The sequence below is a fragment of the Azohydromonas caseinilytica genome, from assembly GCF_012927045.1.
Classification (GTDB): domain Bacteria; phylum Pseudomonadota; class Gammaproteobacteria; order Burkholderiales; family Burkholderiaceae_C; genus Azohydromonas; species Azohydromonas caseinilytica.
In genome coordinates, this window is sequence record NZ_JABBFW010000007.1 from 56,327 (window position 1) to 111,480 (window position 55,154).

Here is a 55,154-nt window from a genome sequence, read left to right on the forward strand (position 1 = left end):
AGCCGCTTGAGCGACTGGTACAGCGCCGAGGGCTCCAGCGCGCCCCAGCGATCCGCTTGGCGGCGGCCGCGCTCCAGCGTCGGTACGCCCAGCTGGTCCAATTGCCAACGCGGCACGGCCGCGCGCAGCGCGCCGATGAGCGGGCGGCCGCCAGCGCCGTCCTCCATGCCGACATCATCGGTGTCCGTCCGGGCCGTGCCCGAGGGCGTCAACAGCGTGCGCAGCGGCGCACCCGGCTCGTGGCCAATGCCGGCCGCGGCCATGTCGGCCTGGTGCCGGTCGATCAGCGCCTTGATGTCGTCGTAGATCGGCACGCTGCGCCGGCGGTGGCCCTTGCCCAGCACCTCCAGCATCCACACCGTCTCGCCGTCGAACTGCTCGCGCCGCAGGCCCGACAGCCGCGCCGTGGCCAACTCGATCAGGCGCAGCCCGGTGGTGGCGCCCAGTTCCAGCACCAGCCGCAGCCGGCGCAGGCTGCGCGCCCGCGCGGGCTTGGCGTCCGGGCCGAGGTCCGCCAATCCGCCCGGCGCGCCGGCCTCGCGGTACAGCGCCTCCCAGCACTGCATCAGCCAGCGCCACTGCGCCTCGTCGAAGCTGCGCCGCACGTCGATGCCCGGCCGCGGCAGCTTCAGATGCGGCGTCACGCCGGCCGCGGCATTGGCGCCCAGGTAGCCGGCCTTCATCAGCGCGCCCAGCATCGAAGCCACGACGGTGAGCGCATGGCGCTGCGACAGCGCACTCAGCGGCCCGCGGAACGGGCGCCAATGCTCGCTGGAGCGGCTTTCCTGGCGCGGCTGCAGCCAGTCGCCGGGCGGGTGGGCGATGAAGCCGCGGTAGGCATGCAGATCCTCCTCGGTCACGGAGGACAGCGGCTTGCGCCGCACGCACAGGCACCACAGGTAGAAGCGCTCGGCCTCGCGCGCGTAGGAGGCGTGCGTGCGCGGCGACATGGCGTAGCGGCGCAGCCAGGCTTCGATGGCCTGCAGGTCGGTCTGCGCGCCCAGCACGTTGGGCGTGGGCAGCCTGAAGGTGCCATGGCGCCCGTCCAACTCGGGCGGCACGGCCAAGCGCTCCAGCGGCACGATGCCCAGGCGCCGGTCCTGTACCACGCGCAGCGCGCCTTCGCGCGCCAGGGCCAGCTCTCGCGCCGGGCGCAGCGCCGTCTCGCGCAGCGGATGTTTCAAATCTGCGGCCAACGGCCGGAGCCATTCCAGCAGCCGCTGCGCGCGCACCGCGCCCAAGCCCGGCACGAGCCGGTGCCAGCGCGCGCCATGCACGTTGGCGAAGTCCACCAGGTCGCGCAGCGTCAGCAGCCCGGCGCCGTGCAGCGCGGTGGCCAGCGGCGGGTTGAGCCACTGTGCCAGCGTGTCATCCAGTGCCGGCGGGGCCGACAGCGCCGTCGCAAGGCGGTTCAGCGCCGCCAGTTGCGCCGCGCGCGGCGGCGCAGCGGCCGTGGCCGGTTGCGGCAGTGGCGTGCCGTCCAGCCCGAACTCGGCGCGGTAGGCCTCCAGCCATTCGGCCTCGCTGCGGTCGTCCGGCTGCAGCTCGCCGGCGGCGCAGCATTGGTTGATCCAGTCCGCCAGCGTCGGCAGGCCGGCCGTGGCGGCTGTCGATGAGGGTTCGGCCAGCGCCGCAGTGGCTTCCGCGACCAGCCCCTGAGTGCGCGCGGCATGGGCAATCTGCTGTCGCAGCCGGCGCGTCTGCGCCGTGAAATGGCGCTCGTCGTCCGGCCCGCCGGCGAAGGCCATGTAGCGCTCCCAGGCGCTGCGCAGGTTCACGCCCTCGGCCAGCGCGCGCAGGAAGCTGAAGTGATGCAGCCGCAACTGCGCATGCGACGCCGCCACTGCCGCGGTACTGCCCGGCGGCCGACCCCGCGAACGCCCGCGCTCCAGCGTGCTCATGCTCGCCACAAGCCCGCGCAGGCTTGCCCGATGCCATCGAACCGGCGTGGAGGCACCGGCTCGACGCCGCCACAACGCTCCGGACGGTGCCGTCCAGCCACAGCTCCTGCCCATAACCTGAATATTTGTGATACCTGCATAACAAGAATTATCAGGGTATGTGCTGCGGGCTGGTGCAAGACCACCGCACCTCTTCAAGCAAGCCTTGCATTTGCTCTCGCCTGCGGCCCCGGGGCCGGCCCTCCAATCTCAGGGCCGGCTGCCTTGCGGTTGACCCGCTGCAGCCGGTGTCTCCAGGCTGGAGGTGTAGCCATGCAGTGCGTCAGCTGTCTTGTTCGGGCCGCGGTTCTCGCCGCGGCATGGGCCGTATCGAGCGTGCAGGCCGAAGCGCCGCGCTACCGGGCGGAGGTGATCGGCACCAGCCGCACCGACACCGGGGCTCTGGCGCTGAACAACGAGGGCGTGGTGGCGGGCCGGCGCCAGTTCGGCAACGGCGAGCCGGGCCACTTCATCTACCGCGACGGCCGCATCGAGCGCCTTCAGGGACTGGACGGATTGGCCGAGCTGCTGGACATCAACGACCGCGGCGAGATCGCCGGGCGGAACTACCTGCCCAATCGCTTCCCGTACGCCATGATCTACCGCGACGGCCGCGGCATCGACATCAGCGCGCCGCTGGGGTTCTTCGTGGGCGACGCCAACGCCACCGCCATCAACGAGGCGGGCCACGCGGTGGGCTATGCCGGGAGCCGGCTGTTCTTCCACGACGGCCAGACCACCCGCTACGTCTCGCATCCCGACCTGGACAACCGCGCCATGCTGGTCGCCAGGGACCTCAACGACCAGGACGCGTTTGTCGGCTTCAATGTCTTCGATGCCCGGGGCGACGATTTCGCCTTCGTCGTGCGGGACGGCCAGCTCACCCGGATTCCCGGCCTGGACGGCGGCTGGGCGCTGCAGGCCCACGCGCTCAACAACGCCGGGCAGGTGGTGGGCGCCACCCCGCTGCCGGGCTTCGGCTACCGGCCCTACCTGTACAGCAACGGCGTCACCACCGAACTGGGCAGCCTGCGCGGCGGGGACCCCCACGAAAACGCCGAGGCGGTGGACATCAACGAGCAGGGCTGGATCGTGGGCGCGTCCTACGCGCCGGACAGCGACGGCATCGGCTTCCTGTACCAGGATGGCCGCATGCACCGCATCGAGGACCTGGTGACGCCGGCGGCGGCGGCGCGCTGGGACGTGTTCCAGCCCCTGCGCATCAACGACATGGGCCAGATCCTGGCCTCGGCCGTCGATGCCCGCGGCAAAGTGAGCTACACGCTGCTGCTGTCGCCCGTGCCGGAGCCGGAGGCCTGGGTCGTGGCCCTGGCCGGCATCGGCCTGGTGGGCGCGGTGGTGCGGCGGCGTCGATATCAGGCGAGTTGAAGGCGCCGGCAACGATGGCCCGCAGCCCAGCACGGGTGCCGCGCCGGCCTACCATCCGGGCCATGTCTCCCTTGCTGCGGGCCGCCCTGGCCGAAGTCGAAACGTTTGCCGTCGAGCGCGGCTGGGCGCCGCCGTCGGCCCATACCGTCGAGGAGGCCCAGCGCCTGATCGAGGCCACGACCACCGCCTGGCCGGCACCGGCGGTGAGCGTGGAGCCCGACGGCGCGATTGCGCTGGAGTGGGAAGCCGATGCGCGCGGCTGGCTCAAGCTGAGCGTGCGCGGCCATGGCGAGATCGCGCACGAGGCCGTCATCGAAGGCGACGAGTACGAGCAGACCGAGCCATGGCCCGTCACGCCGGACGCCCACGCGCTGCCGGACTGGGCGCATGAGCTGCTGCGCCGGCTCTGGCCCTGCGACGCCTGAAGCGCCGCGCCGGGGCACGACGCTTCAGAGCTCGCTGACGAACTCGTGCGGGCTGGCGCGCGGGCGCATCGGCTTGCGCTGCGTGATGCTGCCCACGCTGACGAAGCACACCGGTTCCTCGCCGGGCTGCAGCCGGAACAGCTCGCGCAGCCGCGGCGACTGCAGCGACTGGCCGCTGGTCAGCGCCGCGCCGTAGCCCATGGCATGCGCCAGCAGCAGCAGGTTCTGCAGCGCCGCGCCCATGGACACCATGCGCTCCAGCGCCGGCATGTCCGGCTGTGCGGGGCCGAGCCGGGCGATGGCCAGCATCAGCAGCGGCGCGCGGTAGGCCTTCTCGCGCGCGTCGGCGCACTGCGCCGGCGTGGCCTGGGCATCGCGGTCGCGCAGCGCGGCTTCGAAGGCGTCGGCCAGCAGGCCGCGCCGCGCTTGCGGAACGATGACGAAGCGCCAGGGCCGCAGCTCGCCATGGTCCGGCGCCGCGGCCAGGGCCTGCAGCAACTGCTGCAGCTGCTGCGCATCGGGGCCGGGCTCGGCCAGGCGCTTGGGCAGCACGGTCTGGCGCGAGGCGATCAACGCCTGCGCCATCGCCGCAAGCTCTTCGTCACCGGCAAGAGGGTTGGAGGCAGGCATCGGATCGGAACGGCAAGGTGATGGAGGCAGCGCCGCCGCGCGGGGCTGCCGGCACGTGAGAGCCATTGTCACGGATCGGGACAGCAGCGCGCGCCGCGCGCGGGAAAGCGCCATGTTGTGGCTGCCGCCCGGCGGTGCCTAGAGTGCGCCGTCGAGCACCGCCCCGGATGCGCCTGCAACCAACGCCGTATTCCCATGTTCCATTCCATCCACCGGGGCTGGCTGATGCCCTGGCTGCTGCTGCCGGCGCTGGCCGCCGCGCAGGAGTCCCCGCGCGACGAGGCGGTCGAGGCCCGGGTCGAGGTCATCGGCGCCTCGCCGCTGCCGGGCCAGGCCGTCGATCGCGACGCGCTGCCCTACGCCACCCAGAGCGCCAACCGCGCCCGGCTGGACGAGGCCCAGGCCGACAACCTGGCCGACTTCATGAGCCGGCGCATGGCCGGCGTGCAGCGCAACGACATCCAGGGCAACCCGTTCCAGGGCGACCTGACCTACCGGGGCTTTCGCGCCTCGCCGCTGCTGGGCGCGGGCCAGGGCGTGTCGGTGTTCCTGGACGGCATCCGCGTCAACGAGGCCTTCGGCGACGTGGTGAGCTGGGACCTGCTGCCCGAGTTCGCGGTCAACACCGCCACGCTGGTGCCGGGTGCCAATCCGGCCTTCGGGTTGAACTCGCTGGGCGGGGCGCTGTCCTTCACCACGCATTCGGGCTTCACGGCGCCGGGGCTGCGCGCCGAAGTGCTCGGCGGCAGCCACGGCCGCCAGCGCGTGGACGGCTCCTGGGGCGGCAGCAACGACGCGGGCTGGCATGGCTACGCCGCCGCCACGGGCTTCGACGAGCGCGGCTGGCGCGACCATTCCGGCAGCACGCTCGGACAGTTTTTCGGCAAGCTCGGACGCTCGCAAGGCGAGCACAGCTGGGATGCCAGCCTGCTGCTGGCGCGCAGCCGCCTGGTGGGCAACGGCCTGGTGCCGGCCTACACGCTCGATGAGGACGCCGGCCGCAGCCCCGATCTCTACGCCGCGCGCCGCGCCAGCATCTATACCCACCCGGACATCACCCGCAACCGCCTGGCGCAGCTGGGCCTGCACTACAACCGCCAGCTCGGCACGCACACGGAGCTGGAGGCGCTGCTCTACCTGCGCCGCAGCACGCGCGACACCACCACCGGCGACGTGGCCGAGGACGCCGAGGGCGCGCTCAACGCCGCGCTCAATACCAGCGCCACGCGCCAGCGCGGCTGGGGCGGTGCGCTGGGGCTGTCCGGGCGCCGCGGCGCGCACCAGTGGCAGCTCGGCCTGCAGCTCGACGCCAGCCGCACGCGCTACCGCCAGCGCGAGCAGGAGGCCTTCTTCACCGCGGACCGCGGCACCGCCCCCGGCGACGAGGCGCCGGAGCTGGCCGCCGCCGTCGAGGGCAGCGCCACCGCCGTCGGGCTGTACGCCGCCGACACCTGGCGCCTGGCATCGCGCACCCATGTCACGGCCACGCTGCGCTACAACCGCGCCCGCGTCGCCAACACGCTGACCACGGTGGACGACGACAGCGACGCCGCCAAGGCGCAGCCGCGTGAAGTATTCACTTACCAAAGCGTCAACCCGGCGCTGGGCCTGACGCACCGGCTGGAGGGCGGGCCGACCCTGTTTGCCAACCTTGCGCGCAACAACCGCGTACCCACCGTGATCGAGCTGGGCTGCGCCGACCCGGCCAACCCCTGCCGGCTGCCGGCTGGCCTGCAGTCGGACCCCTACCTGAAGCAGGTCGTCTCGCGCACGGTGGAGGCCGGCCTGCGCTGGCCGCTGCGGCCGCGCACGCGCTTGACCCTGGCGGCCTACCGCACCATCAACCGCGACGACATCCTGTTCAGCAGCGTCAGCGCGACCAGCCAGCTGGGCTACTTCCGCAACTTCGAGCGCACCCGCCACCAGGGCCTGGATGCCGAGCTGCAGCACGCCCAGGGCCCCGTCACTGTCACTCTGGGTTACAGCTTTCTGGACGCCACCTACCAGGCCGACGGACTGTTGCGCAGTGGACCACGCAACGTGGCGGTGACGCCGGGCACCCGCATCGCCGCCTTGCCGCGCCACACGCTCAAGCTGGGCGTGGACTGGCGCGCCCAGCCGGCGCTGACGCTCGGGGCGGACCTGCAGGCGAGCTCGCGCCGCGTCACCGCGGGCAACGAGGACGGGCGCATCAGCGACGGCGGCGCCGTGGCCGACCTCAGCCTGCCGGGCCATGCCGTGCTCAACCTGCGCCTGAACTGGCGCGGCGCACAGGCCGGCGACGACACGCCGGGCTGGGAACTCATGGCGCGGGTCAACAACGTGCTCGATCGCCGTTACGAGAACTTCGCCACCTTGGGCGCTTCGGTGTTCGATGCGCAGGGCCGTTACACGGGCAACGAGCAAGCGGCCGTGTTCGTCGCCCCCGGTGCCCCGCGCACGGCCTACCTGGGGTTGCGTTTGCGTTACTGAATCAGGCGCAGGCCGAGGGGCCCGTGGCCATGCCTGGCCCGGCGCCGGAAGCGCGGTGCACGCACCAAAGCTTGTAATTCCTACAAGAAGCGGTGCGTGCCGCACAAGACCCAACCGGCCGGTTGGGTGCACAGCCATGGCGCACGGCTCGCCCCGCGTCAGCCCTCAAGGGCTGACCCGGACACCGAGGACCCCGCTCAATTCCAGAGCTTGGGCGCGCAGTTGCCGAATTTCGACGGGCACGAGTTCTTCAGGCCACCGGAGCCGCCGGCCGGGAACGCTTCACCCTTGAACATTTTCAGCACGTCGTTCCAGGGATTGTGGCGTTCGGTATAGCGATACCAGAAGATGTAATTCGCGTGCAGGCGGTCGCGGGCGAAACGGTAAATGTCGCGCACGTCGGGCTTGGTGTACGGACCGCCGTGACGGACCGCGTTATAGCAATCCGATTCCACCTTCATGCCGATCGGGACAATGCCCGTGGCATGCGCGTTGAATCCATAGGCGGATCGGTTCAGGTCCGGGTCGTTGATGAAAACGTCCGGGCCGCCCATGCCCACGCCCTTGTCCTTCATGTTCTCGAACAGCGCCGGCATGAAATTGGCCGGGTAATTGATGAACTGGATCACCACGCTGTTGGGAAATGCCTGGCGCGCCGCCGTATTGACCTTGGCCAGGTTGGAGAAGAAGCGCTGCTTCTGCTCGTCGCTGAGGTCCCTGACGATCTTGCCGAAGGCCGTCTCGTTGAAGGTGATCCCTTCGAAGGCGTTGTGCTTGTTGTAGCGCCGGCCCAGGGCCTGGATCAGGGCGATGAGGCGGTCGCGCACGTCGTCGTCGTACAGCGCCATGTTCTCGCCGAAGGTGCCCTCGATGGTGCCGATGCGGAAGGCGCCGCCGCTGTACTTCGCGGTGCGCATGTAGTCGGGCACGGCCCTGCCGCCATTGAAAGTCTTGGTGCCCAGCGTCAGGAACAGCCGCTTGCCCTTGGCCTGCGCCTTGTTCAGGTAGCGGTCGATGCGCGAGAAGTTGTACTCGCCCTTGCCCTTCTCCAGCTGCGTCCAGTCCGCACGCACCATGATGCCCTTGACGAAGGGCATGTTCTTGGTTTCCTCGAGGCCGGCGTCGATCACCCAGTCACCGGCGTTGGAGCCATATTCCACATAATGGCCGGGATTCCATTTGATCGTGTTGCCGCCGGCTTCCGGCGTCGCGCTCGCAGATTCGCGAACCGCACCGGATTCCATCGCGGCCGCGGCCGACGCATTGGCTTCCGCGGCCTGTTCGTTGACGAAGGTCAGCGGGTCCAGGATCGGGAAGGAATCACTGAGCAGGTCGTAAGGACCGAAACGGATGGAGGAATCCTCCGGCAGATCAACCTCGGCGCCAATTTGGGAAGAGGCCGGCGCCGTGCCTACCTCGATACCCTTGGCATATTCCCTCTGTTCGGCCACGGCATAAGTGCCGGCCGCGGTAGCGGATTCGGTTTGCGCGGTGGTTTCCTGGGAAAGATCCTCACCACCGCCGCATGCTCCAAGAAAGACGGAGCAGGCAATTGCACAGGCCGAAAGTTTCCTTTTGGTCAGCAGTTTCATTTGTTTGATCAACAGCACGCCCCGACAGGCGCGCGAAAGCGTGCTGTCAAGGCTTGGGCACTAGCGGTCCTGGCGGGCGCCTCTGCGGGCGCCTCGTTGCTCAGGGTCGTCAGGGATTGCGCGGCACTTCAGTTCGTGGCGCGGACCGAACAATGCCATGCCCGGCGGCTGTAAGCGTTACGGCATCTCTTGAGGCGTAAAAAGATGCGTTTGAGCCCCGCCAACGAAGTTGGCGGGGCTCGCGTGACAAACGTCACACGGGCAACAGGCGTGCCGCCGTCACCTTGAAGCCCGGGATCTTGGCCACCGCGTCCAGCGCATCGCCGGTGAGCGTGTTGGCCGCGGCCTCCCAGAACGCGAAGGGCAGGAAGAGCTGGCCGCGCTGCACCTGGTCGCTGATGCTTGCGCGTGCAACCACGCCGCCATGGTGCGTCTCCAGCCTCACCATCGCGCCGTCGGCCACGCCCAGCCCCACTGCATCCAGCGGATGCAGGCTCACCAGCGCCTCGGGCGAGATCGCGTCGAGCATGCTGGCGTGGCGCGTCATGGCCCCGGTGTGCCAGTGCTCCAGCACGCGGCCGGTGGTCAGCACGAAGGGATAGTCGGCATCAACGCGTTCCACGCCGGGGCGGAATTGCGTGGGCACCAGCGTGGCGCAGCCGTCACTGGTGGGGAAGCTGTCGATGAACACCACGCTCTGGCCGGGCTCGTCCTCGGCCGGCGCGGGCGTCACCACCGCCTCCTCGCGCAGCAGGCGGCTCCAGGGCACGCCCGCCAGCGGCGCCATCACCGCGCGCATCTCCTCGTACACGCGCGCCACCGGCGCCTCGGCGGCCCGCTGGCCGTCGCCATCCTCGGCATGCCAGTAGCTCCAATCGGCGCCCAGTCGCCGGCCGATCTGCTCGATGACCCAGAGGTCCTGCATCGCCAGCCCCGGCGGCGTGACGGCCGGGCGGCCGATCTGGATGAGCCGGTCGGTGTTGGTGTAGGTGCCCCATTTCTCGGGCTGCGCCGAGGCGGGTAGCACCACGTCGGCCAGCAGCGCGGTCTCGGTGGCGAAGATGTCCTGCACAACCAAGTGTTGCAACTCCGCCAGCGCCTGGCGCGCGAAATTGAGGTCTGGGTCGCTCATGGCCGGGTTCTCGCCCTCCACGAACAGGCCGCGGATGCGCCCCTCGTGCGCCGCATGCATGATCTCCACCACCGTCATGCCCGGGCGCGCGTCGATGTTGCCGCCCCACAGCGCCTCGAACTGCGCGCGCACCGCCGCCTCGCTCACGCGCTGGTAGTTGGGCAGCATCATCGGGATCAGGCCCGCATCGCTGGCGCCCTGCACGTTGTTCTGCCCGCGCAGCGGATGCAGCCCGGTGCCGGGCCGGCCAATCTGGCCGGTGGTCAGCGCCAGCGCGATGAGCGCGCGCGCGTTGTCGGTGCCGTACACGTGCTGGCTCACGCCCATGCCCCACAGGATCATCGCGCTGCGCGCGCGGGCGAAGCTGCGCGCCACCTCGCGGATGGTCTCTGCCGGGATGCCGCAGATCTCGGCCATGCGCTCGGGCGTGGCCTCGGCCACCGAGGCCTTCAGCTGCTCGAAGCCGTTGACGCGCGCGGCGATGAAGCCCTCGTCGGCCAGGCCCTCGTGGATCACCACGTGCAGCATCCCGTTGAGCAGCGCCACGTCGGTGTCGGGGCGGAACTGCAGGTGCCACTTGGCGCGGCGCGAGAGCTGCTGGCGGCGCGGATCGGCGATGATCAGCGTTGCGCCCGCATCCACGGCGTTCTTGATGAAGCTGGCCGCCACCGGGTGGTTCACGGCCGGGTTGGCGCCGATGAGGAAAATCACTTCCGCCTGCGCCACGTCCGCTACCGGGTTGCTCACCGCGCCGGAGCCGATGCCCTCCAGCAGCGCCGCCACCGAGCTGGCATGGCACAGCCGCGTGCAGTGGTCCACGTGCGAGCTCCTGAACACCTGGCGCACCAGCTTCTGGAACAGATAAGCCTCCTCGTTGCTGCCCTTGGCCGAGCCGAAGCCCGCCAGCGGCGACTCGAAGCCCGGGCCGGCCGCGTCGCGGATGCGGCTGAAGCCGTTCGCGGCCAGCTCCAGCGCCTCCTCCCAGGTGGCCTCGCGGAACAGCTCGTCCAGGCGCTTGGCGCCCGACTTCACGGCCTCGATGTCGGCCGGGTCCTTCCTGGCGCCCTCGCGGCGCACCAGCGGCGTGGTCAGGCGGCGGGCGTTGTGGATGTAGTCGAAGCCGTAGCGGCCCTTGACGCACAGCCGCCCATGGTTGGCCGGGCCGTCGCGGCCGGTGACGGTGTGGATGCGCTCGCCGCCCTGGCCGTCGGGGCCGACGTTCCAGGTCAGCTGGCAGCCCACGCCGCAGTAGGGGCACACCGAATCGACCTGCTTGGTGATCTCGGCCAGCCCCGCGCCGCGCGCCGGGCTGAGGGCGCCCGTGGGGCAGGCCTGCACGCACTCGCCGCAGGCCACGCAGCTGGACTGGCCCATGGGGTCACCGGCGTCGAAGACGATGCGCTCGGCCGCGCCGCGCAGCGCCAGGCCGATCACGTCGTTGCCCTGCTCCTCGCGGCAGGCGCGCAGGCAGCGCGTGCACTGGATGCAGGCGTCGAGGTTGACGGCGATGGCGGCGTGGCTGAGGTCCGGCGCGGCGTAGCCGCGCGGCCGTGCGGGCAGCCGGCCCGTGGGCACGTCCAGCGCGCGTGCCCACTGCGTGAGCTCCGAGGCCTTGGTGTACTCGTCGGTGCTGCCGGCGTCGCTCACCAGCAGCTCCAGCACCATGGCGCGCGCCTTGACGGCGCGCTCGCTGTCGATCTTGACCTTCATGCCCGGCGCGGCGGCGCGGCAGCAGGAGGCGCTGAGCGTGCGCTCGCCCTCCACTTCCACCATGCACGCGCGGCAGTTGCCCACCGGGCGCAGGCCGTCGGTATGGCAAAGGTGCGGGATCTCCACGCCCTCGCGCCGGGCCACCTGCCACAGCGTCTCGCCGGGCGTGGCCTGGACGGTGCGGCCGTCGAGCTGCAGCTCGATGGGCTCGGCCGCCTGGATGGGAATGCGTGCGTTCATGGCTGCAGCTCCTGCGGGAAATAGTTGATGACGCAGTCCACCGGGTTGGGCGCGGCCTGGCCCAGGCCGCAGATGGAGGCGTCGCGCATGACTTGCGACAGCTCGGCCAGCAGCGCTTGGTTCCAGCGGTCGGTGGCGATGAGCTCTTCGATCTTGGCCGTGCCGCTGCGGCAGGGCGTGCACTGGCCGCAGCTCTCGTCGGCGAAGAAGTGCATGAGGTTGCGCGCGGCATCCACGGCGCGGTCGTGCTGCGACAGCACCATCACCGCCGCCGAGCCGATGAAGCAGCCGTGGGGCTGCAGCGTGTCGAAGTCCAGCGGCACGTCGGCCAGCCGCGCCGGCAGGATGCCGCCGGAGGCGCCGCCGGGCAGGTAGGCATAGAGCTCGTGGCCGGGCAGCATGCCGCCGCAGTATTCGTCCACGAGCTCGCGCAGCGTGATGCCCGCGGGCGCCAGGTGCACCCCGGGCTTCACCACGCGGCCCGAGACCGAGAAGCTGCGCAGGCCCTTGCGGCCGTTGCGGCCCTGGCTGGCGAACCAGTGCGGGCCGCGCTCGATCAGGTCGCGCACCCAGTACAGCGTCTCGAAGTTGTGCTCCAGCGTGGGGCGTCCGAACAGGCCCACCTGCGCCACGTAGGGCGGGCGCAGGCGCGGCATGCCGCGCTTGCCCTCGATGGACTCGATCATCGCGGACTCCTCGCCGCAGATGTACGCGCCCGCGCCGCGGCGCAGCTCGATGGTGGGCAGGCCCCCGGCGGGCGGATCGTCCTGCAGCTTGGTCAGCTCGGCCTGCAGCAGCGCGCGGCAGGCGTGGTACTCGTCGCGCAGGTAGATGTAGACGGCATCGATGCCCACGGCCCAGGCGGCGATGAGCACGCCTTCCAGGAAGCGGTGCGGATCGCGCTCCAGGTAGTAGCGGTCCTTGAAGGTGCCGGGCTCGCCCTCGTCGATGTTCACGGCCATCAGGCGCGGTCCCGGCTCCTTGCGCACCAGGCGCCACTTGCGCCCGGTGGGAAAGCCCGCGCCGCCCAGGCCGCGCAGCCCGGCGTCTTCCAGCGTGCAGAGCACGGTCTCGATGTCGCGCTCGCCGCGGCGGCAGGCCTCCAGCAGCCGGTAGCCGCCGGCGGCGCGGTAGTCGCTCAGGTCCGCGTAGGACTCCGGGTCGTGCGTGCTCAGGCCCTGCTGCACGGCCTCGACCACCGTCTCCACCGTGGCCTGCGGCAGCGGATGCTGGTGCACCACGGCCACGGGCGCCTGCTCGCAGCGGCCCACGCAGGGGGCAGGGATCACGCGCACGTCGGCGTCCAGCAGTTGCGGCAGGCGCTCCAGCAGCTCGTGCGAGCCCGCCATCGCGCAGCTCAGGCTCTCGCACACGCGCACCGTCAGGCGCGGCGGCGCGGGGTAGGCGCCACTGGCGTCCTCGCGCACCACGTCGAAGTGGTGATAGAAGCTCGCGACCTCGTAGACCTCGGTCTGCGCCAGCCTGAAACGCTGCGCCAGCGCCGCCAGGTGGTCGGTGCGCAGCTGGCCGAAGCGGTCCTGCAGCGCGTGCAGGTGCTCGATCAGCAGGTCGCGCCGCAGTGCCAGGTGGGCGGTGGCTGCTTCCACCTCGGCCAGGGCCGTGGCCGTCACGGGCCGCTCGCGCTGGGTGCGCTGCGCCCGCCTGGGGGCGTCCGCCTCCAGCGGGCGGATCGGTATCACGCTGCTCATCGACGTCTCCTTCAGGCGGCTATGTCGCGTCCGCCATATGTTTCAATCGACCGAAACTTCCGTCGGCCTTGACGGCACCATAGCCGCGGCACCGGTTTCAAATATGCAAAGGCTTGCCATATGTTCCGCATCCGCATTTCGCCGCGCTGGGAGCTGGGCCGGCAGGACGGCACCCAGTCCGAAGCCGACACCACGGCGCTGATCGCGCTGCTGGGCGCCATTGCCGAAACCGGCGCGATCGCCGAGGCGGCGCGCGGGCTGGGGCTGAGCTATCGCAACGCCTGGGGGCAGATCAAGCGCGCCGAGGGGCTGTTCGGGCAGCCGCTGCTGGTGGCCGGGCGCGGGCGCGGCTCCACGCTCACGCCGCTGGCCGAAAAGCTCATCTGGGCCGACAAGCGCATCGCCGCGCGGCTGTCGCCGCTGCTGCAGTCGCTGGCCTCGGAGCTGGAGGGCGAGCTGGAGCGCACGTTGCCCGTGCCGCCGCGCGCGCTGCGCCTGCACGCCAGCCATGGCTTCGCGGTGGCGGCGCTGCTGGAGCAACTGCAGGCGGCACAGCTGCCGCTGGAGCTGCGCTACCGCAACAGCTTCGAATCGGTGGCGGCGCTGGCGCAGGGCGAATGCGAACTCGCGGGCTTTCACGTGCCCATCGGCGAGTTCGAGACCGCCGCGGCGCAGCGCTACAGCCCCTGGCTGCGGCCCGAGAAACACCGGCTGGTGCACCTGGCGGTGCGCAGCCAAGGGCTGTTCGTCGCGCCCGGCAACCCGCGCCGCGTCACGGGCATCGACGATCTGAAACGCCCGGACCTGCGCTTCGTGAACCGCCCCGCCGGCTCGGGCACGCGGCTGCTGACGGAACTGCTGCTGGCGCGCCATGGCCTGTCGCCGCGGCAGGTGCAGGGCTTCGACAACGCCGAGTTCACGCATGCGGCGGTGGCGGCCTACATCGCCAGCGGCATGGCCGACGTGGGCATCGGCGTGCAGACCGCGGCGCAGCGCTTCGGGCTGCACTTCATTCCGCTGCTGCGCGAGCGCTATTTCCTGGCCTTCAACGCCGCCGACGAGGCCCGGCCGGACCTGCAGGCGTTGCTGGCGCTGATGCGCTCGCAGCCCTACCGCGCCGCAGTGGCGGCGCTGCCGGGCTACGAAGCCGCGCGCACCGGCGAGGTGTGCGGGGTGCGGGAGGCGGGGTTGGTGGGTTGACGCGGCCGCCTTCCCTTATGGTCTGCGCATGCCAGACCTGAGCACCCTCGAACCTCCCGCCGCCCTGGCCTGGATCACCGGCCATCCCTGGGCCTACCCGGCGCTGGAGGCGGCGCACATCACGGGCATCGCGCTGCTGGTGGGCAGCCTGGTGGTGTTCGAGCTGCGGGCCTGGGGGCTGGGCCGGGAGCTGGCGGCGCCGGTGCTGGCGCGGCTGGCGCTGCGCGTCTCGCTCGCCGGCTTCGCGCTGGTAGCCACCAGCGGGCTGCTGATGTTCGGCAGCCAGCCCGGCGAGCTGTTTGCCAACCGTTACTTCATGGCCAAGCTGGCCCTGTTGCTGGCCGCCGGGCTCAACGCCGTGCTGTTCCACGTGCGCGGCGGCGTGGCGCGGCTGGACGGCGTGGCGCGGGCCCAGACCGCGTTGTCGCTGGGGCTGTGGCTGGCGGTGATCATCTGCGGTCGCTGGATCGCCTACGCCTGAAGCAAGGAAGGAACGCCCATGGATCTCAAGAGACGACTGCTGCTGGCCTCCGGGGCCTTGGCCCTGCTGCGCACCGCGCGCGCGCACCATGGCTGGAGCAGCTTTGACCAGAGCCGCCCCATCTACATCGAGGGCGCGGCGCGCGAAGTGCGCTGGCGCAATCCGCACGTGGAGCTGGTGCTGGAGCTGCCGCCCACGCTGGCCCTGCCGCCAGACCTGCGCCAACGCCCGCTGCCGGCCCAGAGCGCCAACGTGGACGGCACCACGCTGCTGGCCAACGCCAAGCTGCCCAGCCGCAAGGACAAGCGCTGGACCGTCGAGCTCGCGCCGCTGACGCGCATGCAGGCCTGGAACGTCCCGCGCATCGAGCGCGACACCAGCGTCGGCGTGCTGGGTTTCACCTTTGCCGAGGAAAAGGGCGACCCGGTGCTGCGCGCCGAGTACCTGTTCCTGGACGGCAAGACTTATGGGCTGAGGTCGTCGCCGGCGTGAGCCCGGTGGCCGGGCGGGCCGGCCTGCACGCTCGCCCTCTCCACGTCGTCCAGCACTTCAACCAGATCCCCCGGCCCGCCGAAGGCCCCCGAGCGCGTGTGGCAGACCACGCCATCCCAGCGCCCGCCCACCAGCCGCGCGCTGCCCCAGCCCGGCCGCCGCAGCGCCCGCTCGGAGCGCAGGCCCTGCGCGCCCAGCGCCCGGCACAGCGCCAGCAGGGTGTCGCCGCCCACGACCACCAGCACGCCCGGGCGCGGCGCCTGTTTGGCCATCAGCACCGCCTGGCGTGACAGCAGCGCCGCCGCCTCGGCGGCCGTGATCTTTTCCTGCGGAGACAGATCGAGCAGGCGCGGATAGCGCTGCGCCTCACACACCAACGCCGCCGGATCGGAGGCATCGAAGCACTGGTCCGCCCAGCGCGACTGCCGCAGTACGCGCCACTGCTGGCGCGACACCGGGTGATAACTGGCGCTCACCAGCATCGCGGCGCCCGTGCCGGCCTCATCTGCGGGAGCGTCCACGCCTGCGGAGCGCAGCTTCCCCGCCAGGGCATGCGCCAGCCCGGCGCTGCCGCACCACAGCCAGCGCGCCGCCTCGGGGCGCCCGGCCAGCGCGGCCACCGCCGCCATTTCCTCATCGCTGCGGACGTCGGGAATCCAGGCCCAGCCGGGCTGCGCCGCGCCCGAGTCCTGCGGGCCGGACAGCACGCGCCAGCCACGCCCGCGCAGGGCCTCAGTGATGGAGACGTCTGCGACGGGGGAGCGCGCCGCATCGGGCCGCACGACCCATTGCCGGCCGTCCTCGGTGACGCGCCCCTGCGCTGGAAAAGCCGGCGCGAAAACGATGCCTTGGAAGCCGCCCTGCCGCGCCAGCAGGTCCGCCTCATCGAAAGTGTTGCCGCGCAGCAGGCTGTCCACCTTCTTGAAGGCGATGTCCGCGTCCCGCAGCCACGCCAGGCTGGGCTCCAGCAGGTCCGGCAGGGCCTCCATCGGCACGTCGCGCGTGGCAGTGGCGACGATGTCGATGGCCGAGGCCGGGCCAGGCGCCGGCTGCCCCAGGTGCACCGGCACGCCGGCGCCGAAGGCGGCGGCGCAGTCCAGCGCGCCGGTCAGGTCATCGGCCAGGATGCGCAGCGTGGTCATGGCTGCACCTTCACCACGGTCAGCTTGAGATCCAGCGCGCGCAGCCGCTCCTCCTCGGCGGCCGAGAGGCCGCTGTCGGTGACCAGCTCACCCACCTCGTCCAGCGCGGCGATTCGCATGAAGGCACGCGGCCGGAACTTCGAGGAGTCCACCAGCAGCCGCGTGCTGTTGGCCGCCTTCATCAGCGCGCGCTTGACCGCGGCCAGCTCGGCCGAGGTCTCGGAAATCACGTTCTCCGTCACCGCGTGCGCGCCCATGAGCAGCACGTCGGCGCGCAGCGCGCCGGCCTGGTCGATGAGCGTCTGGCCGATCACGGTGGTGCTGCCGGGACGCAGCATCCCGCCGAGCATGTGCACCTGCACCAGCGGCGACTTGCCCAGCACCTGGGCGATGACGAGGTCGTTGGTCACGGCGGTGAGCGGAATCTGGCGCCGCACCGCCGCGCGCGCGGCTTCCAGTACGGTGGTGCCGCTGTCGAAGATCACGCTCTGGCGCGGCAGCAGCGCCTCGGCCGCGGCCTGCCCGATGGCCGCCTTCTCGCGCGGTGACAGCTCGGCCGCCGCTTCCGGCTCGGGCTCGAAGGTGGCGTATTCCGGTGCCTGCTGGCGCAGCAGCGCGCCGCCATGCGTGCGGTCCACGACGCCCTCGGCCGCCAGAGTGTCCAGGTCGCGCCGCAGCGTGGACAGCGATGCGCCCAACGCCTGTTCGAGCTGGCCGATGGTGACCGCGCCGTGCACGCGCAGGAAATCGACGATGCGCTGGCGCCGCTGCGCCGGCAGCAGCGGCGAGGCGGACGCATCCGCAGTGGCGGTGGTGTCTGGAATCGAGGACATGGCGTGATCCGGTTGCTTGTGGTCAATCATGCCACAGCGAGTGGTGTTTTGTGATTGATGTTGATTGTTTGTGGATTCTTGTGATTGAATTCGATCACTGGTTTTCACGAAGCGTCATCAGAAGGCGCAACAACCCCGGAGACAACGCCATGAACGATCACAAAGCTGCACCGGCGCGCATCCGCATGCCGCTCCGCCTCCAGGCCGCCTGACCTCATTCACTCATCCATGGACCGCGACATGAGCACACCCATCCGACTGGCCTTCACGATGGGCGATCCCGCCGGCATCGGGCCCGAGATCATTGCCAAGGCCACCCGCGAGATGGCTGCCCTGGTGCAGGCCGGCCGCGCCGAATTCATCGTCCTGGGCAGCGCGGCCGCCATGGCGCAAGCCGAGGCCACGCTGGGCCTGCCGGCCGCCGGCGCTGACGGGCGCGCCTTCTACCGCATGGTCGATGTCGGCCCGGTCGATGCGCCGGTCGTCACCGGCCAGGTCTCGGCCGCGGGCGGCGAGTGGGCCTACCGTGCCGTGGAAAAGGCCACGCGCATGGTGCAGGCCGGCGAGGCGGACGCCATCGTCACCGGGCCGCTGTCCAAGGAGGCGCTGCACCTGGCGGGCCATCATTTCGAAGGCCACACCGAGTTGCTAGCGCACCTGACCGGCCAGCGCGACGCCGTGATGATGCTGGCCCACGGCGACATGCGCGTCACGCACGTCACCACCCACTGCGCGCTGGCCGACGTGCCGCGCCGCATCACGCCCGAGCGGCTGCGCCGGGTCTTCGACGTCACGCTGGACGCCATGCGCGCGCTGGGCATCGAGCAGCCGCGCGTGGCCGTGGCCGGCCTCAATCCGCACTGCGGCGAGGGCGGCATCCTGGGCACCGAGGACGACCGCATCATCGCCCCCGTCATCAAGGAGTACACCGACCGCGGCCAGGGCCTGATCGGCCCGGTGCCTGGCGACACCGTGTTCATCAAGATGCGTGGCCGACAGTTCGACGCGGTGGTGGCGATGTTCCACGACCAGGGCCACATCCCGCTCAAGCTGCTGGGCTTCCAGGTCGATCCGGCCACGGGCGCCTGGCAGGCCATCAGTGGCGTCAACATCACGCTGGGCCTGCCGATCCTGCGCACCTCGGTGGACCACGGCACGGCCTTTGACATCGCCGGCAAGGGCGTGGCCAACGCCAACAGCGTGGTCGAGGCGGCCGAGTACGCCCTCCAGCTCATTGCCGGCCGCAAGGCCGTCGCGGCGGCCCAGCCGGCCACGGCGGGAGCGCAGTCGTGAGCGGCCGGCTGCACCCCCACGCCGAGGACCCGGCACGCGAAGTGGCCGACCTGCCCTCGCCCCGCGTCCAGGCCCATGCCGCCAACCTGATGGTGCTGGCCGACGGCACGCTGGCCTGCGTCTGGTTCGGCGGCACGATGGAAGGCAAGTCCGACATCTCGGTGTTCATGTCGCGGCTGGAGCCGGGCTCGCGCCAGTGGAGCGAGCCGGTGCAGCTTTCCGACGACCCGGACCGCTCCGAGCAGAACCCGATCCTGTTCCCCGCGCCCAACGGCGAGCTGTGGCTGCTGCACACCGCGCAGACCGCCGGGCACCAGGACACCTCGGTGGTGCGCCGGCGCGTCTCGCACGACAACGGCCGCAGTTGGGCCCCGACCGAGACGCTGAAGGACGCGCCCCCGGGCACCTTCGTGCGCCAGCCGGTCCAAATCCAGCCTGACGGCAGCTGGCTGCTGCCCATCTTCAACTGCCGCACTCTCCCGGGCCAGGCCTGGGACGGCAGCCTGGATGACAGCGCCGTGCTGCGCTCCACCGACCAGGGCGCCTCCTGGCAGCGCATCGAGGTGCCCGGCAGCCTGGGCTGCGTGCACATGAGCATCGTGCCCGCCGCCAAGGAAGGCGGCCTGCTGGCCTTCTTCCGCAGCCGCTGGGCCGATCACGTCTACCGCAGCCACAGCGAGGACGGCGGCCTGAGCTGGAGCGCTCCGCAGCCCACCGTGCTGCCCAACAACAATTCCTCCATCCAGGCCCTGCGCCTGGCCGACGGGCGGCTGGCGATGATCTTCAACGCCAGCAGCGCGAAGGACGCCACCGCCCGGCGCGAGTCGCTCTACGACGAGCTGGAGGACGAGGGCCAGGGCAGCGACAAGGCGCAGCCGGTTGCGGGCGCGACCACGGCCGCCGAAGCGCCCGCGCGCCGCGCCTTCTGGGGCGCGCCGCGTGCGCCGCTGACGCTGGCGCTGTCCGAGGACGACGGCCTGACCTGGCCGTGGCAGCGCCACCTGGAGGTGGGCGACGGCTACTGCATGAGCAACAACTCCGCGCAGCGCCTGAACCGCGAATATTCCTACCCGTCCCTGCGCCAGGGCGCCGACGGCGCGCTGCACCTGGCCTACACCGTGTTCCGCCAGCACATCCGCCACGTGCGGCTGATGCCGGACTGGATCACCCAGCAGACCACCGCATGAAGGAGCGCCCGAGCATGAGCGCATCGACCTACGCCATCCTCAACCCGGGCCGCGTCATCGCCGGCGCCGGCAGCATCGAGCAGCTGGCCGCGCTGGCTGGAACCGACTTCGGCGCCCGCCATGCGCTGGTGGTCAGCGACAAGGGCGTCGCTGCCGCCGGCCTGGTGCAGGGGCCCTGCGCCGCGCTGGAAGCGGCCGGCCTGCGCGTCACGCTGATCGACAGCACGCCGCCAGAGCCCGACGTGCGCGACGTGGAAGCCATCATGGAAGCGGCGCACGCCGCCGGCGCGCCGGACCTGGTGGTCGGCATTGGCGGCGGCAGCGCCATGGACGTGGCCAAGATCGTGGCCGTGCTGCTGGCGCACAAGCAGGACCTGCGCGAGCTGCTGTCGAAGAAGGCCGAGATCCCGGCGCGCGGCCTGCCCACGGTCATGGTGCCGACCACGGCCGGCACCGGCTCGGAGGCCACGCCCAATTCGATCATCCTGGTCCCCGAGGACGAGCTGAAGGTGGGCATCGTCAGCGCGCGGCTCATGCCCGACGCGGTGATCCTCGATCCGCTGCTCACGCTGACCCTGCCGCCGGCCGTCACCGCCTCCACCGGCATGGACGCGCTCACGCACGCCATCGAGTGCTACTGCTCCAGGAAGGGCAACCCCTTCAGCGACCTGTACGCGCTGGAGGCCATCCGCCTGATCGCGCGCAGCATCCGCCGCGCCGTGTCCGATGGCCGTGACGTGGCGGCGCGCGAGGACATGCTCATGGGCGCCTACTGGGGTGGCGTGTGCATCGCCACCTCCAGCACCACCGCCGTGCACGCGCTGGCCTACCCGCTGGGCGGCAAGTACCGCATGCCGCACGGGCTGTCCAACGCCATCCTGCTGCCCTCGGTAATGGCGTTCAACCTGGTGGGCAACGAGAAGCGCTTTGCCGCCATGGCACGCGCCATGGGCCTGGACACCGAGGGCCTGAGCGACGCCGAGGCCGGCGGCGCCTTCGTCGAGGAGCTGAAACGCCTCAACGCCGACCTGGGCGTGCCGGCGCACCTGCGCGGCTGGGGCATCGACGAGACGCACCTGGACGGCCTGGTCGAGGGCGCATCCAAGGTCACGCGGCTGCTGGACAACAACCCGCGGCCCATGAGCCGCGAGGACATGCGCGCCCTCTACGCCGCGCTGCTGTAACGACAAGACTGAAGGAGACAAGCATGAACAATTCCCTCCCCCGCAACACCTTCAAGCAGGCCCTGCTGGCGAACCGCCGCCAGGTCGGCCTGTGGGTGACCTTCGCGCACCAGCCCATTGCCGAAGTCCTGGCGGACTCGGGCTTCGACTGGCTGCTGTTCGACATGGAGCACAGCCCCACCGACCTGCACCAGGTCGGCCAGCAGCTGCTGGCCGTGCGCGGGCGCGAGGTTGCGCCCATCGTGCGCGTGCCGGTGCTGGACGGCACCTGGATCAAGCGCGTGCTCGATGCCGGCGCACCGAACGTCATGATTCCCAACGTGCGCTCGGCGGCCGAGGCGCGCGACGCCGTGGCCTTCACCCGCTTCGCGCCCGAAGGCCTGCGCGGCGTGGCCGGCAGCACCCGCGCCGGCAACTACACCCGCTACAAGGACTACATGGCCCGCGCCAACGACGAGATCGGCGTGATCGTGCAGATCGAGTCGCGCGAGGCGCTGGACGAGCTGGACGCCATCTGCCGCGTGCCGGGCGTGGACGCCGTCTTCATCGGCCCCTCGGACCTCGCCGCCAGCCTGGGCTACCGCGGCCAGTCCGGCCACCCGGACGTGCAGGCCGCCATCGCGCAGGCCTTCCGCACCGCCAACGCCGCGGGCAAGGCCGCCGGCGTGCTGGCCGCCGACGGCAAGGCCGAGTACTACTTCGAGGCCGGCGCAACGATGGTTGGCGTGGGCACCGACCTGCACCTGCTCATCGCCGGCGCGGATGCGGTCGCGGCGCGCTACGTGCAGCGCTGATTCCATTCTTGTTTTGCTCGTGAAGTAATCCGTTCGCACTGAGGTATCGAAGTGCGAATCCGACAGCCTGCGATGGCTGCATCACGGTGGGGGCCGTTCATCCTTCGATACCTCAGGACGAACGGAATTACTTCATCGAAAGAAGAGACGGAGTTTGTGCATCCGTCTCAACCTGCCTGATTCCACCTTCCACCGGCAAGAAAAACGCTCCAGCGCTCCCCTTTGCGGGGCGGCGTGGCGGAGCACTGTCCTGAACGACCCAGGAGACAAACCATGCAACGACGTCATCTTCTTCGCGCGGCTGCGGCCGCTGGGCTGCTGGCCGCTTCGGTGGCCGCGACGGCGCAGGGCGGCTATCCGTCCAAGACCATCACCATGGTCGTGCCCTTCCCGCCCGGCGGCACGCTGGACGTGGTGGCGCGCCAGCTGGCGCAGAAGCTCGGCGAGCAGATGGGCCAGACGGTGGTGGTGGACAACCGTCCCGGCGGCGCCGGCACCATCGGCGCGGTGGCGGTGAAGAACGCGCCGGCCGACGGCCACACGCTGCTGTTCAGCGCCTCGACGCTGACCACGACGCCCATGACCCTGAAGAGCGCACCCTACGACGTGGTCAAGGACTTCGCGCCGGTGGCGCTGGTGGCCAAGGCGCCGCTGGCGGTGGCGATCAACAAGAACCTGCCGATCTCGGACGTGAAGAGCCTGGTGTCCTATGCCAAGGCCAACCCCGGCAAGCTCAGCTTCGCCATCGGCTCGACGGCCTCGGCCGGCCACCTCTCCACCGAGCTGCTGCGCCGCGCCAGCGGCATCGAGTACCTGATCGTGCCCTACAAGGGCTCGGCGCCGGCCTACCAGGACCTCATCGGCGGGCAGATCGACGGCTTCATCGATCCCATCCTCGGCTCCTCCTCGTACGCCAAGGCCGGGCAGCTGAAGGTCGTTGCCGTGACCTCCAAGGAGCGCGTGCCGAGCCTGCCCAACGTGCCGACGGTGGGCGAGACGGTGCCGGGCTACGAGTTCTACAGCTGGTACGGGCTGTGGGCGCCGGCCAAGCTGCCGGCGGACATTGCCCAGAAGCTCAACGCCGAGGTCAACAAGGCCCTGAACGGCGAGATGCGCGACAAGCTGCAGCAGCAGGGCGTGCTGGTGACGCCGGGCTCGATCAACGACTTCGTGAGCTTCCAGCGCGACGACATGGCGCGCGCGGCCAAGATCATTGCCGAGGGGCGCATCCGTGCCGAGTGAGGCACCGCGCCGGGCGCTGGTCACCGGCAGCTCCTCGGGCATCGGCCTGGCCATCGCCCAGCGGCTGCTGGCCGAGGGCTGGCAGGTGACCGGGCTGCAGCGCGGGCCGGCGGCCATCGACCATCCGGCCCTGGCGACGCTGCGGGTGGACCTGGGCGACGGCGACGCGCTCGGCCAGGTGCTGGCCGACAGGGAGCCGCCCGACGCCGTGGTGCATGCCGCCGGGGTGCTGCGCCCGGCCCCGCTGGGGCAGCTTCAGCCCGCTGACGGCGAGCTGATGTGGCGGCTGCACGTGGACGCCGCCACCCGGCTGGCCGACGCGCTGCTGCCGCGCATGGCCGCGGCCGGCCGCGGGCGCCTGGTGTTGATTGGCAGCCGGGTGTCGGCCGGCATGCCCGGGCGCAGCCAGTACGCGGCCAGCAAGGCGGCGCTGGTGGCGCTGGCGCGCAGCTGGGCCGCGGAAGTGGCGGCGCAGGGCGTCACGGTCAACGTCGTGTCCCCGGCCGCCACCGACACGCCCATGCTGGCCGACCCGGGCCGCGCCGCGTCGCAGCCCAGGCTGCCACCCATCGGCCGCCTGATCCGGCCCGACGAGGTGGCGGCGCTGGTGGCGTTCCTGCTGTCCGATGCGGCCGCGGCCATCACCGGGCAGGACGTTCAAATTTGCGGCGGGTCTTCGTTGCCGCGCTGAGCGACGGCCGGCGGCGGGCCGCCACGCCCGCCCGCCGCCCTGTCTTTACAGCACGAAGTCCGTCGCGCCCAGCGCCGTGGGCACCGTGCCGATGAGCTGGATCTCGTACTCGGCCGCCGCGTCCGTGTCGGTGTTGATGGACACGATGCCGCCGGCGTAGCGCACCTGGCCGGCGGCCGTGCCGAAGCCGGTGGTGACGAGGCTGAAGGCCTGGTCGCCGGCCAGGGCCGCGTTGGCGTCGATCAGCGAGAGGTCGATCCTGTCCTGTCCGCGCGTGAAGTCGGTGATGACGTCGCGCGCCGTGCCCAGGCCCAGGTCGGTCCATGCCGCGAAGCGGAAGACATCGTTGCCGATGCCGCCGGTGAGCCGGTCGGTCCCGGCGCCGCCGATGAGCACGTCGTTGCCCGCGCCGCCGTCGAGCGTGTTGGCTGCCGCGTTGCCGGTGATCACGTTGTTGGCGGCGTTGCCCGTGCCGTTGAGGGCTGCGGCACCCAGCAGCACCAGGTTTTCCACATTGGCGCCCAGCGCGTAGCTGACGGCCGCCTGCACCGTGTCGATCTCGGTGGCCAGGGTGGAGGTTTCGGTCACCCGGTCGCCCACGGCATCGACCACGTAGGTGTCGTTGCCCGTGCCACCGATCAGCAGGTCATTGCCCGCGCCGCCGTTGAGCGTGTCGTTGCCGGCGTCGCCGCTGAGCGTGTTGGCCGCCGCGTTGCCGGTGATGAGGTTGTGGGCGGCGTTGCCCGTGCCGTTGAGGGCCGCGGAGCCGGTGAGCTGCAGGTTCTCCACGTTGACGCCCAGCGTCCAGGACACGCCGGCCAGCACCGTGTCGATCTCGGCGGCCGCGGCGTTGAGGTCGAGCACGCGGTCGCCGGCGTTGTCCACGATGTAGGTGTCGCTGCCGGCGCCGCCGACCAGCTGGTCCGCGCCGAGGCTCCCGTCCAGCGTGTCATTGCCGGCGCCGCCCGAGAGGCTGTCGTTGCCCGCGCCGCCGAAGAGGCTGTCGTTGCCGGCGTAGCCGCTGAGCACGTCCGACGCGCTGCCGCCTCGGATCTGGTCGTTGCCGGCCAGCACGATGTTCATCATCTCCTCGACGGGCAGGTCCGCGTCCGGGTCGGTCGTGATCCACAGCTCGAAGCCGCTGAACCGGTACACCGGGGCGCCGGCGCTGTTGACCATGGAAAAGGCCTTGATCGTGCCGCTGGGCTCGCCCCCCGCGTAGCTCAGCCCGATGCCTTCCCAGGTCACGCGGTAGCCGGTGGCGGCATCCCGCGCGGCAAAGACCGTGGGGGTGAAGGCCGTGATCTGGCCGAAGTCCAGCACATTGGGCGTGCCCAGCCAGAAATTGAACATGCCGATGGCCGGCGTGTTGAGCTTGATGGCCACGGTGCTGGTGCTGGCGTCGAAGATCGCCATGGTGTTGTTCTCCTTGTTGGCGGCGGCGGCTTTCTTGCTCGCGCGCGGTTCTGATCCATGTGGGCCGGCCGGGCGCGCCGGCGCAGGCGCTGCCCGCGACAGTGGCCGTTTCCCGGGCAACCAACGGGATTGTAGTTAGAGGGCTAAGGCGGCCTGCCCGGGCATCGAGCCCGAGCGCCCGGCCGTCTCGACGGAGGTTGCTTGTCCTCCCGAGGCCCGGCTCCCGGCGGACGCCGCGCCCTGCATCAGCCTGGGGCTGCGCTCAGACCGTGGCGCCCCGGCGCCGGCGGGCGCGCAGCCCCAGCAGGCCCAGTCCCGCTGCGAAAAGCGCGCTGCTGGCGGGCTCGGGAATCAGCGCGGCGGGGCGGGCGTCGAACTCGCCCAGGAAGAGGTGGGTGAAGCTCGCTGCCCCGTTGCTGTCATTGACGAAGGTGGCCGTGACCCGCCCGGCAAGCCGCACGTCGCTGGGGCCGAACTTCGGGTTGGCATAGGCGCGGGCCTCGAAGGTGTCCAGGTAGGAGGCCAGGTAGCCGCCGACGAATTCGCTCCTGGGCGCACCCGGCACCCGGTCCGCGTGCATCTCCATGAGGTAGTCCGCGGTCACGGTCGCGGCGGTGAACGGCGCCAGCAGGTGGGTCAGCTCGCCGAAGGTGTGGACGTTGACGCCGCCGCGCAGCGACGCGCCCTCCCCGGCCATGCCCTCGGCCACCACGTGGAAGCGGTCCTGGGTGGCGGTGACTTCGCTGTAGCCCCAGCCCCAGGGCTTCTGCATCCGGAACGAGATCGAGCGCTGCTGCGGCTCGTAGGCCCACTCGGAACCGCCGTCCTGCTTGACCTGCACGGAGGCGTAGCTGCCGAGGATGCCCAGGACCTGGTGGCCCGCCGCGATGCCGTCGTCCGGCGTCAGGTCCGTGACCTCGACGCGCAGATTGTTGAACTCCATGTGGGCGCTCAGCGCGGCCAGGGCACCCGGCGCGGCGGCGGCAAGCAGCAGGGGAAGCATGAACTTCATGGCGCATCTCCTTGCGGGCGCACGGCCCGGCACGGGGCGGGCAATCCGGTTTCCCGTGGAGGTGGCGAACCCGCTGGATGCGGCAGCGCGCCTGGGGCATGGCGCTTGCGGCACGAAATCCGGAATGGGGCGCCGGGGAGGAAAAGGGGCAGGCCGAGTCGGTGGGGATTTGACTGGAGGTAGGCAGCCATCAGTACAGGTACGGCGCCACTGGTTCATCGTGCCCGCGAAGGCAGGCATGACGTTACTGCTGCGGCCGAGTCCCGCTCGACGCAGCGCGTGGACCGTGCAAAGCGGCGTGCTGTGCCAGTTACGCTGCCCGCTCCTCCACCTCAACCCCCAACATCCCCACGAATTTCTCCCCCACTGCCAGCACCACCGGCTGCCTTACCCGCACCGGCTCGATGCAGATGAATTGGCGCCAATCCCCGTCCGGCAAATCCTTCAATGCCTGCGCGCCCTCGCGGCCCGGGTTCCACACCATCCATTCGCTGAAATTCGAGGCAGTGAGTTTCAGGCGCGTGGCGCCGCTCAGCAGCGTCAATGCCGGGCTGCCGGCATACAGCCGCTCGACAATGTTCTCACCGAATTGCAGCTCCGCCTCGTCCTGCCGCGTGAGCTCCGGCTGGTAGCGGTCCGACACCGGCAAACCCTGCAGCCCCAGCACGCGCGCCTGCAATGAGTCGTCCACCGCGAAATACGGGTGCAGCCCACCGGTGAAGGAAAATTCGCTGTCGCCGGTATTCAACACCGTGAAGCGGAAATCCACGCGCTGGCCTTGCGCCCATACTTCCAGCTCCAGCCGCACCGCATGGGGCCAGACCGAAACGTCACCCTTGGCAATTTCGAGCACGTAATGCAGCCGCTCCTGCCCGGCGTCGGCGCCATGCTCCAGCAGCGTCCAGTCCATATTGCGGGCAAAGCCATGCTTGACCAGCGGGCCCACGTCCGCAAACTGCGGAAACAGCACCGGCACACCGCCGCGCGCCGGGCCCATGAACTGGCTCGCCAGCGGGCTGCAATAGAACACGGGCGTACCGCTCAAATCGGCCTGCAGGACTTGTGCCCCCAGCGGGCGGTGCGTGAGCAGGGTCATGACCATGAATCCCAGGGTTGAATTGGATGAAAATACCGCGTGGCTTTCATTGAAAATGATGAAACCACTGGGTGCCGTGATTTGGGCATTCTAGCCTCCTGCCCTGCGCCATCGCGCCCAATCCTGGGCGTCGTGGTGCGTCGCGCCGGAAGCGGGTGAGCCAGGGAACGGCGCTTGCCGCCCCGCGGGCTCCCCCTTCGAAGGAGCCTGACATGGCTGAAATGATCGCCGTTGCTTTCGACAATCCCACCCAGGCCGACGAGGTGCTGGACGAGCTGCGCCGCCTGCAGCAGGAGTATCTGATCGACCTGGAGGATGCCGTGGTGGTGGTGCGCCGCCCGGACGGAGAAATCAAGCTCAAGCAGAGCGTGAATCTGGTCGGCATGGGCGCGGCCTCGGGCGGGTTGTGGGGCGGATTATGGGGCTCGCTGGTGGGCCTGCTATTTTTGAATCCCCTGGCCGGTTTTGCCGTGGGCACCATGGTCGGCGCCGGCAGCGGCGCGCTGTCCGGAAAGATCACCGACTACGGCATCAACGACGATTTCATCCGCTCCATTGCCCAAACCTTGCAACCGAATAACTCGGCCATTTTCGTGCTGGTGCGCAAGGTGCAGCCGGATAAGGTGCTGGAGCAGTTGTCCCGCTTCAAGGGCCGGGTGCTGCGCTCCTCGCTGTCGCCCGAGCAGGAGGCGCGGCTGCAGCAGGCGCTCAGCGGCGGGGCGGCTGCGGCGGGCACGGCCTAAAGTCATTTGACAGGTACGACAAACCGCGGCGTGGCCGGGCATCCGGGGGTTTTCCCAGGACTCTGCCTCGAATGGGCTAAAAGCCCGGTGTGGACAAGGTTGGGTGCCCTGGCTTGAAGTGTTTTCCGCAGGCTGCCTGAGCCTGTGGGAGACCTTATGAAACGCTTTCTTCTTGCCGGTTTGCTGGTCGGGGCGTCCATATTCCACCCGGGCTGGGCGCAGGACGCGCAAACCCATTCAGCCGCCGCCCTGAACAAGGTGCCGCCACGCTACCAGGTGCATGCGCTGGGCACCTTGGAAAACGGCTCCAGTTATGCGCGCTCGCTCAATACCAGGCGCCAGGCGGCGGGGTATGTCACCTTCAATATCGCCGGCGAAATGCGCCCGGCGCTGTTCGAACTGGGAAAATTGCCCGTCCCGATTTATACCGATGGCCCCGGCGAGGCCACGGGCATCAACGCCGACGGGGAAATCGTGGGCTGGTACCTGTGCGGTGACAAGAAACAGGCTTTTCTCTGGAAGAACCATCAGCTGCAGTTGCTGATGTCGCCTGTCGGCGGCGAATCGGTGGCTACCGCCATCAACGACCGCTCCGAGATCGTCGGCTGGTTCGAGATGGCGCCCGGCGTGACGCATGCCTTCCACTACCACAAGGGGCGCATGACCGACCTGGGCCGCTGGGGCGGCCGCTCCGCGCAGGCCACGGCCATCAACCGCAAGGGCGAGATCGTGGGTTTCCGCGAAAAGTGGCGTGAGGGCCGGCTCGTCAGGCAGGGAGTGCGGCTGTCGCGCCAGCAGGGTGCCGAGCTGCTGCGCCCGCCCGCGGAGTTCGACAACCTGGTGCCCTCCGGCATCAATGAGCGGGGCGAAGTGGCCGGGACGATGTGGGCCAGCAACCGACCCTTCGACTTCGAGACCTTCGCTTTTGCCACCCGCGAGGGCCAGGTGGTCAACCTGCAGCGCCCGGGCTGCTGCTTCGGCACGGCCGGGGTGGCGATCAACCGCAAGGGGCAGGTGGTGGGCTACAACTTCGACCGCCTCGGCGACCCGCACGAGAACCTGACGCTGTGGGACCCGCAGCGCGGGCAGATCGGCCTGTCGGGCCTGAAGACGGCGCTCGACCAGGGCTGGTACCAGCTGACCGAGGGCAACGACATCAACAACGACGGCGTGATCGTCGGCGCCGGCGTGCTGCGCGACCAGCAGCGCCCCTTCACCTCGAATCGCGCCGTGATGCTGATCCCGGATTGGGGACGTTGAGGCGGCCCCCGGGCCTCACACCCACCCCAGCCCGGCCTTCAGCAGCCACAGCCACACGCTGATGGTGAGGAAGGACAGCAGCATGGTCAGCAGCAGCGCGGCGGCGGCGAAGTTCTCCTCGCCATGCGCCTGCGCCAGGATGGGAAAGATGCTGAGCATCGGCATGGCGGCGAAGGCCGGCGCCGCCGCGCGCAGCGGGCCCTCCAGCGGCACCAGCATCAGCAGCGCCAGCACCGCCAGCGGGTGCAGGATCAGCTTGCCCAGCGCGATGGCCGCCACACTGCGCAGCTTGCCGTGCAGCTGCAGTCCCACCAGTGAACCGCCGATCACGAACAGCGCCACCGGCGCCGAGGCATTGGCCAGCAGCTGCACCGCGCGCGCCACCGGGGCGGGCAGCTGCAGGCCCAGCACCGACATCGCCAGCCCGGCCGAGATCGACAGGATCAGCGGATTGCCCGCCAGCCGCCGCAGCGTGCGCGCCAGCGTCGCGTGCCAGACCTTGGAGCTGTTGCCGCCGTCGGCCAGCGCCAGCGCCACCGGGATCATCAGCAGGTTCTCCACCAGCATGGTCAGCGCCATCGCCACCGCCGCCACCGGCCCCAGGAACTGCACCACGATCGGGTAGCCGACGAAGCCGCTGTTGGACGCGCTCATGCCCAGGCCGAAGTAGGCGCTGAAGGTGATGTCGCGCCGCTTCACCCGGCGCGCCCAGGTGAAGGCGGCCAGCATCACCGCCAGCGAGCCCAGCGCGTAGGCCAGCAGGAAGCTGCCGTTGAGGATCTCACCCACCCGGCGCGAGGACAGCGCCTGGAACATCAACGCCGGCAGCGCCAGCTGGATCACGAAGCGGCCCAGCACCCGCATCTCGGCCTTGTCGAACCAGCCACGCCGCCCGGCCAGGAAGCCCAGCGCGATCAGCAGGTAGATGGGAACGGTGATGGAGAGGATGTGCAGCATCGGCGGGCGGACAAAAAGAGCGCGGGCAGCACGGGCTGCGGCAGCCCGGCCGCCCGAAGGCGACCGGGCACCTTAAGGGTTTACCCGTGGTCTGTCGATGCACTGGGGTCCGGCCGTCCCGCCATGCGGGCCGGGACAGCAGAAATCGGTTTCCCAGACGGCAAGATCGTGCCGCGCGCGGCTTATCGTGGCAACCCTGCCGCGCATCCGGCACGGCCGCCCCGGCACGGCCGCCGCTGCCGCCCCGCCGCCCCGCCCCATCTCCGAGGAATTCCATGAGCGACCATCCGCAGTCCTATCTCGAACATGTCGCCGTGCGCGTGAAGGACATCCACTGGCACCTGCGTTTCTTCCGCGAGGTGCTGGGCCTGAGCATCCGCAAGGTGGACGGCGACCCGGCCGCGCCGCGCCAGGTCTGGACCCTCGGCGGCATGCAGTTCATCCACGATCCGGCCTTTGAAGGCCCGGAAGGACGCCTGGCGCACCTGGGCGTGATGACCAACGATCTGGACGCGGCGCTGGAGGCGGCAAAGCCTTTCGGCGTGAGCGAGATGCCGCAGGGCCGCAACTGGCTGCGCCTGCCCGACGGCCTGGCCGTGGAGATCATGCAGGCCAGCCCCGGCTCGGTGCAGGCGGCGCTGGCGGTGGACCCGCGCGCCTGAGGCCCGGCCCGAGCCAGCACCAGGAGACCGGCCATGACCGACCGCTACGCCATCGTCGGCAACCCCGTGGCGCAGGCGAAATCGCCGCAGATCCACGCCGAGTTCGCCCGCCAGCTCGGGCATGACCTGCAGTACCTGCGCCTGGAGGCGCCCGTCACGCCCGGCGGCTTCGCCGCCACGGTGGACGCCTTCCGGGCCCAGGGCGGGCGGGGCGTCAACGTCACGGCGCCCTTCAAGCTCGACGCCGTGGCCTACGCCACCGAGGCCTCCGATGCCGCGCGGCTGGCCGGCGCGGCCAACGCGCTGACCTTCGACGGCGCGCGGGTGCGCGCTGACAACTTCGACGGCGTCGGCCTGGTCAACGATCTGCTGCGCAACCAGCGCTTCGAGCTGGCGGGCCGGCGCCTGCTGATCCTGGGCGCCGGCGGCGCGGCCCGTGGCGCGCTGCTGCCGCTGCTGCAGCAGCGGCCGGCGGAGATCGTCATCGCCAACCGCACGGCGGCCCGGGCGCTGGCGCTGGCGCACGAGTGCGGCGCCGGCGCCGTGCGCGGCTGCGGCTTGGACGAGCTGGGCGGCTCGGCCTTCGACCTCGTCTTCAACGCCACCTCGGCCAGCCTGAGCGACGAGCTGCCGGCCGTGCCGGCGGCGGTGTTCGCCGGCGCGCGGCTGGCCTACGAGATGGCCTACGGCCGGGGCCTGACGCCCTTCCTGCGCCTGGCGCGGGATGCGGGCGTGCCGCGGCTGGCCGACGGCCTGGGCATGCTGCTGGAGCAGGCGGCGGAGGTTTTCAATTGGTGGCGCGGCGTGCGGCCCGACACCGCGGCGCTGCGGCGCCAGTGGGCCGTGCCGCTGGTGTGACCCCGCGCCCCGGGCCCCGGGCCCCGGGCGGGTAAGCTGCCGGCCTTTTTCGCCGGCCGCCGCGGCGCTCAGTCCCGCGGCCGCCCTTGTTCTCCCTCCACGACTCAGGAAGCCCCATGAAGATCCTCACGCTGCACGGCATCAACCTCAACATGTTCGGCAAGCGCGATCCCAAGCAGTACGGCACCGCCACGCTGGCGCAGATCGACGACCAGCTGCGCGCGCTGGGGCAGGAGCTGGGCGCGGAGGTGGAGTGCTTCCAGACCAATTTCGAAGGCGAGATGGCCGAGCGCATCCACCGCGCCCACACCGATGGCACCGACGCCGTGATCATCAACGCCGGCGCCTGGACGCACTACAGCTACGGCCTGCGCGACGCGCTGGCCATCCTCAAGTGCCCGATCATCGAGGTGCACATGTCCAACATCCACGCGCGCGAGGCCTTCCGCCACGTGTCCGTGATCGCCGAGATCGCGCGCGGCCAGATCGCCGGCTTCGGCGTGGACAGCTACCTGCTGGGCCTGCGCGCGGCGGTGTCGGCAGTGCAGCAGGGCTGAGCCGCCGATGGGCAGCCGATGAAGGGCGAGCGCCTGGGCATCGCGCTGCTGGTGCTGGCCACGGCCAGCTTCGCGGCGCTGGACAGCACCGCCAAGGCCGTGGGCGCCGCGGTGCCGGTGCTGGTGGCGATGTGGTTCCGCTACCTGCTGCAGGCCGCGGCCACCGGCGCGCTGGTGGTGGCGCGCAAGGGCCGCGGCGCCTTCGCCACGCGCCGGCCGCTGCTGCATGCGCTGCGCGGGCTGCTGTTCTCGGGCTCGGGCGTGCTGGCCTTCCTAAGCCTGCGACACCTGCCCATCGGCGAGTTCACGGCGCTGATGATGCTCACGCCGCTGCTGATCACGCTGCTGGCGGCCACCCGGCTGGGCGAGCGCGTGACGCTGCCGCAGTGGGCGCTGGTGGCGGGCAGCTTCGGCGGCGCGCTGCTGGTGATCCAGCCCGACGCGCGGGACTTCAAGTGGGCGATGCTGCTGCCCCTGGCGCTGGTAGTGGTCAACGCGGTGTACCAGCTGCTCACCAGCCGCCTCATGCGCGAGAACGACGCCGCCACGCTGCAGCTGTGGACGGGCAGCGTGGCGGTGGGCGTGACGACGCTGGCGCTGCCCTGGGCCGGCCCCTGGCCGGTGCAGCCGCAACTGTGGGCGCTGCTGGCGCTGATGGCGGTGTTCAGCACCGCCGGCCACACCATGCTGACCATGGCCTACGGCCACGCTCGCGCGCCCACGCTCACGCCTTTCCTCTACGCCCAGGTCGGCTTCGCCACGCTGGCGGGCTGGCTGGTGTTCGGCCACGCGCCCGACGCCTGGACGCTGCTGGGCATCGCCGTCATCGCCGCCTGCGGCGTGGGCGGCACCTGGCTGGCGGGGCACAGGGCGGGGCGCTGAGGGGTGAGGGCTGCTGGCGCGCCGTGATGCTGCCGCCGCGTGGTGCGAACGCGCCGTTGCGGCGCCGGAGCTTCACTTTCAACCCGCTGCTTCGGCTCAGCTCCCGCTCTCGCCCCGGATGAGCCGCACCAGCGGGTCCAGCGCACGGGCGAGATCGCCCGCCAGGCGCTGCAGCTCGGCCGTGTCGGCCGCGCCTTCGTTCTCGCGCAGGCGGCTCTCCAGCGCGCGGGCCGCCGCGGTCAGCTCGGTGGCGCCCAGCGTGGCCGCCACGCCCTTGAGTGAATGGGCCAGCAGCAGCGCGCCGCGCCGGTCCCCGCGCGCCAGGAGCCCGGCGAGCCTGGCCGCATCCTCGCCGTGGTGCTGGGCGAACAGCTGCAGCAGCGACTCGTAGCGGTCCTCCATGCCCGGCAGGTTCGACAGCGCCTCGGCCACGTCCACGCCCGGGTGCAGCGCCAGCCGCGCCACCAGGTCGCCCTGCGCCGGCACGCCGGCGTCCACGGGCTGCGGCGCCCGGGCCGGCACCCGGGCCTCGGGCAGCCACTTCAGCAGCGTGGCGTACATCGCTTCCGGGTCCACCGGCTTGGCCACGAAGTCGTTCATGCCCGCGGCCAGGCAGGCCGCGCGGTCCTCGTCGAAGGCGTTGGCGGTCATGGCCAGCACCGGCAGGGTCGCCAGTTCGGGGCGCGAGCGCAGCGCGCGCGTGGCCTCCAGCCCGTCCATCACCGGCATCTGCACGTCCATCAGCACCAGGTCGTAGGCCTGCCGCCGCAGCAGCTCCACGGCGACTTTCCCGTTCTCGGCCACGTCCACCTGCAGCCCGGCGCCGCGCAGCAGCTCCAGCGCCACCTCGCGGTTGACGGCGTTGTCCTCGGCCAGCAGCACGCGCGCGCCGGCATGGCGCAGCCGCAGCTCGGCCTCGGCCTGCGCCAGCTCCGGCGCGCCGGCACGCAGCGGCGCGCCGCGCCCCAGCCAGGCCGTGAACCAGAAGGTGCTGCCCTGCCCCGGCGTGCTGCGGGCGCCGGCCTCGCCGCCCATGAGCGCGGCCAGCCGCCGCGTGATGGCCAGCCCCAGGCCCGTGCCGCCATGCCGCCGCGTGGTGGACAGGTCGGCCTGCTCGAAGGCCTCGAACAGCCGCGGCAGCTGCGCCTCGGGAATGCCCGCGCCGCTGTCCTCGACCTCGAAGCGCAGCAGCAGCCGCTCCCGGCGCTCCTCCAGCACCCGCGCCCGCAGCGTGATGTGGCCGCGCGCCGTGAACTTCACCGCGTTGCCGGCGTAGTTGAGCAGCGCCTGGCGCACGCGCGTGTCGTCGCCGCGCAGCCACAGCGGCCGGGCATCGGCCTCGATGTCGATGCGCAGGCCCTTGGCCGCGGCGGCGTCGCCGATGATCGAGCGCACATGGTCCAGCAGCGCCTGCAGCGCGAAGTCGCGCTCTTCCAGCTGCAGCTTGCCGGCCTCGATCTTCGACAGGTCCAGGATGTCGTTGATGATCGACAGCAGGTGCCGCGCCGCGCCCTCGATCTTGGACAGCCGCGTGGCCTGCTGCGGCGTCGGGCCTTCGCGCGTGAGCAGGTGCGTCAGGCCCAGGATCGCGTTCATGGGCGTGCGGATCTCGTGGCTCATGTTGGCCAGGAAGGCGCTCTTGGCCCGGCTGGCGGTTTCGGCCACGGCGCGCGCCTGGTCCAGCTCTGCGGTGCGCTGCTGCACCAGCTCCTCCAGGTGGTGGCGGTGCGCCTCCAGCTCCTTGGCCATGCGCATCTTCTCGGTCACGTCCTCCTGCACCGAGACGTAGTGCGTCACGGCGCCGCCGTCGCCGCGCAGCGGCGTGACGATGGCGGCATCGACGTACTCGCCGCCGTCGCGGCGGCGGTTGACGAAGCTGCCCTTCCAGGTCTGGCCCGCCAGCAGCGCGCGCCACATCGACGCGTAGGTCTCGCGCGGCGTGCGGCCCGACTGCAGCAGGCGCGGGTTGCGGCCGAGCACCTCCTCGCGCGCGTAGCCGGTCTGGCGCACGAAGGCCTCGTTGACGTACTCGATGCGGCCCTCGACGTCCGTGATCATGATGGTTTCCGTGCCCTGCTCCACCGCCTGCGCCAGCTTGCGCAGCTGGGCCTGGCTGGCGCGCAGCGCGGCGTTGGCGGCCTCGGCGCGGGCGCGCTCCACCACCGCCTCCTCCATCAGGTCGAGCGCGGCCTGCCGCGCCTCGCGCTGCGCCTGCAACGCCGCGGCTTCCTGCTCGCGCAGCGCCGCCTCGGCCTCGACGCGCTGCGTGATGTCCTCGGTGAAGATGACGATGCCGCCCACGCCGCCGTCGCCCTGGTGCCAGGGCCGCACCATCCAGCGCATCCACTGGCGGCGGCCGTCGCGCCGCTCGAAGCTGTCGGCCTCGGCCTGCACCACCTCGCCGGCCAGGCCGCGCCGGTGCACCTCCCTCCAGCGCTGGGGCACGTCCGGGAATACCTCGTAGTGCAGCCGTCCGACCAGCGGCCGTCCGTCCAGGCCGAAGGTGCTGATCCAGTGCCGGCTCACGGCCAGGTAGCGCATGTCGCGGTCGAACATCGCCAGCGCCACCGGCACGTGCTCGATGAAGAGCTGCAGCCGCTGCTCGCTTTCGCGCAGCGCCTGCTCGGCCTGCTTGCGGGCCTGGATGTCCTCGACCACGGAGATGAAGCAGTCCGGGCCGCCGTCGGCCCGCCAGGTCATGGACACCGTCAGGTTGGCCCAGACGAGGCTGCCGTCCTTGCGGATGTAGCGCTTCTCCAGCGCGTACTGCGTGATCTCGCGCGCCAGCAGGCGGCGCGAGGCCTGCCAGTCGGGCGCCACGTCGTCCGGGTGCGTGATGTCCTGGAAGCGCAGCGCCATCAGCTCCTGCGGCGTGTAGCCGACGATGTCGCACAGCTTGCGGTTGACGCGCAGCCAGCGCCCCTCGGGCGTCAGCAGCGCGATGCCCACCGCCGCCTGCTCGAAGGTGGCGCGAAAGCGCTCCTCGCTGGCGTCGAGGCTGGCCTCGGCCTCGCGCCGGCCGCGCTGGGCGGCGTCGAGCAGCCCGCGCACGGCCGCGATCTCGGCGATCTCGGTGCGGCCCGTCGACGCCCCGGCGGGCTGCGCCAGTGCCGCCACCGCGCGGCCCAGGCGCCGCCCGGCCAGCAGCCCGCCCAGCAGGGCCAGCAGCGTGGCCACCAGCACCGCCACCGCCAGCCCGCCGGCGGCCTCCACCCATTGGGCGCGGTACACGCTGCGCGGAATTTCCACCGCCACGGTCCAGGGCGCGGTCATCTGCGGGGCGGTGAAGCGGGCGGCCTCGCGCAGCGAGGTGCCCGACGGCGGCGCGAGCCGGGCGACGGCCGCGCCGCTGCCGTCGAGCAGCGACAGTGCCCAGCCCGCGGGCAGCCGCACCGTGTCGAGCTGCTGCTGCAGCTGGCGCGCCTCCACCACCGCCATCAGCACCAGCGGAGCGTCGCTCTGGTGCTCGGCCGGCACGGCGATGCCCACCACCGGCTCGGGCGAGAACGCGCCGACGACCAGGTCGCCCACCGCCGCGCGCCCGGTGGTCAGGGCCAGCGGCGTCGCCGCGCGGCCTGGCGGGTGCACCAGCGGCGGCAGCGGCGTGCCCAGCGGCACGCGGGTGCTGAACAGCACCTGGCGCCGCGCGTCGGCCAGCACGACGTGGTGGCCGAACTGCTGCCGGAAGTCCTGCGCCGCCTGGTACAGCGCCTGCCAGCGCAGGCCTTCGCGCGGCTGCGGCCAGCGCGCGAGCACGTGCAGCGCGGCGATGCGCGCGGCCAGGAACTGGTCCACGGCGGCGGCGACCTGGCGCGCTTGGTTGATGGCCTCGCGCTCGCTGGCGTGCCGCGCCTCGTCCACCCGGTTCCATGCCAGCCAGCCCGCCAGCAGCGACAGCGGCAGCACGCACCACCACACCAGCCGCGCGAGGTATTGCGCCAGCGGCAGGCCGCGCCGGCGGTGGGCCGCGATGTCCGGAATCACGGCCTCGACCAGGCCGATCATGGGCAAGCCGTCCCGGCGCCGGCCAGGACCTCACTCGAACCCGGCGAAAGGAGGGCCTGGCCGTCAGCGGCTTCCGTGGCGTGGGGGGACAACTTCAGGTACTTCAGCAAGACGGAGCCAGACATCGGGCCGCCCCGTGGCGGCACCCGGCGGTGTTTTACGCCAGTGCGGCGTCGAAAGCCTGCTCCAGGCGGCGCACGGCGCCCTCGACGTCGTGCCATTTGTCCAGGCCGAACAGCCCGATGCGGAAGGTCTTGAACTCCGGGCCCTCGCCGCACTGCAGCGGCACGCCGCCGGCGATCTGCACACCTTGCGCCAGCAGCTTGCGCCCGGTGTGCAGCTCGGGGTCGGTGGTGTAGCTCACCACCACGCCCGGCGCCTGGAAGCCCTCGGCCGCCACGCTGGGGAAGCCGCGGCGCTCCAGCATCGCGCGCACCCCGCGCCCCAGCGCCCACTGCGCCTCGCACAGCCGCTGGAAGCCGCGGCGCTGGGTCTCGCGCATGGCGTCGCGCGTGTGCAGCAGCGCGTCGGTGGGCAGCGTGGCGTGGTAGGCGTGGCCGCCGCCCTCGTAGGTCTGCATGATCTGCAGCCACTTCTTGAGGTCGCAGGCAAAGCTGGTGCTGGTGGTGGCGGCGATGCGCTCCAGCGCCGTCTCGCCCAGCATCACGAAGCCGGCGCAGGGCGAGCCGCTCCAGCCCTTCTGCGGCGCGCTGATGAGCACGTCCACCGCGCACTCGCGCATGTCCACCCACACCGCGCCGCTGGCGATGCAGTCCAGCACGAACATCCCGCCCACGCGGTGCACCGCCTCGCCCACGGCGCGCAGGTAGTCGTGCGGCAGCACCATGCCGGAGGCGGTTTCCACATGCGGCGCGAACACCAGCTCGGGCTTGACGCGCTCGATGGTGGCCACGACCTCGTCGATCGGCGGCGGCGCGTAGGGCGACTGCGCATCGTTACCCTGGCGCCGCGCCTGCAGCACGGTGGTCTCGGCGGGGATGCCGCCCATCTCGAAGAGCTGGCTCCAGCGGAAGCTGAACCAGCCGTTGCGGATCACGAGCACGCGCCGCCCGGTGGCGAACTGCCGCGCCACGGCCTCCATGCCGAAGCTGCCGCTGCCGGGCACGACGGCCACCCCGGCGGCGCCGTAGGCGTCGCGCAGGATGCTGGAGATGTCACGCATCACGCCCTGGAACTTGGCGGACATGTGGTTCAGGGCGCGGTCGGTGTAGACCACCGAGTATTCGAGCAGGCCGTCGGCATCCACGTCAGGCAGCAGGCCGGGCATGGCAGTCTCCTTGTTTCTGGTTTCGGGGGATCGGCGCAGCTTAGCGGAACGCTCTGCACCTGCCGCCGGGCAGGCAACCGACGTGCTCAGCCCTTGCGGCAACGCAAGCCCGCGCGGGCGAGCGGTCCCGCCCACTGGGAGCACGAAACCATGTTCATCTTCTTCTCCAACAAGCTCGGCTGCCTGGGCTCCATCGTGGTCTCGCTGATCGGGACGGCCATCGTGGTGGGGTTGATATGGTTGCTGTGAGTGGCCTTCCTGGAGTCGCCGCTGGGCGGCCTGGACAGCCGGACGCCGCGCCAGGCCATCAAGCAAGGCCAGGCGCAGCGTGTCATTGAACTGGCTGCGCAGGTTCTGCACTCTCTATCACGTGTCCGTAATCAGAATATCCGCGACTCGAATCAAAATTCCTTTTGCCCTTGGGGTTGCATGAAAAAATATTCAAAATCACTGGCGCTTTGGGTGCGGATCGAAACCACAAATTAATTTTTGTGAGCCTGTTTCAGGTGTTCAAAAGTTCAGTAAATTTCTCATTCATTATCTAAAGAAAGCATGCAAGCCCACCACCTGCAGCGCATCCATGTCCCGGGCTGCCTGCTGCGCCCGTTCGAGGAGCGCGATGCCGCCGATTTCGTGCAGGCGGCGCGGGAATCGCTTGAAACTGCCGGGGCCTGGCTGCCCTGGTGCCACGCGGGTTATAACGAGGACGAGGCCCGCACCTGGTTTCGCAACTGCCACGTGAACGCGCGGGCTCGCAATACCTTTGAGTTCGGTGTTTTCGCGACCAACGGCGAGCATTTTCTCGGCAGCGCCGGGCTCAATTACATCGACTGGCCCAACCGCTGTGCCAACCTGGGCTACTGGGTGCGCCAGTCGCGGCAGCGGCAGGGCATCGCCACGGCCTGCGTGGCGGCCTTGAGCGAATTCGGCTTTCGCAACCTCGGCCTGCACCGCATCGAGATCGTCGTGGCCGTGGGCAACGAGCCCAGCGCGGCCGTGGCCCGCAAGTCCGGCGCGCTGTTCGAAGGCATCGCCCGCAACCGGCTGTTCCTGCACGGCGCCCCGGTGGCGGCCCGGGTGTATTCGCTGGTGCCCTGACCGAAAGCGAGGTGCGGCCCGCCGGCTCAGCCCACGGGCCCGGCTTGGCGCGCCAGCGGCAGCTCCAGCGTGAACAGCGCCCCACCCTGCGGCGCATTGCCCGCCGTCAGCCGGCCGCCGTGGCGCTCGACGATGCCGTAGCTGATCGACAGGCCCAGCCCGGTGCCCTTGCCCACCGGCTTCGTCGTGAAGAAGGGATCGAACACGCGCGACAGCAGGCCCTCCGGAATACCCGGGCCGTTGTCGCGAAAGCGCACGCGCACACGCCCGGCGTCCGCCTCGCTCTCGATGCACAGCGCAGGCTCCTCGGCGCCCTGCGGCCGCACCGCGGCGTCGTGGGCGTTCTGCACCAGGTTCATCACCACCTGCATCAGCTGCCCCGCGCTGCCCGAAACGGTGCAGGGCGCGCCCGGCGTCCAGTGCACTCTGAAACCCTGGGCCGTGCCCTTGCACACCCAGTGGATGGCGCGCTCGATCACGGCGTTCAGCTCTACCTCGGCATGCTCCTCGCGGTCCACCGCCGAGAAGCGTTTCAGGCCCTGCACGATGTCGGCGGTGCGCTGCGCGCCTTCGAGCATGCCGTCGATCAGCGAGGGCAGATCGGCCAGCACATGGTCGATGCGCAGGGAACGGCGCAGCGCCGCGAGCGTCGCCTCGTCCTCGTGCGCGTGCACCGCTTCCAGGTACTGCCCCAGCCGCTGCCCGTAGCGCTGCAGCGCGTGCACGTTGCCCAGAACGAAGCTGATCGGGTTGTTGAGCTCGTGCGCCACGCCCGCCACCAACCGGCCCAGCGAGGCCAGCTTTTCGGAATGCAGCAGCTGCTGCTGCGTGCGCTTGAGCGCCTCATGCGCCTCGCGCAGCTCGCGGTAGGCACGCTTGATCTCGGCCATGGGCCGGCCCACGAACACCGTGCCCACGCGCCGGCCGTTGCCGTCCACGCGCGGCGTGCAATTGAGGTCCACCGGCACGGCGCGGCCCTGCGCGTCCAGCAGCTCGATCTCCACCGCCTCGCCCGCGCGCGAGGCGCCGCGCTGCTCGACGATGGCGCGCAACCGCCCGGCGGCTGCCTCATCGGCCAGCAGCGCGTAGACGCTGGTGCCGCGCAGCTCGGCCTCGCCGCGGCCGACCAGCTCGCGCAGCGCGGCGTTGGTCTCCTCGATGGCGCCCCGGTGGTCGCAGGCCACCAGCACGTCGCTCATGGCCGAGAGCAGGCTGAAGATGAACTGCTGCGACTGCTCCAGCTGCGCGTTCTTCTCCTCCAGCGCCACCTCGTCGCGCAGCAGCTGCGAATAGACCTCGTCCATCTTCTGGATCACGTCGATCCAGGTTTCTTCCTCCACGCCCTCCAAACGCGCCTCCTCGCCCAGCAGGCGGCGGCGCTGCGGGTCGTCCAGGGGCGAGGGACGCGGGGGACGGTCGCCGTTGCTGTCGCTCATGCCGCCGCTCAATGCACCGTGCACACCATGCACGGGTCGAAGGAACGCACCACGTGCTGCACCGCCACCGGCGTGGCCTCGCCCGCGCGCACGGGCACGCCTTCGAGCGCGGCCTCCAGCGCGCCGGGCGTGCCCGCGGCGTCGCGCGGCGAGAAGTTCCAGGAGGTGGGCGCGACGATCTGGTAGCTCGCCAGGCGTCCGCGCCGCACCTCGATCCAGTGCCCCAGGCTGCCGCGCGCCGCCTCGACCAGGCCGACGCCGTGTCCCTCCTCCGGCAGCGTCACCTCGGCGCACCAGGGCTCGCCCGGGCGCAGCGCGCGCAGCCACTGCTCCATCAGCGGCACCACGCGCGCGAGCTCCAGTAGCCGCGCCAGCGCCCGGGTGTAGACGGTGCCGCCGCAGCGCCGCACCGCGTCCACCACCAGCGGGTGCCCGGCGGCGAGTTGCCGCGCCACCGCGCCGCACTCCACCACCCGGCCGCCCAGGCGCGGTGCCTTGTTCCAGGTGTAGGCCTCGGGCTTGTCCGCGTCGGGCTGCGTCAGGCCCTGGCGAGGGTGCAGCGGGCCGCCGGCGTCGGCCAGCCAGGCATGGGTGGCGTCCTCGGTGATGGCGGCCAGGTCCAGCGGCTGCAGCGTGCGCAGGTCGGCATCCCAGACCCCGCGCGGCACCTCGTGCGTGCCGTCGGACCGCAGCCAGGCGCCGTAGCTCAGGAAGCGCCCCGGCCCGGGGCCCAGCAGGTCCAGGCGCAGCGCCTGCGCGATGCGCAGGAAGAAGCCGAAATCGCCGCGCTCGCCCCCGGCCAGCCAGGCGCGCAGCGCGGTTTCATTCTGCAGCGCCGCCACCTCCTCCAGCGGCGCGCCAAAGAGCTGCTGCTGCAGGAAGTCGCGGAACTCGCGCATCTGCGCCAGCAGCCGGATGCGCTCCGAGGGCTCCACCGCCCGCGTGCAGCCGCCGGGGTGGATGGCATGCGTGTGCGGCCACTTGCCGCCCAGCGTGCCCAGCAGCCGGAACCAGCGCTGGCGCGCGGCGATGGCGCGGCGCTGCTGTTCACCGGCCTGCGCCTCGAAGCGCCGCAGCGCCTCGGCATGCCAGGGCTCGGCCGCGTACACCGGCCGCGTGAAGTCGGGCATGAAGAACAGGTAGAAGTGCGTGAGGTGGTCGGCCAGGTTCTCGGTGGCCAGCATCAGGTTCTGCGCCAGCAGCCCGTTGGGCGGGACCGGCTCGCCGGCCAGGTCGGCCAGCGCGCGCGCCGCCGCCACCGACTGCGACACCGAGCAGATGCCGCACAGCCGCGGCACGATCACCAGCGCGTCCAGCGGCTCCTTGCCCGGCAGGATCTGCTCGAAGCCGCGGTACATGGGCGAATTCACGCGCGCCGAGGCCACGCGGCCCTGGGCCAGCTCCAGCTGCACTTCCAGGTCGCCCTCGACGCGGTTGAAGGGACCGACGATCAGCCTGCTCATCTCTAGGTTCTCATTCCAAATTCACTTGGATCATGAAATGACCCGTTCGTACTGAGGTATCGAAGTACGAATCCGACAGGCTGCGATGGCTGCACCCCGGCGGGGGCCGTTCATCCTTCGATGCGCCGTAGGCGCGCCCTGCCCTGAGGTATCGAAGAGTCAGGACGAACGGTGAATACTTCATTGGCGAGCACGAGTCGAAATCACTTCAGCCGCGTGCGCTTGACCGCCGGCGGCACCACCACGTGGTCCGCCACGGCGTTGAGCTTGACGCGTTTCGGGGTCGCGCTCTTCGACAGGGACGCCAGCGCCACGAACCAGGCCTTGGGCATGTCGGTGGGCAGCCCGATGGGGATGCCGGCGACCTTGGGCGTGACGTGGAAGGCGTGGCCGGGCTCCTGGAAGCCCGGCTCGGTGCAGCTCACGCAGGCGTAGCCGCCGCGCGTGCACGAGCCCTCGCCGTTCCACAGCCGCGTGTTGCAGTCGGCATGCGCCTGCGTGCCCTTGCAGCCCCGGTGTTCCATCATGCAGCCCAGGTCGCCGGGCTTCTCGGCGCTGGCCTTGAACTCGTAGTACTCGTTGCGCGTGCAGCCATGGTGCACGAGCTGGTCGGCATAGAAGCGCGGGCGGTTGAGCGGGTCCAGCTCCGGCGCGCCCAGCAGGCCCTCGGCCAGCGCCATCAGCGTGTCGGTGACCCAGCCCGGGTGCGTGGGGCAGCCCGCGACGTTGACGACCGGCAGCCCGCCCGCGGCGCGGAACTCCGTGCCCAGCAGCCCGCCCGGGTGCTCGTCCTCGTACTGCAGCCCACAGGCCTCGGTGGGATTGGGCCCGCCGGCAGTGACGCCGCCCCAGGCCGCGCAGCTGCCGATGGCCACCACGTGGCGCGCCACGCCCGCCAGGCGCCGCACCCAGGCGATCATGGGCACGCTGGTGCCGGCCAGGTGGTGGAAGCGCCCGCTGCCGCCCGGCCCGCGCAGCAGCGCCCCTTCGATGCACAGCGCATCCAGCCGCACCCGGCCCGCGATGCAGTCCTCCAGCAGCTGCTTCACCTCGTGCCCGCTCTCCAGCGACAGCGAGGGATGCCAGAGCAGGTTGATGCCGGCGTTGCGCAGCAGCGCGTGGAAGTCGGTGGTGTCGGCGCACAGCAGCGACATGCTGCAGCCGCCACAGCCGCCGGACTGCAGCCACAGGACGTTGAAGGGCTCATGGGCGCTCATCACTTCTCCTCCAGCCCAAACCGCAGCAGCTTGGCGCGCAGCCCCACGCGCGACAGCCCCAGCTCGCGCGCGGCGTGGGTCTTGTTCCAGCGCAGGCGCAGCATCACCTCGCGCAGCAGCATCGCTTCCATGGCCTCCAGCCGCTGCGCCAGCGTGCCGCTGGCGGGCAGCGCGACACCGTTGGCGTGGCCGTTGCCCGACGCGGCGCTCACGCCGGCCTGACCATGCAGCACCTTCAGCGAGAACAGCCGTGCCGGAACGATGTCCTCGTCGCTGAGCGCGGCGGCGCGCCGGATCTCGTTGCGCAGCTCGCGGATGTTGCCCGGCCAGGGATAGCCCAGCAGCACCGGTGCCACGTCGTCCGCAAAGCGCAGCGCCGTGCGGCCCAGCTCCAGCCCCACGTCGTGCAGCAGCCGCTGCGCGATGGGCGCGATGTCGCCCAGGCGTTCGCGCAGCGGCGGCACCGACAGCGTCACGCCGGCGACGCGGTAGTACAGGTCCTGGCGGAAGCGTCCGGCGCGCACCTCGGCCTCCAGGTCGCGGTGCGTGGCCGCGATCACGCGCACGTCCACCGGCACCGGCGTGGCCGAGCCCACCGGCCGCACCTCGCCCTCCTGCAGCACGCGCAGCAGCTTCACCTGGAAGGCCGGTGAGGTCTCGCCGATCTCGTCCAGGAAGATCGTGCCGCCGTGCGCGCGCTGGAACAGGCCGGGGTGGTCGTCGTAGGCGCCGGTGAAGGCGCCGCGCTTGTGGCCGAACAGCTCCGACTCCAGCAGCGTGTCGGCAATGGCCGCGCAGTTCTCGGTGACGAAGGGCTGCGCCGCGCGCGGGCTGGCGTAGTGCATGGCGCGCGCCAGCAGCTCCTTGCCGGTGCCCGACTCGCCCAGCACCAGCACCGGCAGGTCGTAGCGCGCAAGGCGCTCGGCCATGGCGCACACGCCGTCCAGCGGGCTGCCTGGGGCGCGCTCGATGCGCTCGAAATCGAACACCGCGCGCGCCCGCGCCAGCGCCTCGCTGCGGCGCTGGCGCAGCACGGGCGTGGCGGTGCGCAGGTCCACGTCCAGGCGCTGCAGGCTGCGCTGCAGCGTGCGGGTCTCGGCGGCGGCGCGCACGGTGGCCAGCAGCGCGTCGGGCACCCAGGGCTTCAGCACGTACTGGTGGATGCCCGCCTCGTTGAGGCCGGTGATGATGTCCTCGCTGTCGGTGTAGCCGCTGACGATGATGCGCACCGCCTCGGGCCAGCGCTGGCGCGCCTCCTTCAGGAACTCCACGCCGCTCACGCCCGGCATGCGCTGGTCGCACAGGATCACCGCCACCTCGTGCCGCTCCATGAGCGCGCGCGCCTCCTCGGCCTGGCTGGCTTCGAGGATGTGGAACTCCTCGTCCAGCGTGCGCCGCATCGCCTCGCGCGAGCGCGCCTCGTCATCGACGACGAGGACGACGGGCAGCAGGTCGGGAGGCGGCAGGTTCATGGAACTTCAGGCGCAGCGGGGACGGGGCGAAACCGCGATTGTCGGCCGCCCCCACGGCTCAACAGATCCGCGGCAGCTGCTCCCCGCTGAGCCAGTCCACCACGCGCCGGCCGCCCAGCTTCGTCGCCATCTGCACGAAGCGGTGCGGGTCCTCGGTGACGGCGCCGATGCGCGCCGCGTGGGCGCCCAGCGGATGCGCGCGCATGGCGGCCAGCACCGCATCCGCGGCTTCCGGCGCGCAGATCGCGACGAGCTTGCCCTCGTTGGCGACGTACAGCGGGTCCAGCCCCAGCAGCTCGCAGGCGGCGTCCACCTGCGGCAGCACCGGGATGTCGGCCTCCCACAGCAGCATGCCCACGCCCGACTGGCGCGCGATCTCGTTGAGCGTGGTCGCCAAGCCGCCGCGCGTGGGGTCGCGCAGCACGTGCAGATCACCCTCCCGGCCCGGCAGCGCCGCCAGCATGTCGGCCACCAGGGCGTGCAGCGCGGCGGTGTCGGAGACGATGGCCGTCTCGAAGGCCAGCGATTCGCGCTGCGACAGCACCGCCACGCCATGCTCGCCCAGGGTGCCGGAGACCAGGATCACGTCCCCGGGGCGGGCGTTGGCGCCCGAGGTGTCCACGCCCGGGGCGGCCACGCCCACGCCGGTGGTGGAGATGAACACGCCGTCGCCCTTGCCTTTTTCCACGACCTTGGTGTCGCCGGTCACGATGCTCACGCCGGCTTCGCGCGCGGCGGCGCCCATCGAGTCCACGATGCGCTTGAGGTCGGCGAGAGGGAAACCTTCTTCGAGGATGAAGCTGGCGCTGAGGTACAGCGGCGTGGCGCCGTTCATGGCCACGTCGTTGACGGTGCCGTGCACGCTCAGGCAGCCGATGTCGCCGCCGGGGAAGAACAGCGGCGAGATCACGTGCGCGTCGGTGGCCACCACCAGGCGCCCGGCCGCGGGCAGCGGCAGCGCCGCGCCGTCGTGGCCCTGGCGCAGGAAGGGGTTGTCGAAGGCCGGCAGGAACAGCTCCTCGATGAGCTGCGTCGCGGCCCGGCCGCCCGCGCCATGGTTCATGTCCACGCGCCCGGTCTTCACGTTCAGCGGGCGGACGTAGTCCTTCTTGATCGTGCTCATGGCGTCTTTCAAGCAGCGACGACGGGAATGTCCCGAAACCGCCCGTAGGCGTAATGCGCCGCGCAGGCGCCCTCGGAGGACACCATGCACGAGCCCATCGGGCTCTCGGGCGTGCACACGGTGCCGAAGAGCTTGCAGTCGGTGGGCCGCTTGACGCCGCGCAGGATCTCCCCGCAGGCGCACTGCTTGTGGTCCGGCACCGGGCGGTAAGTCAGGCCGAAACGCTTCTCGGCGTCGAAGCGTTCGAATTCCGGCCGGATCTGCAAGGCGCTGTTCGGCACCTCGCCCAGCCCGCGCCACTCGAAGCTCTCGCGCGGCTCGAACACCTCGGCCACCACGGCTTGCGCTGCCGCATTGCCCTGGCGCGTGACGGCGCGGGTGAATTCGTTTTCGACCTCGGCGCGCCCCTCGTTGACCTGGCGCACCAGCATCAGCACCGCCTGCATCACGTCCAGCGGCTCGAAGCCGGCGATGACCACGGGCTTGCGGTAGTCGCGCGCGAAACCTTCATAGGGCGCCGAGCCGATGACGATGCTCACGTGCGCCGGGCCGATGAAGCCGTCCAGCGGCACCGTGCGCCAGTCGCGCACCTCGGGCGAATGCAGGATGTGCGTGATGGCTGCCGGCGTGAGCACGTGGCAGCACAGCACGCTGAAGTTCTTCAGGTCTTCCGCCGCGGCCTGGCGGATCACCAGCGCCGTCGGCGGCGTGGTGGTTTCGAAGCCGATGGCCAGGAACACGACCTCGCGCCCGGGATTCGTGCGCGCCGCCTGCAGCGCGTCGGCCGCCGAATAGACCATGCGGATGTCGCCGCCGCGCGCCTTGGCGCGCATCAGCGACAGCGCCTCGCCGCCGCCCGCGCCCGGCGAGGCCGGCACGCGCAGCGTGTCGCCGTAGGTGCAGACGATGGCGCCGCGCTCCAGCGCCAGGTGGATCGCCAGGTCGATGCGGCCGATGGGCAGCACGCACACCGGGCAGCCCGGGCCGTGGACCATGCGCACGTTGGGCGGCAGCAGCTCCGTCACGCCGTAGCGCGAGATGGCGTGCGTGTGGCCGCCGCAGAACTCCATGAAGGCGTAGGCGCGTGCCGGGTCCGCCTCGGCCGCCAGGCGCGCGGCGATCTTCTGGGCGATGGCGCCGTCGCGGAACTCGTCGATGTATTTCATGGCGCCATCACCTCCGTTCGCCCTGAGCTTGTCGAAGGGCTTGCGGGCTGGCCGGGCGGCAGGGCTTCGACAGAGCCTGTCCTGAGCTTGTCGAAGGGCTCAGCCCAAACGGAATCTCCGGCCTCCAGCGCCGCCAGCTCGCCGAACAGCGCCAGCGTGCGCGCGGCCTCCTCGGGGTCGATCATCCCGATGGCATGGCCGACGTGGACGATGACGTAGTCGCCCGCGCGCGCCTCGGGCACGAGCGCGACGCAGACGCTCTTGCGCACGCCGCCGAGATCGACCACGGCATCCATGCCGCCCTCGGCGAGGCTGACCACGCGGGCCGGTAAAGCTAGGCACATGAGACGGTCTCCGTCGGGGTGGTGGGTGCCGGGGTGGTTTCAGGAAGGGCCGCCGGAGCGGCGGCAGGCGTCGGCGAGGGTGATGCGGTGGATGCAGCGCCCCGGCCCGCGCGGCGCTCCTCGGCAAGCTGCAGCGCGGCAGCCCAGGCTTGCCCCAGCGCCAGGCCGGCGTCGCCGCAGCTCACGGCCTGCGGGCGCAGCGGCGGCAGGCCCAGGGCCTGCAGCGTGTCCAGCAGCCGTGCGCCCAGCAGCCGGTTGAAGAAGCAGCCTCCCCCCAGGGCCAGCTGCAGGGCGCCGTGGGCATGAGCCGCCTGCAGCGCCCAGTGCGCCAGCGCGTCGGCAAGCTGGACGTGGAACAGCGCCGCCGCCTCGCCACGCTGGCCGGCGTCGCCCATGGCGGCCACGCCTTCGAGCAGCGGCAGCAGCGCCAGCGTGCCGTCGGGCTGGATGGCGGGCAGTGGAGGCTGCGCCAGCGCCTCCATCAGCGTGGGCAGCGCGACGATGGTGTCGGTCGCCAGCCGCTCCAGCGCGATGGCGGCCTCGGCCTCGGCCGCCTGGCGCACCGACAGGCCCAGCAGCCCGGCGGCGGCATCGAACCAGCGCCCGGCGCTGCTGGAGGCCGGGCAGTTCAGGCCGCGCGACAGCAGGGTCGCCACCAGGGCGGCGGCGTTCTCGCCCACGGCCGGGCCGAGCCGGGTACGGATTTCCGCCCCGCGCCCCAGCGCGTGCAGCACCGCGGCGGCCAGGCGCCAGGGCTCGCGCGCCGCGGCGTCGCCGCCGGGCAGCGCCAGCGGCTGCAGGTGGCCCAGGCGGCGCCAGCGCGCGCCGTGCACCAGCAGCAGCTCGCCGCCCCAGGGCGAGTCGTCGGTGCCCAGGCCCACGCCGTCCAGCGCCAGGCCCACCAGCGGGGTGTGGATGCCCTGCTCCGCCTGCACCACGGCGATGTGCGCGTGGTGGTGCTGCACACCGATGGCCGGCACCCCCAGCCGCTCGGCCAGCGCCAGCGCCAGCCGGGTGCTGTGGAAGTCGGGATGCAGGTCGTGCGCGATGGCGTCCACCGGGCCCAGTGCCAGCAGGCGCTGCACGGAGTCTTCCAGCGCGGTGCAGGCGGCCGGGTCGTCCAGGTCGCCGTGCAGCGGGCTCATCAGCGCGCGCGTGCCGTCGAGGCGGCAGGCCGCGTTCTTGAGCCAGGCGCCGACGGCCAGCACGCGCGCCGGCGCGGCGCGCGGCAAGGAAATGCAGGTGTCCATCAGGCCGCGGTCACATGTTCTGAGCCGCGGAGCGCCACTTTTCCAGCTCGCGCTCCAGGTCGGCGATGCGCTGCTGCAGCGCCACCTCGCGCCCGCTCAGCTGCGGCATCTGGCCGGCATGCAGCAGCCAGTGCAGCCAGGCATCCATGCCGTCGCCGCGCGTGGCCGAGACCTGCAGCACGGCGATGTCCGGATTCACGCGGCGCGCGTACTCGATGCAGCGCTCCACGTCGAAGCGCACGTAGGGCAGCAGGTCCACCTTGTTGAGCAGCATCAGCTTGGACGCCGCGAACATGTCGGGGTACTTGAGCGGCTTGTCCTCGCCCTCGGTCACCGACAGCACCGCCACCTTGGCCGTCTCGCCGAGGTCCCACATGGCGGGGCACACGAGGTTGCCCACGTTCTCGATGAACAGCAGCCGCTCCACATGGCCGTGGCCGTGCTCGTGCGCGTGCCCATGCTCATGGCCCTGGTGATGGTCGTGCCCGTGCGCATGCCCGTGGTGATGGTGGCCATGGCCGTGCGCGTGGGCATGGAAGGGCAGCCGGTTGAATGCGTCGGCGACCATCTGGGCGTCGAGGTGGCAGCCCTTGCCGGTGTTGACCTGGATGGCCGGCGCGCCGGTGGCGCGGATGCGGTCGGCGTCGAAGCTGGTCTGCTGGTCGCCCTCGATCACGGCCACCTGCACGGCCGGGTGGCGCTTGCGCAGCGCCTCGATGGTGGCGCACAGCAGCGAGGTCTTGCCCGAGCCGGGGCTGGACACCAGGTTCAGCGCCGTGACGCCGTGGCCCTGGAAGTGGGCGCGGTTGAGCGCGGCCAGGCGGTTGTTCTCGCCCAGCACGTCGGCCTCGATCCTGATGGCCCGTTCGGGGCTCATGCCGGGCACCGACACCCGCGCCGCGCCGGCGCCGTAATGCAGGTCGCCCTGGGCATCGACCACGGCCGCGCTGGCGGGGCGGCTGTCCGGCGTCGGGTGATCGGCGCATCCGCAAACGACACACATGTTCTGGTTCTCCTTGATCAGTCCTGGACGCTCATGTCCACCACGCGCAGCTCGGTGCCGCCCGTGGGTTGCAGTTGATGGCCGCCGCAGCCCGGGCAGGGGTCGGTGCGCTGCGCCAGCTCCACCTCGCCGCCGCAGCGCATGCACCAGCAGCGCCCCGGCGGCTCGGCGATGTCGATGCGCGCGCCTTCCAGGCAGGTGCCCGGGGCCAGCGTCTGCAGCGCGAAGCGCAGCGCGCGCACCTCCACGCCGGCGAAGCGGCCCGCTTCCAGGCGCAGCATGGTGACGCGGCGGAAACGCTCGCGCCGGGCGGCATCTTCGACGATGCGCAGGATGCCCCCGGCCAGGCTCACTTCATGCATGCAGCGCCTCCTCTTGCGTTGCCGCGCGCCAGGCCATGCACGGGTCGAAGCCCAGCACCAGCGCCTGCACGGCCGCCGGCTCGCGCACCGACTGCAGCGCCAGCGCGGCGGGGCCCCGCGCGTCGAAATTCCAGTCGGTGGGCGAGACCACGCGGCAGGCGGTGACGCACTCGTCATCGCTCAGCGCGATGCGGTGCACCAGCAGGCCGCGGGCGGTCTCGGTCCAGGCCAGGCCGGTGCGCTCGCCGGTGCGGGCCGCGCCGCAGGCCAGGGCCTGCGCGCCCGTGGCCGGGCCGTCGGGGCTGGCGAGGCGGACCAGGTCACTGAGTCGGCTCGCGGACAACATCCAGGCATTGTCCGCGTGCGCCGGATTGCGCCCGTGGCGGCGGCACCAGGGGCCTGTGGCATATGGCACACCGGCGCCGTCCTGCAGCGGCGCCTCGGCGGCCAGCCGCGCGCACAGCGCCTGCATCGAACCGTCGGCCGCGTCCAGGTGCACCGGCCGGTGTGGCGTCATCAAGTTGACGCCTTGGAAGCGGAGCCGCTGCAGCAGCCGGGCCACGGGCGTGTGCTCGCGTGCGCTCCAGTCCGCCAGCCACGCGGCGCCGTCGCATTCCCAGGCTGCCAGCCAGGCCGCCAGCGGCTGGGCCAGCAGTTCCTCCGCCACCCACTCGCCCAGCGCCGCCGTCGCAAGCTCAGCATCCAGCGCCGGCTGCCACAACGGGCAGCTTTGCAGCAGGGCCGGCGTGGCGGCGGGCAGTCCCACGGCCGGCGGGGCATCGACCAGCAGGCGGCGCAGCTGCTCCTGCGCGGTGCGCCACTGCAGCGCGCGCGCCTCGGCCGGGGCCGGCGGCGGCAGCACCGTGCCGGGCGCACCGCGGGCCGCCTCGATGGCGCGCCGCGCCGTGAGCGTGTGCGCATGCCCGCACAGCGTGAACAGCGTGCCCAGCAGCGCCGGCGCCGAGGCGGCCGGCCGGCCCAGCACCAGGCGCTCGGCCCGGCGCAGGCCCTGGCGCTCGATGTTGGGCCGCGCCCGGCCCGGGTGCAGCACCAGCCGGCCGCTGAGGGCGTCCAGTGAGCTCATCGCGTGGTCTCCGCCGGGCGGCGGCCGAAGAGCAGGCCGCGGCGGGAGAGCTGCGGGGAGGTGTTCGTTCGTACCGCGCTGGTCGAAGGGCTCACTGCTTGGTCGGGCTGCGGGGCTTCGACAGGCTCAGCCCGAACGGAATCCTTCACCGCCATCGCAGAGCCGTGCCGGGACGACTGGATAGGTTGCCGCAAGTGCGCCAGCGCGGCCTGCGCCACGGCGCGCGCGGCGGCCTGGTCCGCGAACTCGAACACGGGCGAGAACAGCGAGCAGGCCTCGAAGCGGCAGCCGGCCTCCTCGGCGGCGATGAAGGACAGCGCCTCGCCGCCCAGGCGCCGCAGCCGCGAGGTGCCCGGGGTCGATGCGGGTGCGTGCGCATCGGGCAGCCACAGCAGGTTCATGAACCAGGGCGTGATGAGGATGCCCAGCAGGCCGGGCCCGCCTTCGTCGTCGGCGTGGCGCTGGAAATCCACGGCCTCGGCGCGCAGGGCCACATTGAGGATCGGCACGCCCGCCATGCGGGTGCGCGCGATTTGCTCGAAGGCATGTACAAGCCCTTGGATGCGCTGCATGGTCAACCGAAAAATCAGGTGACGACCATGAACTGCTCCGCATCCCCGTCGCACTGCGGGCAGCGCCAGTGCGGCGGCAGCGCGGCGAAGGGCGTACCGGGCGGGATCTGCCAGGTGTCGTCGCCCTGCGCGGGGTCGTACACCCACCAGCAGATCTTGCATTCGAGCCGGGTGTCGGCCGCCAGGCGGCTGCGGTCGCCCAGGTAGCTGCCTTCGAAGCGCGCCCCGCTCATGACAGTGCCTCGGCTTCAGCCGGCGCGCCCTCGACCCAGCGCAGCACGTCCTGCAGCCGCTCGTGCGAGTCCTGCAGGTCCTCGGCCGCGGCGCAGGCGGCCTGCGGCATGTCGGTGATCTCGACGGTGTTGAGGATCACCGCGTCCTGCGAGTTGTAGTAGACGACGCGCCAGCCGTGGCGCAGCCCGGTGTTGGTGATGCGGCAGTTGCCGTAGCCGCGCGAGAGCACCAGCACGCGCCCGGTGCCCAGGCGGTGGTCGATGAGCGCGATGTCCAGCGGCGACACCGGCAGCAGCGTGAGGTTGAGCACGTGCGGCGCGCTCCCGGGCCGCCAGCGCCAGGCCGCGTCCTCGATCTCGGCAATGAGCTGCGGCGCGTTCATCACCTCCGGCGGCAGCGGCTCCGGCAGCGCCGGCACGATGAAGTGCGCCGTGTCGGCCGCGGCCATGTCGCGCAGCACCTGCGGCACGGCGCCCACTTCCAGGTGGTCGCGCACGACGGCACCGTCGCCCAGTACCGTGACTCGCCAGACGCCGGCGAACACCGACTCCTGCACCTGCACCTCGCGCCCGCCCTCCTCGGCCGGCAGCACCCGGGCGCTGACCTCGCCCTCGCCCAGCACCTGGTTGACCAGCGCCAGGTCCGCGGCGCCCAGCCCGGAGAGCGTGACGCAACGCGTGCCGCCCTCACGGCAGACCAGCTCCAGCGCCTGCAGCGCGCGGCGCAGCACCTGGTGCGCCGCGGCATGCCCGGCCAGCTCCTCGGGTTCGGGCAGCGCCGGCGTGCGGAAGGTGTCCATGCCCTGGGGCATGGTCATGTACTCCAGCGTCTCGTCCTCGGCCTGGCTGCCGGGACCGAAAGGCACGACGGGAATGGGAAAAGCTTTCATCGGCAACCTCCTTCAGCCGCAGGACGGGCCGCCGGCGCTGCCGACCACCGGGATGCCGACGCCCGGGATGCGCGAGGGCGGCAGCGCCAGCGCTTCCCGCACGCGGGCCACGAACTCGGGCCAGTCGTGCATGCCGGGCAGCGTGGTGACGTACCGGCCGTCGCGCGTGAACACCAGCGAGGGCCAGCGCTGCGAGCCCAAGCGCCGCGCCACGGCGTCCTCGGCCGAGCGGCGCACCAGGCCCATGGCGAAGCGCCCGGGCATGGCGCGCAGGATCTCCGGCAGCACCACGGCCACGTCCAGCCCTTCCGGGAAGCGCACCGGGTCGCCGGCCAGCAGCAGCACGCGGTCGCCGGCGCCGGCAATCCAGTCATCCAGCGTGGCCTCGTCCACCCAGGCGGCGCCATGGCGCTCGACCATGTTCACCAGCACGGCGGGCGTGTCGGCGGCAGGCGCTTTCATCAGGGAAGCAGGTTCAGCCATCGGAGATACGGCTTGGTTCATGGCTGTGCGAAAGAGTCAGTCGTTGGGAGAAGGGAGGCCGGCCAGCGCCGCCACTTCCCGGGCGCTCATCGCCGAGGGCAGCGCGAAGCCCGGGTCGTCGGCAAGGAGCGGTTGCCCGCCCAGCGCGCCGGCAAGCAGGTCCAGCGCGGCATTGACCTCGGCGGCGCGCTGCGCATCGATGCGCTCGCGCGCGGCGTCCAGGAACACGAGCAGCCACTCGCCGGCGGCCACTTCGCCCACCAGGGCCGTGTCCACCTCACGCTGCTCGCCGCGGCCCCGCACCAGGGCGCGCCGCGCCGAGGCCGACACGACCTGCATGGGAATGCCGATGCACATGGCCTCACTCCTCGGCCGGCGCGGCCAAAGGCAGGAAGCGCGCGTCGCCGATGCGGCAGGCGGCCTCGGCGCTGGGGCGCTCGCCCTCGTAGCGCTCCAGCGCCAGCGAGGGCAGCGTCACACTTTCCCCTGCCTCGACGCGCGCCCGGGGCTGGCCGCCCCACTCGCGCAGCGCCTGCACGCCCAGCGCCAGCGCGTCTTCCAGCGCGGCACGCACGCTGGGGCGCAGGCTGCCGCCGTAGTCCTCCAGCTCCTCGGGCTGGCAGCCGATGAGCAGCACGCGCTCGGGATAGTGGCCGGTGAGTTGCGCCAGCGACAGCACCTCCTGGAAGCCGGTCTGGTGCAGGCTCATCTTCTTGGCGCCGAGGAAGCGCGGCACCTCATCGTCCTCGACCACCTTGAGCGTGCCCGGCGGCAGGCCGTAGTCGATGGCGTCGAAGATCAGCAGCTGCCTGGCGGCCTGCACGTAGTGCAGCAGGTACAGGCCCTGGGTGCCGCCATCGACAAGCTGCACGTGCTCGGCGAAGCCGTAGCGCTGCCCCAGCGCCTCGACGCAGCGAATACCAAAACCCTCGTCGGCCCACAGCAGGTTGCCGATGCCCAGCACCACGATGGGCGCGTAGCCCTCGGCGCAAGGGTCGGCGGCGACGGACGGTACTGCTCGGGTGTCCATCGCCGCTCAATCCTTGAAGGTGCGGTAGCCGGAGATCATGGTGCTGACCACGCTCTGGCGGCCCATGATGTCCTCGCGGATGGCGGCGTAGACATGCAGGATCACGAAGATCAGCATGATCCACAGCCCCAGGTGGTGCCAGGTGTGCACGTCCTGCGACTGGCCCATGAGCGGGATGAGCCAGCCGAAGGCGCGGTCGGCCCACGAGCCCATGCCCAGCCCCTCGCCGTAGAGCGCGAAGCCGCTGACGGCCATGAACACCGACAGCAGCAGGAACACGAAGAACATCGCGAAGCGCGCCAGCGGGTTGTGGCCCACGTAACGGTTGGGCTGCGGAATGAGGAAGGCGTACCACTTGAGCATCGACAAGATGTCGGCCCAGTAGGCCTTGCTGAAGACAGGCACCGTGAACAG

51 protein-coding genes (2 of these 51 running past the window's edge) are annotated in these 55,154 nt (G+C 71.4%); 20 read left to right on the top strand and 31 right to left on the bottom strand.

Annotated elements, in window-relative coordinates:
• On the bottom strand, nt 1–1,901 hold the 5' portion of the coding sequence (locus HHL10_RS11950) for a site-specific integrase (RefSeq protein ID WP_169160591.1). Its footprint begins 247 nt before the window's first position; 1,901 of the gene's 2,148 nt are visible here — the first part of the coding sequence; its start codon is at nt 1,899–1,901; its stop codon lies off the left edge, out of view.
• A gap of 312 nt (nt 1,902–2,213) precedes the next feature.
• Here HHL10_RS11950 and HHL10_RS11955 point away from each other — a divergent pair, with 312 nt between their 5' ends.
• Nucleotides 2,214–3,329 (top strand): PEP-CTERM sorting domain-containing protein, encoded by a 1,116-nt coding sequence (locus HHL10_RS11955; protein WP_169160592.1) that lies wholly within the window; start codon nt 2,214–2,216, stop codon nt 3,327–3,329.
• 62 nt (nt 3,330–3,391) lie between these two features.
• Nucleotides 3,392–3,754, top strand: a complete 363-nt coding sequence (locus tag HHL10_RS11960; RefSeq protein ID WP_169160593.1) for a hypothetical protein — start codon at nt 3,392–3,394, stop codon at nt 3,752–3,754.
• Nucleotides 3,755–3,778: 24 nt separating this feature from the next.
• Here HHL10_RS11960 and HHL10_RS11965 read toward each other — a convergent pair whose 3' ends face one another.
• Nucleotides 3,779–4,339: a nitroreductase family protein gene (locus HHL10_RS11965; RefSeq protein ID WP_169160594.1), complete on the bottom strand. Its 561-nt coding sequence runs from the start codon at nt 4,337–4,339 to the stop codon at nt 3,779–3,781.
• A gap of 240 nt (nt 4,340–4,579) precedes the next feature.
• Between HHL10_RS11965 and HHL10_RS11970 the strand changes: the two genes are divergently transcribed.
• Complete coding sequence (locus tag HHL10_RS11970; protein WP_169160595.1) at nt 4,580–6,856, top strand: TonB-dependent receptor; 2,277 nt, start codon at nt 4,580–4,582, stop codon at nt 6,854–6,856.
• Nucleotides 6,857–7,053: 197 nt separating this feature from the next.
• Here HHL10_RS11970 and HHL10_RS11975 read toward each other — a convergent pair whose 3' ends face one another.
• The 3 genes from HHL10_RS11975 to HHL10_RS11985 all read right to left on the bottom strand — a co-directional run bounded on the left by HHL10_RS11975 (nt 7,054) and on the right by HHL10_RS11985 (nt 13,239).
• Complete coding sequence (locus HHL10_RS11975; RefSeq protein WP_169160596.1) at nt 7,054–8,448, bottom strand: hypothetical protein; 1,395 nt, start codon at nt 8,446–8,448, stop codon at nt 7,054–7,056.
• A gap of 253 nt (nt 8,449–8,701) precedes the next feature.
• The gene (gene fdhF, locus HHL10_RS11980; protein WP_169160597.1) at nt 8,702–11,530 is read right to left on the bottom strand and encodes a formate dehydrogenase subunit alpha; all 2,829 of its coding nucleotides are present in this window, start codon (nt 11,528–11,530) and stop codon (nt 8,702–8,704) included.
• Nucleotides 11,527–13,239: an NADH-ubiquinone oxidoreductase-F iron-sulfur binding region domain-containing protein gene (locus HHL10_RS11985; RefSeq protein ID WP_169160598.1), complete on the bottom strand. Its 1,713-nt coding sequence runs from the start codon at nt 13,237–13,239 to the stop codon at nt 11,527–11,529. The genes fdhF and HHL10_RS11985 overlap by 4 nt, the downstream gene beginning before the upstream one ends.
• Nucleotides 13,240–13,359: 120 nt before the next feature.
• Between HHL10_RS11985 and HHL10_RS11990 the strand changes: the two genes are divergently transcribed.
• The 3 genes from HHL10_RS11990 to HHL10_RS12000 are packed head-to-tail and all read left to right on the top strand — an operon-like array spanning nt 13,360 to nt 15,412.
• Nucleotides 13,360–14,439, top strand: coding sequence for a substrate-binding domain-containing protein (locus tag HHL10_RS11990; RefSeq protein WP_169160599.1), 1,080 nt, complete (start codon nt 13,360–13,362; stop codon nt 14,437–14,439).
• A gap of 28 nt (nt 14,440–14,467) precedes the next feature.
• Nucleotides 14,468–14,920, top strand: a complete 453-nt coding sequence (locus HHL10_RS11995; RefSeq protein ID WP_169160600.1) for a hypothetical protein — start codon at nt 14,468–14,470, stop codon at nt 14,918–14,920.
• 18 nt (nt 14,921–14,938) lie between these two features.
• Nucleotides 14,939–15,412, top strand: coding sequence for a DUF6152 family protein (locus HHL10_RS12000; protein WP_169160601.1), 474 nt, complete (start codon nt 14,939–14,941; stop codon nt 15,410–15,412).
• Here HHL10_RS12000 and HHL10_RS12005 read toward each other — a convergent pair.
• Nucleotides 15,385–16,554: a four-carbon acid sugar kinase family protein gene (locus HHL10_RS12005; RefSeq protein WP_169160602.1), complete on the bottom strand. Its 1,170-nt coding sequence runs from the start codon at nt 16,552–16,554 to the stop codon at nt 15,385–15,387. The two genes, HHL10_RS12000 and HHL10_RS12005, sit on opposite strands and share 28 nt — an antisense overlap.
• Entirely contained in the window at nt 16,551–17,387 is an 837-nt protein-coding gene (locus HHL10_RS12010; protein WP_169160603.1) for a DeoR/GlpR family DNA-binding transcription regulator, read from the bottom strand. The genes HHL10_RS12005 and HHL10_RS12010 overlap by 4 nt, the downstream gene beginning before the upstream one ends.
• Nucleotides 17,388–17,627: 240 nt before the next feature.
• On the opposite strand from HHL10_RS12010, the gene pdxA reads away from it, so the two are divergent.
• The 6 genes from pdxA to HHL10_RS12040 all read left to right on the top strand — a co-directional run bounded on the left by pdxA (nt 17,628) and on the right by HHL10_RS12040 (nt 23,778).
• On the top strand, nt 17,628–18,680 hold the full coding sequence (gene pdxA / locus HHL10_RS12015) for a 4-hydroxythreonine-4-phosphate dehydrogenase PdxA (protein WP_169160604.1): 1,053 nt from the start codon (nt 17,628–17,630) through the stop codon (nt 18,678–18,680).
• Nucleotides 18,677–19,867, top strand: a complete 1,191-nt coding sequence (locus HHL10_RS12020; RefSeq protein ID WP_310734584.1) for a sialidase family protein — start codon at nt 18,677–18,679, stop codon at nt 19,865–19,867. The genes pdxA and HHL10_RS12020 overlap by 4 nt, the downstream gene beginning before the upstream one ends.
• Nucleotides 19,868–19,881: 14 nt before the next feature.
• Nucleotides 19,882–21,051 carry an iron-containing alcohol dehydrogenase gene (locus HHL10_RS12025; protein ID WP_169160605.1) on the top strand — a complete coding sequence of 390 codons (1,170 nt, stop codon included), beginning with the start codon at nt 19,882–19,884 and terminating at the stop codon, nt 21,049–21,051.
• 23 nt (nt 21,052–21,074) lie between these two features.
• Nucleotides 21,075–21,845, top strand: coding sequence for an HpcH/HpaI aldolase family protein (locus HHL10_RS12030; RefSeq protein ID WP_169160606.1), 771 nt, complete (start codon nt 21,075–21,077; stop codon nt 21,843–21,845).
• A 273-nt stretch (nt 21,846–22,118) separates the two neighbouring features.
• Nucleotides 22,119–23,087, top strand: coding sequence for a Bug family tripartite tricarboxylate transporter substrate binding protein (locus HHL10_RS12035; protein WP_169160607.1), 969 nt, complete (start codon nt 22,119–22,121; stop codon nt 23,085–23,087).
• Complete coding sequence (locus tag HHL10_RS12040) at nt 23,077–23,778, top strand: SDR family NAD(P)-dependent oxidoreductase (protein ID WP_169160608.1); 702 nt, start codon at nt 23,077–23,079, stop codon at nt 23,776–23,778. Before HHL10_RS12035 ends, HHL10_RS12040 begins: the two co-directional genes overlap by 11 nt.
• Before the next feature lie 45 nt (nt 23,779–23,823).
• Here the strand turns inward: HHL10_RS12040 and HHL10_RS12045 are convergent, their stop codons facing one another.
• The 3 genes from HHL10_RS12045 to HHL10_RS12055 all read right to left on the bottom strand — a co-directional run bounded on the left by HHL10_RS12045 (nt 23,824) and on the right by HHL10_RS12055 (nt 27,302).
• Nucleotides 23,824–25,194 (bottom strand): calcium-binding protein, encoded by a 1,371-nt coding sequence (locus HHL10_RS12045; RefSeq protein ID WP_169160609.1) that lies wholly within the window; start codon nt 25,192–25,194, stop codon nt 23,824–23,826.
• A gap of 262 nt (nt 25,195–25,456) precedes the next feature.
• On the bottom strand, nt 25,457–26,206 hold the full coding sequence (locus HHL10_RS12050) for a PEP-CTERM sorting domain-containing protein (RefSeq protein ID WP_205833012.1): 750 nt from the start codon (nt 26,204–26,206) through the stop codon (nt 25,457–25,459).
• Between the two features lie 310 nt (nt 26,207–26,516).
• Complete coding sequence (locus HHL10_RS12055; protein ID WP_235971380.1) at nt 26,517–27,302, bottom strand: aldose epimerase family protein; 786 nt, start codon at nt 27,300–27,302, stop codon at nt 26,517–26,519.
• 212 nt (nt 27,303–27,514) lie between these two features.
• On the opposite strand from HHL10_RS12055, the gene HHL10_RS12060 reads away from it, so the two are divergent.
• Complete coding sequence (locus HHL10_RS12060) at nt 27,515–28,045, top strand: DUF1269 domain-containing protein (RefSeq protein WP_169160611.1); 531 nt, start codon at nt 27,515–27,517, stop codon at nt 28,043–28,045.
• Nucleotides 28,046–28,201: 156 nt separating this feature from the next.
• Nucleotides 28,202–29,305, top strand: coding sequence for a DUF3466 family protein (locus HHL10_RS12065; protein WP_169160612.1), 1,104 nt, complete (start codon nt 28,202–28,204; stop codon nt 29,303–29,305).
• A 15-nt stretch (nt 29,306–29,320) separates the two neighbouring features.
• Here HHL10_RS12065 and HHL10_RS12070 read toward each other — a convergent pair whose 3' ends face one another.
• Nucleotides 29,321–30,262 carry an AEC family transporter gene (locus HHL10_RS12070; protein ID WP_169160613.1) on the bottom strand — a complete coding sequence of 314 codons (942 nt, stop codon included), beginning with the start codon at nt 30,260–30,262 and terminating at the stop codon, nt 29,321–29,323.
• Between the two features lie 275 nt (nt 30,263–30,537).
• Here HHL10_RS12070 and HHL10_RS12075 point away from each other — a divergent pair, with 275 nt between their 5' ends.
• The 4 genes from HHL10_RS12075 to HHL10_RS12090 all read left to right on the top strand — a co-directional run bounded on the left by HHL10_RS12075 (nt 30,538) and on the right by HHL10_RS12090 (nt 33,221).
• Nucleotides 30,538–30,924 (top strand): VOC family protein, encoded by a 387-nt coding sequence (locus tag HHL10_RS12075; protein ID WP_169160614.1) that lies wholly within the window; start codon nt 30,538–30,540, stop codon nt 30,922–30,924.
• A 33-nt stretch (nt 30,925–30,957) separates the two neighbouring features.
• Nucleotides 30,958–31,782 carry a shikimate dehydrogenase gene (gene aroE / locus HHL10_RS12080; protein ID WP_169160615.1) on the top strand — a complete coding sequence of 275 codons (825 nt, stop codon included), beginning with the start codon at nt 30,958–30,960 and terminating at the stop codon, nt 31,780–31,782.
• A 116-nt stretch (nt 31,783–31,898) separates the two neighbouring features.
• A complete protein-coding gene (aroQ, locus tag HHL10_RS12085; RefSeq protein ID WP_169160616.1) occupies nt 31,899–32,339 on the top strand; it encodes a type II 3-dehydroquinate dehydratase in 441 nt (146 codons plus the stop codon).
• An 18-nt stretch (nt 32,340–32,357) separates the two neighbouring features.
• Nucleotides 32,358–33,221 (top strand): DMT family transporter, encoded by an 864-nt coding sequence (locus HHL10_RS12090; protein ID WP_169160617.1) that lies wholly within the window; start codon nt 32,358–32,360, stop codon nt 33,219–33,221.
• Nucleotides 33,222–33,317: 96 nt separating this feature from the next.
• Here the strand turns inward: HHL10_RS12090 and HHL10_RS12095 are convergent, their stop codons facing one another.
• A complete protein-coding gene (locus HHL10_RS12095; RefSeq protein ID WP_169160618.1) occupies nt 33,318–37,226 on the bottom strand; it encodes a PAS domain S-box protein in 3,909 nt (1,302 codons plus the stop codon).
• A 157-nt stretch (nt 37,227–37,383) separates the two neighbouring features.
• Nucleotides 37,384–38,514: a pyridoxal-phosphate-dependent aminotransferase family protein gene (locus tag HHL10_RS12100; protein WP_169160619.1), complete on the bottom strand. Its 1,131-nt coding sequence runs from the start codon at nt 38,512–38,514 to the stop codon at nt 37,384–37,386.
• Between the two features lie 249 nt (nt 38,515–38,763).
• Here HHL10_RS12100 and HHL10_RS12105 point away from each other — a divergent pair, with 249 nt between their 5' ends.
• Together HHL10_RS12105 and HHL10_RS12110 are read left to right on the top strand one after the other, a co-directional pair.
• A complete protein-coding gene (locus tag HHL10_RS12105; protein ID WP_169160620.1) occupies nt 38,764–39,000 on the top strand; it encodes a hypothetical protein in 237 nt (78 codons plus the stop codon).
• A gap of 66 nt (nt 39,001–39,066) precedes the next feature.
• Entirely contained in the window at nt 39,067–39,612 is a 546-nt protein-coding gene (locus tag HHL10_RS12110) for a GNAT family N-acetyltransferase (protein ID WP_169160621.1), read from the top strand.
• Nucleotides 39,613–39,638: 26 nt separating this feature from the next.
• On the opposite strand, the gene HHL10_RS12115 is transcribed toward HHL10_RS12110, so the two are convergent.
• The 18 genes from HHL10_RS12115 to cybH form a co-directional block, all read right to left on the bottom strand.
• Nucleotides 39,639–41,048 carry a sensor histidine kinase gene (locus HHL10_RS12115; protein ID WP_169160622.1) on the bottom strand — a complete coding sequence of 470 codons (1,410 nt, stop codon included), beginning with the start codon at nt 41,046–41,048 and terminating at the stop codon, nt 39,639–39,641.
• Nucleotides 41,049–41,056: 8 nt separating this feature from the next.
• The gene (locus HHL10_RS12120) at nt 41,057–42,511 is read right to left on the bottom strand and encodes a nickel-dependent hydrogenase large subunit (RefSeq protein WP_169160623.1); all 1,455 of its coding nucleotides are present in this window, start codon (nt 42,509–42,511) and stop codon (nt 41,057–41,059) included.
• A 203-nt stretch (nt 42,512–42,714) separates the two neighbouring features.
• Nucleotides 42,715–43,728 carry an NADH-quinone oxidoreductase subunit B family protein gene (locus HHL10_RS12125; RefSeq protein ID WP_169160624.1) on the bottom strand — a complete coding sequence of 338 codons (1,014 nt, stop codon included), beginning with the start codon at nt 43,726–43,728 and terminating at the stop codon, nt 42,715–42,717.
• Nucleotides 43,728–45,200 carry a sigma-54-dependent transcriptional regulator gene (locus tag HHL10_RS12130; protein ID WP_169160625.1) on the bottom strand — a complete coding sequence of 491 codons (1,473 nt, stop codon included), beginning with the start codon at nt 45,198–45,200 and terminating at the stop codon, nt 43,728–43,730. Before HHL10_RS12130 ends, HHL10_RS12125 begins: the two co-directional genes overlap by 1 nt.
• Before the next feature lie 58 nt (nt 45,201–45,258).
• The gene (gene hypE, locus HHL10_RS12135) at nt 45,259–46,323 is read right to left on the bottom strand and encodes a hydrogenase expression/formation protein HypE (RefSeq protein WP_169160626.1); all 1,065 of its coding nucleotides are present in this window, start codon (nt 46,321–46,323) and stop codon (nt 45,259–45,261) included.
• 8 nt (nt 46,324–46,331) lie between these two features.
• A complete protein-coding gene (hypD, locus tag HHL10_RS12140) occupies nt 46,332–47,489 on the bottom strand; it encodes a hydrogenase formation protein HypD (RefSeq protein ID WP_169160627.1) in 1,158 nt (385 codons plus the stop codon).
• Nucleotides 47,486–47,833, bottom strand: coding sequence for a HypC/HybG/HupF family hydrogenase formation chaperone (locus HHL10_RS31345; protein ID WP_169160628.1), 348 nt, complete (start codon nt 47,831–47,833; stop codon nt 47,486–47,488). The genes hypD and HHL10_RS31345 overlap by 4 nt, the downstream gene beginning before the upstream one ends.
• Nucleotides 47,824–49,083 carry a Kae1-like domain-containing protein gene (locus tag HHL10_RS12150; protein WP_169160629.1) on the bottom strand — a complete coding sequence of 420 codons (1,260 nt, stop codon included), beginning with the start codon at nt 49,081–49,083 and terminating at the stop codon, nt 47,824–47,826. Before HHL10_RS12150 ends, HHL10_RS31345 begins: the two co-directional genes overlap by 10 nt.
• Nucleotides 49,084–49,093: 10 nt before the next feature.
• Nucleotides 49,094–50,086, bottom strand: a complete 993-nt coding sequence (gene hypB / locus HHL10_RS12155; RefSeq protein ID WP_169160630.1) for a hydrogenase nickel incorporation protein HypB — start codon at nt 50,084–50,086, stop codon at nt 49,094–49,096.
• Nucleotides 50,087–50,103: 17 nt separating this feature from the next.
• Nucleotides 50,104–50,448, bottom strand: coding sequence for a hydrogenase maturation nickel metallochaperone HypA (gene hypA, locus HHL10_RS12160; protein WP_169160631.1), 345 nt, complete (start codon nt 50,446–50,448; stop codon nt 50,104–50,106).
• A complete protein-coding gene (locus HHL10_RS12165; RefSeq protein WP_169160632.1) occupies nt 50,441–51,532 on the bottom strand; it encodes a hypothetical protein in 1,092 nt (363 codons plus the stop codon). The genes hypA and HHL10_RS12165 overlap by 8 nt, the downstream gene beginning before the upstream one ends.
• Nucleotides 51,529–52,104, bottom strand: a complete 576-nt coding sequence (hybE, locus tag HHL10_RS12170) for a [NiFe]-hydrogenase assembly chaperone HybE (RefSeq protein ID WP_169160633.1) — start codon at nt 52,102–52,104, stop codon at nt 51,529–51,531. The genes HHL10_RS12165 and hybE overlap by 4 nt, the downstream gene beginning before the upstream one ends.
• Before the next feature lie 14 nt (nt 52,105–52,118).
• On the bottom strand, nt 52,119–52,337 hold the full coding sequence (locus HHL10_RS12175) for a rubredoxin (RefSeq protein ID WP_169160634.1): 219 nt from the start codon (nt 52,335–52,337) through the stop codon (nt 52,119–52,121).
• Entirely contained in the window at nt 52,334–53,227 is an 894-nt protein-coding gene (locus HHL10_RS12180) for a hydrogenase expression/formation protein (RefSeq protein WP_169160635.1), read from the bottom strand. Before HHL10_RS12180 ends, HHL10_RS12175 begins: the two co-directional genes overlap by 4 nt.
• Nucleotides 53,228–53,239: 12 nt before the next feature.
• A complete protein-coding gene (locus HHL10_RS12185; RefSeq protein WP_235971383.1) occupies nt 53,240–53,689 on the bottom strand; it encodes a thioredoxin domain-containing protein in 450 nt (149 codons plus the stop codon).
• 57 nt (nt 53,690–53,746) lie between these two features.
• Nucleotides 53,747–54,067 carry a HypC/HybG/HupF family hydrogenase formation chaperone gene (locus tag HHL10_RS12190; RefSeq protein ID WP_169160637.1) on the bottom strand — a complete coding sequence of 107 codons (321 nt, stop codon included), beginning with the start codon at nt 54,065–54,067 and terminating at the stop codon, nt 53,747–53,749.
• 4 nt (nt 54,068–54,071) lie between these two features.
• Nucleotides 54,072–54,740 (bottom strand): HyaD/HybD family hydrogenase maturation endopeptidase, encoded by a 669-nt coding sequence (locus HHL10_RS12195; protein ID WP_169160638.1) that lies wholly within the window; start codon nt 54,738–54,740, stop codon nt 54,072–54,074.
• A 6-nt stretch (nt 54,741–54,746) separates the two neighbouring features.
• Nucleotides 54,747–55,154, bottom strand: the 3' portion of a protein-coding gene (cybH, locus tag HHL10_RS12200; protein WP_169160639.1) for a Ni/Fe-hydrogenase, b-type cytochrome subunit. 321 nt of this gene lie beyond the right edge of the window; only the last 408 of its 729 coding nucleotides appear in the window; its start codon lies off the right edge, out of view; the stop codon is at nt 54,747–54,749.

Coding starts and splice junctions, on each gene's coding strand:
- HHL10_RS11955 (WP_169160592.1), top strand. CDS start 2,214: ATGCAGTGCGTCAGCTGTCTTGTTCGGGCCGCGGTTCTCGCCGCGGCA.
- HHL10_RS11960 (WP_169160593.1), top strand. CDS start 3,392: ATGTCTCCCTTGCTGCGGGCCGCCCTGGCCGAAGTCGAAACGTTTGCC.
- HHL10_RS11965 (WP_169160594.1), bottom strand. CDS start 4,339: ATGGCGCAGGCGTTGATCGCCTCGCGCCAGACCGTGCTGCCCAAGCGC.
- HHL10_RS11970 (WP_169160595.1), top strand. CDS start 4,580: ATGTTCCATTCCATCCACCGGGGCTGGCTGATGCCCTGGCTGCTGCTG.
- HHL10_RS11975 (WP_169160596.1), bottom strand. CDS start 8,448: ATGAAACTGCTGACCAAAAGGAAACTTTCGGCCTGTGCAATTGCCTGC.
- fdhF (WP_169160597.1), bottom strand. CDS start 11,530: ATGAACGCACGCATTCCCATCCAGGCGGCCGAGCCCATCGAGCTGCAG.
- HHL10_RS11985 (WP_169160598.1), bottom strand. CDS start 13,239: ATGAGCAGCGTGATACCGATCCGCCCGCTGGAGGCGGACGCCCCCAGG.
- HHL10_RS11990 (WP_169160599.1), top strand. CDS start 13,360: ATGTTCCGCATCCGCATTTCGCCGCGCTGGGAGCTGGGCCGGCAGGAC.
- HHL10_RS11995 (WP_169160600.1), top strand. CDS start 14,468: ATGCCAGACCTGAGCACCCTCGAACCTCCCGCCGCCCTGGCCTGGATC.
- HHL10_RS12000 (WP_169160601.1), top strand. CDS start 14,939: ATGGATCTCAAGAGACGACTGCTGCTGGCCTCCGGGGCCTTGGCCCTG.
- HHL10_RS12005 (WP_169160602.1), bottom strand. CDS start 16,554: ATGACCACGCTGCGCATCCTGGCCGATGACCTGACCGGCGCGCTGGAC.
- HHL10_RS12010 (WP_169160603.1), bottom strand. CDS start 17,387: ATGTCCTCGATTCCAGACACCACCGCCACTGCGGATGCGTCCGCCTCG.
- pdxA (WP_169160604.1), top strand. CDS start 17,628: ATGAGCACACCCATCCGACTGGCCTTCACGATGGGCGATCCCGCCGGC.
- HHL10_RS12025 (WP_169160605.1), top strand. CDS start 19,882: ATGAGCGCATCGACCTACGCCATCCTCAACCCGGGCCGCGTCATCGCC.
- HHL10_RS12030 (WP_169160606.1), top strand. CDS start 21,075: ATGAACAATTCCCTCCCCCGCAACACCTTCAAGCAGGCCCTGCTGGCG.
- HHL10_RS12035 (WP_169160607.1), top strand. CDS start 22,119: ATGCAACGACGTCATCTTCTTCGCGCGGCTGCGGCCGCTGGGCTGCTG.
- HHL10_RS12045 (WP_169160609.1), bottom strand. CDS start 25,194: ATGGCGATCTTCGACGCCAGCACCAGCACCGTGGCCATCAAGCTCAAC.
- HHL10_RS12050 (WP_205833012.1), bottom strand. CDS start 26,206: ATGAAGTTCATGCTTCCCCTGCTGCTTGCCGCCGCCGCGCCGGGTGCC.
- HHL10_RS12055 (WP_235971380.1), bottom strand. CDS start 27,302: ATGACCCTGCTCACGCACCGCCCGCTGGGGGCACAAGTCCTGCAGGCC.
- HHL10_RS12060 (WP_169160611.1), top strand. CDS start 27,515: ATGGCTGAAATGATCGCCGTTGCTTTCGACAATCCCACCCAGGCCGAC.
- HHL10_RS12065 (WP_169160612.1), top strand. CDS start 28,202: ATGAAACGCTTTCTTCTTGCCGGTTTGCTGGTCGGGGCGTCCATATTC.
- HHL10_RS12070 (WP_169160613.1), bottom strand. CDS start 30,262: ATGCTGCACATCCTCTCCATCACCGTTCCCATCTACCTGCTGATCGCG.
- HHL10_RS12075 (WP_169160614.1), top strand. CDS start 30,538: ATGAGCGACCATCCGCAGTCCTATCTCGAACATGTCGCCGTGCGCGTG.
- aroE (WP_169160615.1), top strand. CDS start 30,958: ATGACCGACCGCTACGCCATCGTCGGCAACCCCGTGGCGCAGGCGAAA.
- aroQ (WP_169160616.1), top strand. CDS start 31,899: ATGAAGATCCTCACGCTGCACGGCATCAACCTCAACATGTTCGGCAAG.
- HHL10_RS12090 (WP_169160617.1), top strand. CDS start 32,358: ATGAAGGGCGAGCGCCTGGGCATCGCGCTGCTGGTGCTGGCCACGGCC.
- HHL10_RS12095 (WP_169160618.1), bottom strand. CDS start 37,226: ATGATCGGCCTGGTCGAGGCCGTGATTCCGGACATCGCGGCCCACCGC.
- HHL10_RS12100 (WP_169160619.1), bottom strand. CDS start 38,514: ATGCCCGGCCTGCTGCCTGACGTGGATGCCGACGGCCTGCTCGAATAC.
- HHL10_RS12110 (WP_169160621.1), top strand. CDS start 39,067: ATGCAAGCCCACCACCTGCAGCGCATCCATGTCCCGGGCTGCCTGCTG.
- HHL10_RS12115 (WP_169160622.1), bottom strand. CDS start 41,048: ATGAGCGACAGCAACGGCGACCGTCCCCCGCGTCCCTCGCCCCTGGAC.
- HHL10_RS12120 (WP_169160623.1), bottom strand. CDS start 42,511: ATGAGCAGGCTGATCGTCGGTCCCTTCAACCGCGTCGAGGGCGACCTG.
- HHL10_RS12125 (WP_169160624.1), bottom strand. CDS start 43,728: ATGAGCGCCCATGAGCCCTTCAACGTCCTGTGGCTGCAGTCCGGCGGC.
- HHL10_RS12130 (WP_169160625.1), bottom strand. CDS start 45,200: ATGAACCTGCCGCCTCCCGACCTGCTGCCCGTCGTCCTCGTCGTCGAT.
- hypE (WP_169160626.1), bottom strand. CDS start 46,323: ATGAGCACGATCAAGAAGGACTACGTCCGCCCGCTGAACGTGAAGACC.
- hypD (WP_169160627.1), bottom strand. CDS start 47,489: ATGAAATACATCGACGAGTTCCGCGACGGCGCCATCGCCCAGAAGATC.
- HHL10_RS31345 (WP_169160628.1), bottom strand. CDS start 47,833: ATGTGCCTAGCTTTACCGGCCCGCGTGGTCAGCCTCGCCGAGGGCGGC.
- HHL10_RS12150 (WP_169160629.1), bottom strand. CDS start 49,083: ATGGACACCTGCATTTCCTTGCCGCGCGCCGCGCCGGCGCGCGTGCTG.
- hypB (WP_169160630.1), bottom strand. CDS start 50,086: ATGTGTGTCGTTTGCGGATGCGCCGATCACCCGACGCCGGACAGCCGC.
- hypA (WP_169160631.1), bottom strand. CDS start 50,448: ATGCATGAAGTGAGCCTGGCCGGGGGCATCCTGCGCATCGTCGAAGAT.
- HHL10_RS12165 (WP_169160632.1), bottom strand. CDS start 51,532: ATGAGCTCACTGGACGCCCTCAGCGGCCGGCTGGTGCTGCACCCGGGC.
- hybE (WP_169160633.1), bottom strand. CDS start 52,104: ATGCAGCGCATCCAAGGGCTTGTACATGCCTTCGAGCAAATCGCGCGC.
- HHL10_RS12175 (WP_169160634.1), bottom strand. CDS start 52,337: ATGAGCGGGGCGCGCTTCGAAGGCAGCTACCTGGGCGACCGCAGCCGC.
- HHL10_RS12180 (WP_169160635.1), bottom strand. CDS start 53,227: ATGAAAGCTTTTCCCATTCCCGTCGTGCCTTTCGGTCCCGGCAGCCAG.
- HHL10_RS12185 (WP_235971383.1), bottom strand. CDS start 53,689: ATGAAAGCGCCTGCCGCCGACACGCCCGCCGTGCTGGTGAACATGGTC.
- HHL10_RS12190 (WP_169160637.1), bottom strand. CDS start 54,067: ATGTGCATCGGCATTCCCATGCAGGTCGTGTCGGCCTCGGCGCGGCGC.
- HHL10_RS12195 (WP_169160638.1), bottom strand. CDS start 54,740: ATGGACACCCGAGCAGTACCGTCCGTCGCCGCCGACCCTTGCGCCGAG.